We start from the raw sequence: 54623 nt of genomic DNA, 5'->3' as shown, positions 1-54623 counted from the left end.
TCGGTGAGCAGTTCGTTCGTACGGGGGTGATAGCGGACGAGCTCAGGCGACAGACGTTCGGCCCTGAGTAGCGTGTTCACGGCGGCCGCGTCCTTGCGTTGCAGGGCGTAGGCCCGTGCGAGGTCGAGAAAGACTTGAGCGCGGCGGCCGAGGAGGCCAGGGCCGAGGGAATCGACGGCGAGCGGTTCGCTGCGCTTGAGAGCAAGCTTCGCATCTCCGAATGCGACGGCCGATGACACCTCGTGAATCAGGACGTTGGTCGGCCCGAACGCTGTCCAGAAGTCGTTTCGGTCGCTGCCAAGCTCGTTCGCGACCGCGAGAGCGGAGGCGAGATGCTCGCTTACCGCTGCACGATCGAACCGAGCAGCGGCCGCCGTGACCGCGACGAGGCACAGTCCACCACGCACGGAGAGCAACAGGGGAGAAGAACGACGCCTGGACCCGGCGAGGGCATCGCGCGAGCGGATGGCCATGTCCTCGGCCTCACGAGCGCGCTTCTGACGAATGAGTATGTAGCCGAGCCGATAAGCGCTGACGGCGGCCAGGAGGGGCCGATCCGCCATACGAGCGGCTGACAGCGACCTGTCGGCGGCTGTCCAGGCGAGATCGGCCTCGCCGACACGGTTCAAGGTCATGGCTGCCGACTGGTAGACGAGCGCACACAGTGTGTAGGCCGAGCGCCTGTCGTCCCCGTTCCGCGTCTGACACGCCCGTTCGGCTGAAATGATCAAGCGGGTAAGGAGCCGTCCAGCTTCGTCATATCGCGTGGCTTGGTAGGTCCTGTTCGCGCGCCGTACCTCGTGGGCCAGCCAAGAGAGACGCGGCTTGCCGTCGAGGTCCCCCCGCCCGTTGATCGTTGCCGGAAGGGTCTCATAGCGGAGCATCGCTTCACGGATGCCCGCCGCCCCCTCGTATCTCGCCATGTTCCCACCTACGTCGTCACTGGTGAGCTGGTGATAGTCCATACCGAGCACCTCGGCCAGGCGGACGAGGACTGAGTGACTGTCAATCGACCGCCGTCCGCGTGCGACCTGGCTGAGCCAGCTTTCGGAACGTCCGACCAGGCCCGACACGACCACCTGGGAGAGTCCGCGCCGCCGACGCTGACGAGCGATCCGCTGGCCTATCTCTGCGCGAGCGTCCACGGTCCGTCTCCCTTTCAGCCGGTCAACCGTCGAGGATGCTGCCCAACTCAGTGAGGATCTGATCCCAGGTTGGCATGCGCGCGTGCGGAGGGGCAGCCGGATCGAACAGGACCCGGACGCCAGCTCTACGCAACGTCTCCACGTTGCCCGTGAACACCGGATGGCGGGCGAGCGCGTCTTTGAGAAGAGGCGCGGCCACTATCGGTACGCCGAATCCCATCAGTTCACAGAGCAGACTCACGGCGAACGTGTCCGCGAAGCCCGCCGCCCACTTGTTGATCGTGTTGAAGGTTGCCGGAGCGACCACCACCGCGTCGGCGGTCGGCAGCTCGTTCGGCTCGCCCGGCATGCGGAACTCGCTCCGCACAGGTCCACCGGTCAACGCCGCGAGGCGTCGAGAGTCGATGAAGCGCAGCCCCATCGGGGTGGCGATCACGACGACCCGCCATCCCGAATCCTGCGCCAGCTTGACGAAGGTCTCAGCGTCAGACGCCGCCGGGGCCGCGCAGACGACAAGGTAAAGAACTCCGCGTGAGGTCACGCCCCTACTCTGCCGGAGCCACGCCCACAGGGCAGCTCAGACCTTGCCGCCGAAGCGGTCCATTCCGCGCCCTCTCAACTCGCCGAGGCGAGCGAGATCGGCCCTCAGTTTGTACGCCAGACCGGGTCGAGTAGGTCGGGGTTGAACTTCTTGTTGCCCTTGCCTGCCGGGTACATGATCACCGCGTGCAGGGCCGAGCGGATGTAGGTGCGCTTCACCGAGATCGGAAACCCGCCCTCCTCCTCTGCGAGGTACCAGCGGCGCCGCACCTCGGAAGCGCTCGTGTCGTCCCGCGCTGCCTTCGCTGCGATCGCCGCCTCGTGCTTGTTTTTCTCGGCGCGAAGCTGGCTGATCTGCTGCTCCAGCCCAGGGACCAGCTTGAAGAACAGGTCATTGGTGATCTGCCGCCCATTCCACTGGTGGGTCAGCGCGTCTAGCTGGGCTTCCACCTCCTTGAGTTCACCAGCCCGAGGCCACTCCTGGTCTTGGGGGCCGGAGGAGAACGACGCCTCTTCGAGCTTTGCCAGGACCGCCTCAGAGACGAACATGTCCACCAGGTCGCCGCGCCGGGAGACACCGCCGCAACCGCCCTCAGAGCGGCTAAGGCAGCTATAGGTGTGGTGTGCCGCATCCTTCGCTCGGTTGGAGCGAAGGGGCGTGTTGCAGAGCGTTCCGTCCGGGAGCCGCCGCCCGCAGCGCAGGATGCCCGACAGTAGATAGGTGTGGTCCCGGTAGTCGGCCGGGTGCGGACGGCCGATCTTCATGTCACGTCCCACGAAGTGCCCCTTGCGGCTCTCGAAGGTCGCCCGGACGGCCGACCACTGCTCAGGGCTGACGATCGGTTCCCACTGGCCTTGAACGGGTGCGCCGTCCAGACCCCGAACCAACTCGCCGTGGATCTCCCGCCAGCCGCAGATACGGGGACTGCACAGCGCGACCTTGAGAGAGCGAACGCTCCAGTCGTTCCCGCGCGCCGTCTTCACCCCACGCTCTTGCCACGCCATGACGATCGAGTGCACAGACCGGCCGCTCAGGAAGTCCTTGACCGCCTGGGTCAGTAGTTCGGCCTCACGCGGTTCAAGGCTCAGCCGGTCGTCCTTCCAGCCGAACGGACGAGGCCCGCCGACCGGCCGACCCTCCTCCGCACGAGCCCGATGCGACCGCCGCATACGACGCTGCATCTTGCGCACCTCCATCTTGGAGATGACCGCCCCGAACAGACCCATGCTCTCTACGTCTTCGCTGTAGAGGTCCTTCGGCCCCCGCTGGTCTGCGAACACTCGGTTGTCCTGGTGGGTGAACGCCTCTACGAAGCGTTCGTAGTCGCCAGGCCGCCGCGCTAGACGATCCTCGGCAAGGATCACCACACCTTCTACATGGGTGCCGTCCGGGAGACGGCCCGCCCGGAGCGCGGTCAGCATCGACTCGAAGTCGTCGCGGACGACCTCGAACTTGGCGGCCGACTTGTCGGTGTCCGTGAACTCATGGACCACCGTCCAGCCGTAGCGCGCCGCAGTCTCCCGGTTGGCCTTGTGCTGATCCTTGACGCCGTGGGAGTCCCGCTTGATGTCGGCGGAGATACGCGCGTAGGAGACGACCGGGATCAGGGAGCCGGACGAGGGCATTCCTACCTCCGTAGGTGTTCGTACATGAAGTGAACCACTACAACCTCATCTATAGAGAAGAGGAGCGGGAGATGATCCCGCTGTGCGCCGATCAGGGGGTGGGCCTCATCCCGTGGAGCCCGCTCGCCCGGGGGATGCTCGCCGGCAACCGGGAGAGGGGCGGGGAGCGCAAGACCTCCCGGTCCCAGAACGACGCCTACGGCGACAGCCTGTACGTGGAGTCCGACTTCGACGTCGTCGACGCCGTCCGCGAGGTGGCGTCGGAGCGGGGCGTCCCGGCGGCTCAGGTCGCGCTCGCGTGGCTGCTCGCCAATCCGGCTGTGACCGCGCCGATCGTGGGAGCGACGAAGCTCACCCACATCGACGACGCGATCGCCGCGGTGAGCCTCCGGCTGGACGAGAAGGAGATCGAGCGGATGCAGGCCCCGTACCGGCCGCACCCGGTCATCGGGCACTCCTGATCCCACCTGCGGAAGTCGCCCCCGGGCCGGAACGGTCCGGGGGCATTCCACGTCTATCAGGGGTGGTGATTTGCGATACCACGGGCGATCGGGGCAGGCTGGGTGCGAGAACGCCCACGCATGGCAAGACCGCCACGTGGGGACATGGGTGACAAGGTTCGGAGGCCGCGTTATGCGCCGCGCGCCTCCGGGCTTCCGGGAGCTGAGGAGCCCCGGGACGACGGCGCTGAAGGAGCCCGACGATGACCGAGAACGACGGCACGCAGGGACCGCAGCGGCCGTTGCCGGAGGACGAGGGGCAGCCCAGGCCGCCGGAGGGGCAGGAGCCCCCCGCCCGGCCGCTGGGAGACCGCACCGTGGTGTTCGGGGCTCCGCAGCTGGGTGGCCAGACCGGAGCGCCGCCCGAGCGGCCCCGTGAGGAGGAGCGGCCGGCGCCGCCTCCGCCCACGATGGTCGAGCAGCCGATGCAGCAGTTCGGCGAGCAGCCTCCCGCTCCGCCCCAGCAGCCGTATGGCGGTCCGCCGGAACAGCAGCCCCAGTACGGGCAGCCGCCCGCCGGCCAGATGCCCTACGGCACGCCTCCTGGGCCGGGCGGGTTCCCGCCCCCGCAGGAGCCGCAGCAGTACGCCCCGCCGGGCGAGCAGCAGCCCTACGAGCAGCAGCCCTACGAGCAGCCGCAGTACGAGCAGCCCCAGTACGGGCAGCCGCAGTACGGCCAGCAGCCCGAGCCGCAGCAGTACGGCCAGCAGCCTCCGCAGCAGCAGAGCGGGTACCCGCAGCAGCCGGCGCACGGCGCGCCCCAGGAACCGCAGCAGTTCGGCCAGTCCCCGTACGGGGGGCCGCCCGGTGAGCAGGCGCCGCCCGGGCAGCCGCAGGAGTCCGGGACCGACCGCACGATGATCGTCCCTGGTCCCACCGCCGAGACCGAGCAGCCGCAGCGGCCCGTGGTGGACGACCAGGCGACGCTGCACTGGTCGCCCGGCACCGACATCCCGGTCGCCACCGGACCCGAGCGCAGGCAGGAGCCGCCGGCCGAGCCCTGGCAGGCGCCGACCCCGCCGTCCACGCCCGAGCCGTGGTCGCCGGAGTCGTCCCAGCCCGGCGGCGCCCAGCCCGGGCAGGGCCAGGTCGACCACGAGCGGACGATGATGGTGCCGCCGCCCGACTCGGGCTTCGGCGCCGGCTCGCAGCCGCCCGGTTCGTCGGTGGACGACCTGTACCGTCCGCCCGGCGAGAGCGGTGCCGAGGAACCCCGTCCGACCGAGGCGTTCGATCCGTCCGCCGGGTCGCAGGGCCGGCACGCCGCCGAGTCCCCGGGAATGGCCGAGCACACCCGGCTCGACATCGGCCAGCAGCAGTGGGGCCAGCAGCCGCAGCAGCAGTTCGGCCAGCAGCAGGGCTTCGGCCAGCCGGAACAGCAGCAGGGCTACGGCCAGCAGTACGGCGGCCAGCAGGGCGAGCAGCAGCAGTTCGGCGGCCAGCCGGAACAGCAGTTCGGTCAGCCCGGTGAACAGCAGCAGCAGTTCGGCCAGCAGCCGTACGGGCAGCAGCAGGACTTCGGACAGCAGGGCCAGCAGGGCCAGCCGGGCCAGCAGGGCTACGGCCAGCAGGCGCAGCAGGGCCAGCAGTTCGGTCAGCCCGGTGAGCAGCAGCAGTTCGGCCAGCAGGGCCAGCAGGGCCAGCAGGGGCAGTACGGCCAGGCGGGCCAGCCGGCGCAGTACGGCCAGCAGGGACAGTACGGTCAGCAGCCCGCCTATGGCGGAGACGAGGGCAAGGGCAACAAGAACACCCTCTGGCTCGTCATCGGTGCGGTCGCGATCGTGGTGATCCTGGTCGTCGTGGTGGTCGCGTTCGTCCTCTAGCACGCGAGGCCGCGACGCCGGTCACCGGCGTAAAAGCTGCTCCACGTCTTCCCCAACGGCGGGGATGTGGGTCACAATGCCGACGGGTGTACGGCTCGGAGCTAGTCTCCGGGCCGGGAACATCCGTCGGCATTTCGCCGTTTTTGACCTTGGGAAGTCGGCTTCCCGCCGCCCGCGGGCTTGCGCCGGAGGGGGCGCGCACGGTAGTGCGCGCGCCACTTTGCACTTTGGCCCGGCGGTCGGTAACCTCTTCACTTGTGCCCGCTGTAGGCGGGCCGCTATGCGTGCGCGTCGGCGTGGCCTGGTGGTCGGCCCCAGCGCCGCATCTACTCCCCGGCTTGATTCGGCCCTGGTATGGGCCGGGCGGTCTGTGTCGGTTTCGAGCGGTTGTATTTCCGTGAGGCGGCGACACGCCCGACCGCGGGGGTCGGAGAGGTCGGGAAACCGGCAGGTCACAGCCTCGCCTGAGGTGGTGATTGCAGCAAAAAGACTTACCGGCTCGGTACGAGGAAGACGGAGACGCGGTGCCCACGATCCAGCAGCTGGTCCGAAAGGGCCGCCAGGACAAGGTGACCAAGAACAAGACGCCCGCGCTCAAGGGCAGCCCCCAGCGCCGGGGAGTCTGCACGCGCGTCTACACGACGACGCCCAAGAAGCCGAACTCCGCGCTTCGCAAGGTCGCACGTGTCCGGCTGACCAGCGGGATCGAGGTCACTGCCTACATCCCCGGTGTCGGCCACAACCTGCAGGAGCACTCGATCGTGCTCGTGCGCGGCGGTCGTGTTAAGGACCTCCCCGGCGTTCGGTACAAGATCATTCGCGGCTCCCTCGACACCCAGGGTGTCCGGAACCGCAAGCAAGGGCGCAGCCACTACGGCGCGAAGAAGGAGAAGAGCTGATGCCGCGCAAGGGCCCCGCTGGGAAGCGCCAGCTGATCGCTGACCCGGTGTACAACTCGCCGCTGGTCACCGCGCTCATCAACAAGATTCTCCTGGACGGCAAGCGCTCGATCGCGCAGAGCATCGTGTACGACGCCCTCGAGGGCGCCCGCGACAAGACCGGCAACGACCCGGTCGTCACGCTGAAGCGCGCGCTCGACAACGTCAAGCCCACCCTGGAGGTCCGCAGCCGCCGCGTCGGTGGCGCGACCTACCAGGTCCCGGTCGAGGTGCGGCCGGCCCGCAGCACCACCCTCGCCCTGCGGTGGCTGGTGGTGTACGCCCGGCAGCGCCGCGAGAAGACCATGACCGAGCGGCTGATGAACGAGCTGCTCGACGCCAGCAACGGCCTCGGCGCGTCTGTGAAGAAGCGCGAGGACACGCACAAGATGGCCGAGTCCAACAAGGCCTTCGCCCACTACCGCTGGTAACCCCGGCGGGAACTGCAACGACGAGAGACGACGCGAGGACGACAGTGGCTACCAAAACCGGTGTAGACCTGGGCAAGGTCCGCAACATCGGGATCATGGCCCATATCGATGCGGGCAAGACCACGACGACCGAGCGGATCCTGTACTACACGGGCATCAGCTACAAGATCGGCGAGGTCCACGACGGCGCCGCCACCATGGACTGGATGGAGCAGGAGCAGGAGCGGGGGATCACCATCACCTCCGCCGCCACCACCTGCGAATGGCCCGTCGACGACGTCAAGCACACCATCAACATCATCGACACCCCGGGGCACGTCGACTTCACCATCGAGGTGGAGCGCAACCTGCGGGTGCTCGACGGTGCGGTAGCGGTGTTCGACGGTGTCGCCGGTGTGGAGCCCCAGTCCGAGACCGTGTGGCGCCAGGCCGACCGCTACGGCGTGCCCCGCATGTGCTTCGTCAACAAGCTCGACCGGGTCGGCGCGGAGTTCCACCGCTGCGTCGACATGATCGAGAACCGCCTCAACGCGACCCCTCTCGTCCTGCAGCTGCCGATCGGCGCCGAGGCCGACTTCAAGGGCGTCATCGACCTGGTGAACATGAAGGCCCTCCTCTGGAACGAGGAGGCCAAGCTCGGCGAGATGTACGACACGCTCGAGATCCCCGAGTCGCACCTGGAGACGGCGCGGGAGTGGCACGACAAGCTGGTCGAGACGCTCGCCGAGAACGATGACGAGATCATGGAGCTGTACCTGGAGGGCAACGAGCCCACCGTGGAGCAGCTGCACGACGGCATCCGGCGCGCGACGATCGCCGCGAAGCTCACCCCGGTGACGTGCGGCACGGCCTTCAAGAACAAGGGCGTGCAGCCGCTGCTGGACGCGATCGTCCGCTACCTGCCCTCGCCGCTGGACGTGGAGGCCATCGAGGGCCACGCCGTCCGCGACGAGGAGAAGGTCCTCATCCGCAAGCCGAGCGAGGACGAGCCGTTCTCCGCGCTCGCCTTCAAGATCGCCAGCGACCCGCACCTGGGCAAGCTCACCTTCGTGCGCGTCTACTCCGGCGTCCTGGAGTCCGGCGCGAACGTGATGAACTCCGTCAAGGAGCGCAAGGAGCGCATCGGCAAGATCTACCGGATGCACGCCAACAAGCGCACCGAGATCGACCGCGCGGGCGCCGGTGACATCGTCGCGGTGATGGGTCTCAAGCAGACCACCACCGGCGAGACGCTGTGCGACGACAAGAACCCGATCGTGCTGGAGTCGATGAACTTCCCGGCGCCGGTCATCCACGTCGCGATCGAGCCGAAGACGAAGGCCGACCAGCAGAAGCTGGGCACCGCGATCCAGCGGCTCGCCGAGGAGGACCCGTCCTTCCAGGTCCGCACGGACGAGGACACTGGCCAGACCGTCATCTCCGGCATGGGGGAGCTCCACCTGGAGATCCTCGTCGACCGGATGAAGCGCGAGTTCAAGGTCGACGCCAACGTCGGCAAGCCCCAGGTCGCCTACCGCGAGACGATCAGCCGCAAGGTCCAGAAGGTCGAGTACACCCACAAGAAGCAGACGGGTGGCTCCGGCCAGTTCGGCCGCGTGATCATCGACCTGGAGCCGCTCGGCGGCGGGTCCGACGGCTACGAGTTCGAGAACAAGGTCACCGGCGGCCGCATCCCGCGGGAGTACATCCCGTCGGTGGACGCGGGCTGCCAGGAGGCCGCCGAGTTCGGTGTCCTCGCCGGCTACCCGATGGTGGGCGTCAAGGTCACCCTCCAGGACGGCGCCTACCACGAGGTCGACTCCTCGGAGATGGCGTTCAAGGTCGCCGGTTCCATGGCGTTCAAGGAGGCCGCCCGCAAGGCGTCCCCCACGCTGCTGGAGCCGATGATGTCCGTCGAGGTCACCACGCCCGAGGACAACATGGGCGATGTGATCGGCGACCTCAACAGCCGCCGCGGCCAGGTCCAGTCCATGGACGAGCGGCACGGCATGCGCGTCATCAAGGCGCTCGTGCCCCTGTCCGAGATGTTCGGCTACGTGGGTGATCTGCGCAGCAAGACCCAGGGCCGGGCTGTCTTCACCATGCAGTTCGACTCCTACGCCGAGGTTCCGGGGAACGTCGCGCAGGAGATCATCGCCAAGGCGCGGGGCGAGTAAGCACCGGGCCTGCCCACAGATCACCAGGACGTACATCGAAGCGGTCGTCTAGACGGCCGAGGATCGCAACAAGGAGCAACCAGTGGCGAAGGCCAAGTTCGAGCGGACGAAGCCGCACGTGAACATCGGCACCATTGGACACATCGACCACGGTAAGACCACCCTTACCGCGGCGATCACCAAGGTGCTCCACGACAAGTACCCGGACCTCAACCCCTTCACGCCGTTCGAGGACATCGACAAGGCGCCGGAGGAGCGCGAGCGCGGCATCACCATCTCCATCGCGCACGTCGAGTACCAGACCGAGGCCCGGCACTACGCGCACGTGGACTGCCCCGGTCACGCGGACTACATCAAGAACATGATCACCGGTGCGGCGCAGATGGACGGCGCCATCCTGGTGGTCGCCGCCACCGACGGCCCGATGCCGCAGACCAAGGAGCACGTGCTCCTGGCCCGCCAGGTCGGCGTCCCCTACATCGTCGTCGCGCTGAACAAGTGCGACATGGTGGACGACGAGGAGATCCTGGAGCTCGTCGAGCTCGAGGTCCGCGAGCTGCTGTCCGAGTACGAGTTCCCGGGCGACGACGTCCCGGTCGTGCGCGTGTCCGCGTTCCAGGCCCTGCAGGGCGACGAGAAGTGGTCCGAGTCGATCGTCGAGCTCATGGCCGCCGTCGACGAGAACGTGCCGGAGCCGGTGCGCGACACCGAGAAGCCGTTCCTGATGCCGATCGAGGACGTCTTCTCGATCACCGGCCGCGGCACCGTCGTGACCGGCCGCATCGAGCGCGGTGTCGTGAACGTCAACGAGACCGTCGACATCATCGGCATCAAGCCGGAGTCCACCTCGACCACCGTCACCGGTGTCGAGATGTTCCGCAAGCTCCTCGACCAGGGCCAGGCGGGCGACAACGTCGGCCTGCTCCTGCGCGGCATCAAGCGCGAGGAGGTCGAGCGCGGCCAGTGTGTCATCAAGCCGGGCACGAACACCCCGCACACCGAGTTCGAGGCGCAGGTCTACATCCTGTCCAAGGACGAGGGCGGCCGGCACACGCCGTTCTTCAACAACTACCGTCCGCAGTTCTACTTCCGGACCACGGACGTCACCGGCGTGGTGAACCTCCCCGAGGGCACCGAGATGGTCATGCCGGGCGACAACACCGAGATGCGCGTCGATCTGATCCAGCCCGTCGCCATGGAGGAAGGCCTCAAGTTCGCCATCCGTGAGGGTGGCCGGACGGTCGGCGCCGGTCGCGTCACCAAGGTCATCAAGTAACACCTCTCGTAGCGCGGCGGCCCAGCCGCCCAAGGGCACCTGGGCCGCCGCGTCACGACCCACTGAAGTAAACAGCGGCACTACAGCAAAGGACACCGAGGCCACCATGGCGGGACAGAAGATCCGCATCCGGCTCAAGGCCTACGACCACGAGGTCATCGACACCTCAGCGAAGAAGATCGTTGAGACGGTGACGCGGACGGGCGCCAAGGTCGCGGGCCCGGTGCCGCTGCCGACCGAGAAGAACGTGTACTGCGTCATCCGCTCGCCGCACAAGTACAAGGACAGCCGCGAGCACTTCGAGATGCGCACGCACAAGCGGTTGATCGACATCATCGACCCGACGCCCAAGACGGTCGACTCGCTGATGCGGCTCGACCTTCCGGCCGGCGTTGACATCGAGATCAAGCTCTAAGGGACGCACCGAGAGATGAGTACGCAGAGGAAGGGCGTCCTGGGCGAGAAGCTCGGCATGACCCAGGTCTTCGACGATGAGGGCCGGATCGTTCCGGTGACCGTCGTCCAGGCCGGGCCGTGTGTCGTGACCCAGCTCCGCACCCAGGAGACGGACGGCTACACCGCAGTCCAGATCGGGTACGGGCAGATCGACCCGCGCAAGGTGAACAAGCCGCGCACGGGTCACTTCGAGAAGGCCGGCGTGACGCCGCGCCGCTACCTCGTCGAACTGCGGGCCGACGACACCACCGAGTTCGAACTCGGCCAGGAGATCACCGCCAGCGTCTTCGAGGCCGGCCAGAAGATCGACGTGACCGGCACAAGTAAGGGCAAGGGCACCGCCGGTGTCATGAAGCGCCACGGGTTCAAGGGCCTCGGCGCCTCGCACGGCACCCAGCGCAAGCACCGCTCGCCGGGTTCGATCGGCGGCTGCGCGACCCCCGGTCGCGTCTTCAAGGGCCTCCGCATGGCGGGACGGCACGGCAACGCCCGGACCACCGTGCAGAACCTGACCGTCCACGCCATCGACGCGGAGAAGAACCTGCTGCTCATCAAGGGCGCGGTTCCCGGTCCCAACGGCGGCGTGGTGCTGGTCCGCGACGCAGTGAAGGGGACGGGCAAGTGACTGCCAAGCTCGACATCGACCTGCCCGCCGAGGTCTTCGACGCGAAGACCAGCGTGCCGCTGATCCACCAGGTCGTGGTGGCGCAGCTGGCCGCGGCGCGCCAGGGCACGCACGCCACCAAGACCCGGGGCGACGTCTCCGGCGGCGGCAAGAAGCCGTACCGGCAGAAGGGCACCGGCCGCGCCCGCCAGGGCTCGACCCGCGCGCCCCAGTTCGCCGGCGGTGGCACCGTGCACGGCCCGCAGCCGCGGGACTACTCGCAGAAGACGCCTAAGAAGATGAAGGCCGCCGCGCTGCGCGGCGCCCTGTCCGACCGGGCCCGGTTCGGCCGGGTGCACGTGGTCGACGGACTCATCGAGGGCGACACCCCGAAGACGAAGACGGCGCTCAAGGCGCTGCGCGAGGTCACCGAGGCCAAGCGCGTCCTGCTGGTCCTGGACCGCGAGGACGAGCTGACCTGGAAGAGCCTGCGCAACGAGCCGAGCGTGCACGTTCTCGTCTCTGACCAGCTCAACACCTACGACGTGCTGGTGAACGACGACGTCGTCTTCACGAAGACGGCGTACGACGAGTTCATCTCGCGCGCGGCGAAGAAGTAAGGAGGGTCGCACATGAACAAGATCGCCGACCCCCGCGACATCATCATCGCGCCGGTCGTCTCGGAGAAGAGCTACGGGCTGCTGGACGAGAACAAGTACACCTTCGTCGTCCGCCCGGACGCCAACAAGACGCAGATCAAGCAGGCCGTCGAGTCGGTGTTCGGCGTCAAGGTGACGAACGTGAACACGCTCAACCGGCAGGGCAAGCGCAAGCGCACCCGGTTCGGCTACGGCAAGCGCAAGGACACCAAGCGCGCCATCGTCAGCCTGGCCGAGGGCGAGCGGATCGACATCTTCGGCGGCCCGGCCTAGGCCGGCGCCGGAGCAGATTAAGGGATGAACGAAAAAGATGGGCATCCGTAACTACAAGCCGACGACTCCGGGTCGTCGCGGCTCCAGCGTGGCCGACTTCGTCGAGGTCACCCGCCGCGAGCCGGAGAAGTCGCTGCTGCGTCCGCTCCCCAAGAAGGGCGGCCGCAACAACCACGGCCGCATCACGACCCGGCACCAGGGCGGCGGGCACAAGCGCGCCTACCGCGTGATCGACTTCCGCCGGCACGACAAGGACGGCGTGCCGGCCAAGGTCGCGCACATCGAGTACGACCCGAACCGCACCGCGCGGATCGCGCTGCTGCACTACGTGGACGGCGAGAAGCGCTACATCCTCGCCCCGCGCGGCCTCAAGCAGGGCGACCGGGTGGAGAACGGCGCGGGCGCGGACATCAAGCCGGGCAACTGCCTGCCGCTGCGCAACATCCCGACCGGTACGGTCATCCACGCCATCGAGCTCCGCCCCGGCGGCGGCGCCAAGATCGCCCGCAGCGCGGGCGCGGGCGTCCAGCTGCTGGCCAAGGAGGGCAAGTACGCCACGCTGCGCATGCCTTCCGGCGAGATGCGGATGGTGGACGTGCGGTGCCGCGCGACGGTCGGCGAGGTCGGCAACGCCGAGCAGTCGAACATCAACTGGGGCAAGGCCGGCCGGATGCGGTGGAAGGGCAAGCGCCCGACCGTCCGCGGTGTGGCCATGAACCCGATCGACCACCCGCACGGTGGTGGTGAGGGCAAGACCTCCGGTGGCCGGCACCCGGTGAACCCGGCCGGCAAGAAGGAAGGCCGCACTCGCCAGGCGAACAAGTCGAGCGACCGGCTGATCGTCCGTCGTCGCAGCAAGAAGAAGCGGTAGGAGTCGCTCGTCATGCCACGTAGCCTTAAGAAGGGCCCGTTCGTGGACGACCACCTGATGAAGAAGGTGGACGTGCAGAACGAGAAGGGCACCAAGAACGTCATCAAGACGTGGTCGCGGCGCTCCATGATCGTGCCGGACATGATCGGTCACACGATCGCCGTGCACGACGGCCGCAAGCACGTCCCGGTGTTCATCACCGACGCCATGGTGGGGCACAAGCTCGGCGAGTTCGCGCCGACGCGCACGTTCCGCAGCCACGTCAAGGAAGACCGCCGCAGCCGTCGCGGCTAGCAGGCAGAGCAGTACGCACGTAGGAGAGAGGGAACAGCGATGGAAGCCAGGGCCCAGGCGCGGTTCATCCGCGTCACGCCCAGGAAGGCCCGCCGCGTGGTGGACCTCATCCGCGGCCTGCCTGCCGCGGAGGCTCAGGCGGTGCTGCGGTTCGCCCCCCAGGCTGCGAGTGAGCCGGTGGGCAAGGTGCTGGCGAGTGCCATCGCCAACGCCGAGCACAACTTCAAGCTCGACTCGGACACGCTCGTCGTGAGCCGTGCGTGGGTGGACGAGGGGCCGACGCTGAAGCGTTTCCGCCCCCGCGCCCAGGGCCGGGCCTACCGCATCAACAAGCGCACGAGCCACATCACGGTGGTCGTGGAGTCGCGGGACGAGGCGTCCAGCGGGGCGTCCGGCGGCGGTAAGAAGACGAGGAGGGCCCGGTAGTGGGTCAGAAGATCAACCCGCACGGGTTCCGGCTCGGCATCACCACCGACCACAAGTCCGTGTGGTTCGCCGACAAGCTCTACAAGGACTACGTCAAGGAAGACGTCCAGATCCGGCGCATGCTGCAGAAGGGCATGGACCGGGCGGGCATCTCCAAGGTGGAGATCGAGCGGACCCGTGACCGTGTCGAGGTCAACATCCACACGGCCCGGCCGGGCATCGTCATCGGCCGCCGCGGCGCGGAGGCCGAGCGCCTCCGCGGCGACCTGGAGAAGCTGACCGGCAAGCAGGTCCGGCTGAACATCCTCGAGGTGAAGAACCCCGAGATCGACGCGCAGCTCGTCGCGCAGGGCGTGGCCGAGCAGCTGTCCAGCCGGGTCGCGTTCCGCCGCGCCATGCGCAAGGCGATCCAGTCGGCGATGAAGTCGGGCGCCAAGGGCATCAAGGTGCAGTGCGGCGGCCGCCTCGGCGGCGCCGAGATGTCGCGGTCGGAGTTCTACCGCGAGGGCCAGGTCCCGCTGCACACGCTGCGCGCCGACATCGACTACGGGTTCTACGAGGCCCGGACGACGTTCGGCCGCATCGGCGTCAAGGTGTGGATCTACAAGGGCGAGGCCGCGGCGACGCGCGCCGAGCGCGAGCAGAAGGCCGCGCAGCAGCGCGCCACCGGTGGCGGCGGCGGTGGCCGTGAGCGCCGCGGTGGCGACCGCCGTGGCGGCGGCCGTGGCGGCCGCGGCGGACGTGGCGGCGCCGGTGGCGGCGAGCGCGGCGGACGCGGCGGCGAGCAGAAGCAGCAGCAGGGTTCCGAGCAGCCGGCGCAGGCCGCCGAGTCTGCTCCGCAGGGTGAGGGGAGCTGAGTAACCGATGCTGATCCCTCGCAAGGTCAAGCACCGCAAGCAGCACCACCCGAAGCGCCGCGGCATGGCCAAGGGCGGCACGAGGGTGACGTTCGGCGAGTACGGCATCCAGGCCGTCGAGGCCGCGTACGTGACGAACCGGCAGATCGAGGCCGCGCGTATCGCGATGACCCGCCACATCAAGCGTGGCGGCAAGGTCTGGATCAACATCTTCCCGGACCGTCCGCTGACCAAGAAGCCCGCCGAGACCCGCATGGGTTCCGGTAAGGGTTCGGTCGAGTGGTGGGTGGCCAACGTCAAGCCGGGCCGCGTGCTGTTCGAGATCTCCTACCCGAACGAGCAGATCGCTCGGGAGGCGCTCACCCGCGCGATCCACAAGCTGCCAATGAAGTGCAAGATCGTCAAGCGAGAGGTGGGTGAGTCCTGATGGCCAAGGGTCTTACCGCCGACGACCTGCGGACCGAGCCCGAGGACGTCCTGGTCACCAAGCTCAAGGAGGCCAAGGAGGAGCTGTTCAACCTCCGCTTCCAGGCCGCGACCGGCCAGCTTGAGAGCCACGGGCGGCTGCGCACCGTGAAGCGCGAGATCGCCCGCATCTACACCGTGATGCGGGAGCGCGAGCTCGGCATCGTCACGGTCGAGGACGCCGCGGAGGGCAACGAATGACCGAGCAGCAGACCGAGCAGCGGAGCAGCCGCAAGATCCTTGAGGGTCTCGTGGTCAGCGACAAGATGGACAAGACCGTGGTCGTGTCCGTCGAGGACCGCGTCAAGCACCCGAAGTACCACAAGGTGATCCGCCGCACGAAGAACTACAAGGCGCACGACGAGGCCAACGAGTGTGGCGTCGGCGACCGCGTCCGTCTCATGGAGACCCGCCCGCTGTCGGCCACCAAGCGGTGGCGCGTGGTGGAGATCCTCGAGAAGGCCAAGTAGGGCCGCAGGTCCGCGGGACGGAGTCCCGCAAATGTAAACAGTCTGGTTCCACCAGGCTCGGCGCCGACGAAGGAGGCGTCGAGAACCGGTGTGACGAACAGGAGTTGACGTGATCCAGCAGGAGTCGCGACTCAAGGTCGCCGACAACACGGGTGCGAAGGAGATCCTTTGCATCCGGGTTCTCGGCGGCTCGGGTCGGCGCTACGCGGGAGTCGGCGACATCATCGTCGCGACGGTGAAGGACGCCCTTCCCGGCGCGGGCGTGAAGAAGGGTGACGTCGTCAAGGCGGTCGTCGTGCGCACCCGCAAGGAGCGCCGGCGCCCGGACGGCTCCTACATCCGCTTCGACGAGAACGCCGCCGTCCTGATCCGGGACGGCGGCGACCCCCGCGGCACCCGTATCTTCGGCCCCGTGGGCCGTGAACTGCGCGAGAAGAAGTTCATGCGCATCATCTCGCTCGCGCCGGAGGTGCTCTGATGAAGATCCGCAAGGGCGACGAGGTCGTCGTCATCGCCGGCAAGGACAAGGGCGCGACGGGCAAGGTCCTGCGCGCCGACCCGCGCGCCGAGCGCGTCGTCGTCGAGGGCGTCAACCTCATCACCAAGAACATCAAGGCCGACCAGCAGCGTGCCGGCAAGGAGAGCGGTCGCGTCACGGTCGAGGCGCCGCTGCACGTCAGCAACGTCGCGATCGTCGAGGACGGCAAGCCGGTACGGGTCGGTTACCGCATCAACGAGGACGGCACGAAGGTTCGGATCTCGCGCCGTAGCGGTAAGGAGATCTGAGACCGATGACCGAGACCGCCACCGAGCGTCCCGTGCCGCAGCCGCGGCTCAAGCTGCGCTACCGCGAGGAGATCGCGGGGCAGATGCGCGAGCAGTTCGGCTACGCCAACGTCATGCAGATCCCCACGCTGACCAAGATCGTGGTCAACATGGGAGTCGGCGACGCGGCCAAGGACGCCAAGCTGATCGAGGGCGCGATCCGCGACCTGTCGGTCATCACCGGCCAGAAGCCGGCGGTGAACCGGGCCCGCAAGTCCATCGCGCAGTTCAAGTTGCGCGAGGGCATGCCGATCGGCGCGCACGCCACGCTGCGCGGCGACCGCATGTGGGAGTTCCTGGACCGGCTGCTGTCGACGGCGCTGCCCCGTATCCGCGACTTCCGCGGCCTGTCGCCGAAGCAGTTCGACGGCAACGGCAACTACACCTTCGGGCTGACCGAGCAGGTCATGTTCCACGAGGTCGACCCGGACAAGATCGACCGGACCCGTGGCATGGACATCACGGTCGTGACGACCGCGAAGACCGACGACGAGGGCCGGGCGCTGCTCAAGCTCCTGGGCTTCCCCTTCAAGGAGAACTGAGCATGGCGAAGAAGTCGCTGATCGCCAAGGCCGGGCGGAAGCCCAAGTTCGGCGTGCGCGCGTACACTCGGTGCTCGCGCTGCGGCCGTCCGCGCTCCGTCTACCGGAAGTTCGGCCTGTGCCGCGTGTGCTTCCGGGAGATGGCCCACCGCGGCGAACTGCCCGGCATCACGAAGTCCAGCTGGTGACCGCCTCCCCGGAGTTCGCTCTGGGGAGCGGGGCACCCGCCTGTAATGACCAACCGGGCGCCTGAGAGGGCGTCCACGACCGCGCCAAAGGTCCACGGGCCGCATCAACCCGAGGAAACCGTGGCGAGGGAGGGCCAGTAGGCCATGACGATGACCGACCCGATCGCAGACATGCTGACGCGTCTGCGTAACGCGAATTCGGCGTACCACGACCAGGTGGCGATGCCGTACTCGAAGATCAAGGCGCACATCGCCGAGATCCTCCAGCAGGAGGGCTACATCTCGGGTTGGAGTGTGGAGGACGCCGAGGTCGGCAAGAAGCTCAACATCGAGCTGAAGTTCGGCCCGACCCGCGAGCGTTCGATCGCCGGCATCAAGCGCGTCTCGAAGCCGGGTCTGCGTGTGTACGCGAAGAAGGACAACCTGCCGAAGGTCCTGGGCGGGCTGGGCGTCGCGATCATCTCGACGTCCTCCGGCCTGATGACGGACCGCCAGGCGGGCAAGCGCGGAGTGGGCGGGGAAGTCCTCGCCTACGTCTGGTGAGGGGAGGGCACTAACAATGTCTCGTATCGGACGTCTCCCCATCACCGTGCCCAGCGGTGTCGAGGTGAGGCTCGACGGCCGCGAGGTCACCGTCAAGGGGCCGAAGGGCACGCTGTCGCACACCGTCGTCGAGCCCATCGAGGTCAGCCAGGAGGACGGCAGGCTCGTCGTCACCCGGCCGAACGACATCAACAAGGTGCGCGGGCTGCACGGGCTCACCCGGACGCTGATCAACAACATGGTCGTCGGTGTCACCGACGGCTACAAGAAGACCCTGGTCATCCAGGGCGTCGGCTACCGTGTGGTGGCGAAGGGCAAGAACGTGGAGTTCTCGCTCGGCTACAGCCACCCGATCCCGTTCGAAGCCCCGGAGGGCATCACCTTCACGGTGGAGAGGCCGACGCAGCTCACCGTCGAGGGCATCGACAAGCAGCTCGTCGGTGAGATCGCCGCCCGCATTCGCAAGCTGCGCAAGCCCGACCCGTACAAGGGCAAGGGCGTGCGCTACGAGGGCGAGCAGATCCGCCGCAAGGTCGGAAAGGCTGGTAAGTAGTCATGGCAGGCACCAAGACCCTGGCCGGCAAGGCCACGTCGGCGCGGGCCAAGTCCCGCAAGCGCCGGCACCTGCGGGTCCGGAAGAAGGTCGTGGGCAGCGCCGCGCGGCCTCGCCTGGTCGTGACCCGCTCCACCCGGCACGTGTTCGTCCAGGTCATCGACGACGACAAGGGCCACACGGTGGCCAGCGCGTCGACGATGGAGGCGGACCTGCGCGCCGACTCCGGCGACAAGACGGCCAAGTCCCGCAAGGTCGGCGAGCTCGTCGCCGAGCGGGCCAAGCAGGCCGGTGTCCACGCGGTCGTGTTCGACCGCGGCGGCAACAAGTACCACGGCCGCATCGCCGCTGTAGCGGACGGTGCGCGCGAGGGGGGCCTGGAGCTGTGATGGCCCTTTACAAGGTGAACGAGAGGAACCACTGATGGCAGCGCAGAGGCGTGGTGGCGGTCAGGGTGGCGACCGTCGCGATCGCCGTGACGACCGCCGCGGTGGCGCCGACAAGGGCCAGTCGTACATCGAGAAGGTCGTGGCGATCAACCGTGTCGCCAAGGTCGTCAAGGGCGGGCGTCGCTTCAGCTTCACCGCCCTGGTGATCGTCGGTGACGGCAACGGGACGGTCGGCGTCGGCTACGGCAAGGCCAAGGAGGTGCCCGCGGCGATCGCCAAGGGCGTCGAGGAGGCCAAGAAGCACTTCTTCAAGGTGCCGCGGATCCAGGGCACCATCCCGCACCTCGTGCAGGCGCGGGACGCGGCGGGCGAGGTCCTGCTGCGTCCGGCCAGCCCCGGTACCGGCGTGATCGCCGGCGGCCCGGTGCGCGCGGTGCTGGAGTGCGCCGGCATCCACGACGTGCTGAGCAAGTCGCTCGGCAGCGACAACGCGATCAACATCGTGCACGCGACGATCGCGGGCCTGAAGGCGCTGAAGCGTCCCGAGGAGATCGCGGCCAAGCGCGGCCTGCCGATCGAGGACGTCGCGCCGGCGGCCATGCTGCGGGCCCGTGCCGCGGGCAGCGAGCCCAGGGCGGAGGCTCAGGCGTCATGACCAACCTGAAGATCACGCAGACCAAGAGCGTGATCAGTGAGAAGCAGAACCAGCGTGACACGCTGCGCACCCTCGGCCTGAAGAAGATCGGGCAGAGCGTGGTCCGCGAGGACCGCCCCGAGGTGCTCGGCATGATCCGGACGGTGGCGCACCTGGTCGCCGTCGAGGAGGTCGACTGACATGGCGGCTGATCTCGGTAAGGACACCGAGGGCACCCCGCTGAAGGTGCACGACCTGCGTCCGGCCCCCGGCGCCAACAAGGCCAAGACCCGCAAGGGCCGTGGCGAGGCGTCCAAGGGCAAGACCGCGGGCCGCGGCACCAAGGGCACCAAGGCCCGCAGCACCGTGCCCGTCGGTTTCGAGGGCGGCCAGATGCCGCTGATCCGCCGGGTGCCGAAGCTCAAGGGCTTCAAGAACCCGAACCGGGTCGAGTTCCAGGTCGTGAACCTGGACAAGCTCGCCGCGCTCTACCCCGAGGGCGGCGAGGTCACGGCGGAGGACCTGGCGGCCAAGGGCGCGGTGCGCCGCGGCCGTCCGGTCAAGGTTCTCGGCACCGGCGACATCTCCGTCGCGGTTCAGGTGAAGGTGCACGCCTTCTCCGGTGCCGCGAAGGAGAAGATCGCCGCCGCCGGCGGAACCACCGACGAGCTGTAAGAAGGAACTCTTCCGATGCCGGGGCCGTTCTCGCCTAGTGCCCGGGGCCGCGAGGCCGCCGGGGCGGGCGGGACGGCCCCGACGTCGTCTGCTGTTAGAGTCACACGGGCGAAGGTGAACGCGTGAGATTCCACACTCCGGCCTCTCAGCGGATATCCTCCGCCCGACCTCATGGACCTGTAGTAACCGGCCCCTCGGTGGCCATGAACCCGCCAGTCGCGCAGGAGGAATGGTGCTGACCGCGTTCGCTCGGGCTTTCCGTACGCCTGACCTGCGTAAAAAGATCTTCTTCACGTTGTTCATGATCGTGGTGTTCCGGATCGGCTCGATCCTGCCCACGCCCAACGTGAACGTGAAGGTGCTGAAGGAAACCGCCGACGCGGCCAAGAACAGCGGCGGCGCGAGCGGCCAGCTCTACGGGCTCGTCGACCTGTTCAGCGGCGGTGCGCTGCTGAAGCTGTCGGTGTTCGCGCTGGGCATCATGCCGTACATCACGGCGAGCATCATCTTGCAGCTGCTGACGGTGGTGATCCCGCGCCTGGAGGCCTTGAAGAAGGAGGGCCAGGCCGGCACCACCAAGATCACCCAGTACACCCGTTACCTGACGGTCGGGCTGGCGATCCTGCAGGCGACCGGCATCGTGGCGATGGCGAGCACCGGTCAGCTGTTCCAGGGCGTGTCCGGTGGCGAAGACATCCTGTACAAGACGGGCATCTTCCCGATCATCGTGATGGTGATCTGCATGGTGGCGGGCACGACCGTCATCATGTGGCTGGGCGAGCTGGTCACCGACCGCGGCATCGGCAACGGCATGTCGATCCTGATCTTCACCCAGGTGGTGGCGGTCTTCCCGGCCCAGTTCTGGAGCATCTACAAGGCCAAGAACGGCTTCGTCTTCGCGGTCGTGATCCTCGTCGGCCTGGCGATCATGGCCGGCGTCGTGTTCGTCGAGCAGGCGCAGCGGCGCATCCCCGTCCAGTACGCGAAGCGGATGGTGGGCCGGCGCATGTACGGCGGGACGTCGACCTACATCCCGCTGAAGGTGAACCAGGCCGGCATCATCCCGATCATCTTCGCGTCGTCGCTGCTCTACCTGCCGGTGCTGGCGACCCAGCTGTGGCCCAACACGAAGTGGCTGCAGAAGGTCCAGCCGTACCTCCAGCAGGACAATGCCTGGCACATGGGCGTCTTCTTCGTCTTCATCATCTTCTTCACGTACTTCTATGTGGCGATCACGTTCAACCCCACTGAAGTCGCCGACAACATGAAGAAGTATGGTGGATTCATCCCAGGTATCCGTCCTGGCCGGCCGACCGCCGAATACCTCGACTTCGTGCTGACCCGGATCACCACACCCGGTGCGCTCTACCTGGGGCTCGTGTCCCTCGTCCCGATGGTCGCCTTCGCACTCATGCAGGCGAGCCAGGACTTCCCGTTCGGCGGCACGAGCATTCTCATCGTCGTCGGCGTCGGACTGGATACCGTGAAGCAGATCGAGAGTCAGCTCCAGCAGCGCAACTACGAGGGCTTCCTCCAGTAGTGCGCATCGTCCTGGTGGGCCCCCCGGGAGCGGGCAAGGGGACGCAGGCCCAGTTCATCGCATCTCATCTGTCGGTCCCGAAGATATCGACAGGTGACATCTTCCGCGCGAACGTGAGCGGCGGCACCGAGCTCGGCCGCAAGGCCAAGCAGTACATGGACCGCGGCGACCTCGTCCCCGACGAGGTCACGATCGCGATGGTCCGCGACCGGATCGGCGAGGACGACGCCCGCGACGGGTTCCTGCTGGACGGGTTCCCGCGCAACGTCCCCCAGGCGGAGACGCTGAAGAAGATCCTCGCCGAGTGGGACAACCGCCTCGACATCGTGCTGGAGCTGGTCGTCGACGAGGACGAGGTCGTCCGGCGGCTGTCGGGCCGGCGCACCTGCGACAGGTGCGGGCGGATCTGGCACGTCGACTTCGACGACAAGCAGGACGACGTCTGCGACGACTGCGGCGGTCACCTCTTCCAGCGCGACGACGACAAGGAAGAGGTCGTCATGCACCGTCTGGAGGTCTACAAGCACGACACGGCCCCGCTGGTGCAGTTCTATGCCGACGAGAACATCCTCGTCGGCATCGACGCGACGGGCCCGGTCGAAGAGGTCACCAAGCGCGCCCTGACCGCGCTGCGCCCGCTGGAGAAGTGAGCAGGCCCGATGTTCAAACGGCGTAGGCTCGGGATCCAGGTGAAGACCGCGGAGCAGATCGAGCTGATGCGCGCGGCGGGGCTGCTCGTCGGCCGGACGCTGGAACTGCTGCGCGAGGCCGTCAAACCGGGGATCACCACCCTGGAGCTGGACACGCTCGCCGAGCGGCACATCCGCGACAACGGCGGCGTCCCGTCGTTCAAGGGCTACCACGGCTTCACCGGGACGATCTGCGCGTCCGTCAACGAGGAGATCGTGCACGGCATCCCGCGGGCCGGGAAGGTGCTGCGGGACGGCGACGTCATCTCCATCGACTGCGGCGCGATCGTGGCGGGCTGGCACGGCGACGCGGCCGTCACGGTCCCCGTCGGGGAGATCACCGACGAGGAGCGGCGGCTGCTGGAGGTCACCGAGGCGTCCCTGTGGCGCGGTCTCGCGGCCGGGACGGCCGGCGCCCGCCTCACGGACATGTCGCACGCGATCGAGGCTCACATCCGCTCTCAGGGCACCTACGGCATCGTCGAGGGCTACGGCGGGCACGGCATCGGGACCGAGATGCACATGGACCCGCTGATCCCGAACCACGGGGCTCCCGGGCACGGGCCCGTCCTGGAGCCGGGGATGTGCTTCGCGGTGGAGCCCATGGTGAACCTCGGCACGAAGGACACCCTCGAACTGGACGACGGCTGGACGGTCGTGACGACCGACGGGCGGACCTCGGCGCATTTCGAGCACACGTTCGCGGTCACCGCGGACGGCCCCCGCGTCCTGACGGCGATCGACGAGGGCCGGGAATGGTTCGCGAAGCTCGCGTCGCCACCGCAGAATGGGAGTGACAGCTCGTCCTGAGGAGCGGAGGAACGATGGCGCCGAACCCTGACATCCGGGCGTCGGACGCCGACCGCGACCGGGTGGCCGCGAGCCTGCGGGAGCACTGCGCCGAGGGCCGGATCACGATGGACGAGCTGGACGAGCGGCTCGAATCGGTGTACGGGGCGAAGACGCTCGGGCAGCTCCAGGAGATCACCTCCGACCTGCCGGAGGAGGACCTCTACCAGCTGCCCGTCCCGGCGTCGCAGGCCAAGAGCACCGCTTCCCCCGCCAAGCCCATGCCCGGCGACCTCGAACCGCAGCGGATGCGGGCGATGTGGGGTGCCTGGGCGACGGTCAGCATGATCAACTTCACCGTCTGGCTGATCATCCTGGTCACGTCTGGCGCGGTGTACCCGTGGTGGGTCTGGGTGGCGGGCCCGTGGGGCGCGATCCTGCTGATGCGCACGGTCTTCGGCGGCCGGCCGGGCCGCGGCTGACCGCTCACCGGCGGGGGGCGGACCGCGGTCGGCTCACTCCACGTCCATCAGCGGGCGGTAGTTCCCGGTCGGCGCGAAGTGGGTGGTGGCGGTGCCGTCCTCCTCGACGAGGTGGAGGGCGAACCCGGCGGGCTCTCCGGTGACGGCGGCGCGTCCCCGCTTGGTGAGGTCGAGGAACAACTGCCGGTAGGTGCTCGGGCAGGTGGTGCTGACCGTCCCCGCCAGCGACCCGACCGACGCCCGGTGGACGTGCCCGGAGATGATCCGCACGACCTGCGGATGCCGTGAGATCACCGACGCGAACCCGGCGGGGTCGACGAACCGCATGTCGTCGATGAACCGCATGCCGATGGGGTAGGGCGGGTGATGCGTCGCGATGATCGTGGGAGTGCCGGGCGCCGCGCCGAGCGTCGCGTCCAGCCAGGCGAGCCGCTCCTCGCTCATGTGCCCGTGCGAGTGACCGTCCACGGTGGTGTCGCAGCAGACGAGACGGACGCCGGCCACGTCGACGGCGTACTGCAATGGCGCCCCCGGTCCGGTCCCGGTGGCCGCGACCGCCGGATGGTCGGCGAACACCTTCCGCATCTCGTCGCGGTCGTCGTGGTTGCCGCACATGGGGTGGACGGCCATCGGCAGCGGCGACAGCAGCGCGTGCAGCCGGGCGTACTCGGAGGGGCGCCCGCCGTCGGCGAGGTCGCCGGTGAGGACGACGGCGTCGGGTCGCGCGGGCAGCGACAGCAGGCTCGACACGGCGGCGCGCAGGGCGCGGACCGGCCCGGAGCCGTCGTCCACCTCGCCGTCCCGTCCGGCCGCCAGGTGGATGTCGCTCAGCTGCGCGATGATCGCCATCGATCCCCTCCCCCTTGCCCAAGCACATCACGGACCCACGCTCAGGGCACCCCCCAGGCCCGGCATCTGGACGATCTTCGCCTCCTCCGCCCGCACTGTCGACTTCACCCCATAAAAGACGACATTACGGGCGCATTGCCCATGCTTTCGGGTCGCGCCGTCCGGCCGGCGAGGCGTTCCTCAGGCGACCTGGATGACCAGCGACAGGGCCGAGGTGACCTCTTCCGGGGCGGGGGCCACGTCCGGGACGACGTCGCGAAGGGCGAGCCAGCCGTTGATGGCCTGGACGGTCGGCTTGGCCTCGACCAGCTGCGGGTCGTGGAGGTCGTACCAGGCGGCGACCTTGGACCAGCGCCACAGCCGGTGTCCGGCGGTGGACATCTCCGAGGACGGGAAGCCGGTCGCGCCGCGGGCCCCTGTGATCGCGTGCCGGACGGAGTCGAGGGAGCGCCCGACGCGTTCGGCGATGTCGCGGATCGTCAGCAGCGGGTCGGCCTCCACCTGCAGGACGTGCAGGCCGGGCGCGCTCTCCTCGACATGGCGGACCACCTCCATGATCGCCACGGCGAGGGTGGGGCCCGGCCAGGAGCAGGAGGCGTTGCCGGGGCGCTCGGCGTGCTCCGGCTCGCTGATGATCGACACCGTGACCGCGCCGTGCGTGCGGTCGAACAGCGGATCCAGCTCGTCCTCGTAGAGGGGACGGCTGAGGATCAGCGCGAAGTCATAGCTCGGCATGCTGATCCTCCTCGGACGTCTCTCTCCTGGAAAGGTACAACGCGCACGCGATGTATGCTTAGCTCGGGAGGAGTCTCCGGACCCGTATCATGCGTTGATTTCGCATTGGACGGCCGGTTGACGTAGACTCCTTTGTCGGTCCGTTGACGGCCGCCCGATTCCCCTTCATGACGCTTCCGCGTCGCGTGCGGGTTGCGGCCGATTCTCCCCTGGAGAGCCGGGCCGCGTCCAATGAGCCGACCAGCGAAGCGCGGAGGACATGCCCAAGAAAGAAGGGGCCATCGAGATCGAGGGCACCGTGATCGAGTCGCTGCCCAACGCCATGTTCCGGGTGGAGCTCGACAACGGGCACAAGGTGCTCGCCCACATCAGCGGCAAGATGCGGATGCACTACATCCGGATCCTGCCGGACGACCGCGTCGTTGTGGAGTTGAGCCCCTACGACCTCACGCGCGGTCGGATCGTCTACCGCTACAAGTAAACCCAATCCCACTGGGGTTGCCTTCCCCGTGCGTGGCGGCGCGGGGGTGACCCTGATCCCTAGGAGACCCAGTGAAGGTCAAGCCGAGCGTCAAGAAGATCTGCAACAAGTGCCGCGTCATCCGCCGGCACGGCCGGGTCATGGTGATCTGCTCCGACCCGCGCCACAAGCAGCGTCAGGGCTGACGCTCACAACCGAGCAAACGCATCGCAGCCTTCACACAGGTCGCCGTACGGGTTTCGGTCCACTGGATCGGGCCGTACGGCACCGTCGTGTGGAGGAGTACCCCCGGACCTTCGGAGGCCGGGGCCGCCACCCGGGCAGGGTGTGTGCGGAGGCGGTGCGTCCATACCTCCGGACGAATGAAGGGAACTGCCCACGATGGCACGCCTCCTCGGCGTCGACCTCCCGCGCGACAAGCGCCTCGAGGTCGCTCTCACCTACATCTTCGGCATCGGCCGGACGCGCGCGCTGGAGACCCTCGCGGGCACCGGCGTCAGCGGCGACCTGCGGGTGCACCAGCTCGGCGACGACGAGCTGGTGCAGCTCCGCGACTGGATCGAGGCGAACTACAAGATCGAGGGTGATCTTCGCCGCGAGGTCCAGGCGGACATCCGCCGCAAGATCGAGATCGGGTGCTACCAGGGCATCCGGCACCGCCGCGGGCTTCCGGTGCACGGTCAGCGCACGCAGACCAACGCGCGCACCCGCAAGGGCAAGAAGAAGACCGTGGCCGGCAAGAAGAAGGCCGGCAAGAAGTAGTCCGGAGTCGGTCCTCCGGATCGATGACCTCAAGAGTAGAGAGAGCACATGCCTCCTAAGAGCCGTGTCGGCGCCAAGAAGGTGCGCCGCAAGGAAAAGAAGAACGTCGCTCACGGGCACGCCCACATCAAGAGCACGTTCAACAACACGATCGTTTCGATCACCGACCCCAACGGCAACGTGATCTCCTGGGCCTCCTCGGGCCACGTCGGCTTCAAGGGCTCGCGCAAGTCGACCCCGTTCGCCGCGCAGCAGGCCGCCGAGGCGGCCGCCCGCCGCGCGATGGAGCACGGCATGCGCAAGGTCGACGTCTTCGTGAAGGGCCCGGGCTCGGGCCGCGAGACCGCCATCCGGTCGCTGCAGGCGACCGGCCTCGAGGTGGGCTCGATCCAGGACGTCACGCCCGTTCCGCACAACGGCTGCCGCCCGCCGAAGCGTCGCCGGGTCTGAGGCAGGGGAGATCTAGAACAATGGCTCGTTACACCGGTGCGGACTGCAAGCTCTGCCGCCGCGAGAAGATGAAGCTGTTCCTCAAGGGCAGCAAGTGCGAGGGCCCGAAGTGCCCGATCGAGATCCGGCCCTACCCGCCGGGTGAGCACGGTCGCGGCCGGCCCAAGGAGACCGAGTACCTGCTGCAGCTTCGTGAGAAGCAGAAGGCACGGCGCATCTACGGCGTGCTGGAGCGGCAGTTCCACAACTACTACGTCGAGGCGAACCGCCAGCAGGGCAAGACGGGCGACAACCTGCTCACGCTGCTGGAGCGCCGGCTCGACAACGTCGTCTACCGGGGCGGCTTCGCCAAGTCCCGCGACATGGCCCGCCAGCTCATCCGGCACGGCCACATCCGGGTCAACGGCAGGAAGGTCAACATCCCGTCGGCCCTCGTGACCGAGGCCGACATCATCGACGTCAAGCCCAAGTCGACGGAGATGACGCCGTTCCAGGTCGCCAAGGCCGAGGTCGGCGAGCGTCAGGTCCCGGCCTGGCTCGGGGTGGACGGCGAGAAGATGCGGATCCTCGTGCACTCGCTGCCCGTCCGGCAGCAGATCGATGCTCCCGTCCAGGAGCAGCTGATCGTCGAGCTCTACTCCAAGTAGGGGCTCACGTCGTTTCGCCGGGGTCCCCGAGTGGGATCCCGGCGGAACGGGGAACATTCACGAACGCGGTAGTCAAATAGCGGGCACCGCGGAAAGAAGGCATCACCATGCTCATCGCTCAGCGTCCGACTCTCACCGAAGAGCAGGTCGACGAGTACCGGTCCCGGTTCACCATCGAGCCGCTGGAGCCGGGCTTCGGCTACACGATCGGCAACTCGCTGCGTCGTACCCTGCTCTCCTCGATCCCCGGTGCGGCCGTCACCAGCATCCGCATCGAGGGCGTCCTGCACGAGTTCTCCACCGTGCCCGGGGTCAAGGAAGACGTCACCGACATCATCCTGAACCTCAAGGAGCTCGTCGTCTCGTCCGAGCACGACGAGCCCGTGGTCATGTACCTGCGCAAGCAGGGCCCGGGCGAGGTGACCGCGGCCGACATCGCGCCGCCGGCGGGCGTCGAGGTCCACAACCCCGACCTGCACATCGCCACCCTGAACAACAAGGCCAAGCTGGAGATGGAGCTGACGGTCGAGCGCGGCCGCGGCTACGTCTCCGCCGCGCAGAACAAGCAGCCGGGCCAGGAGATCGGCCGGATCCCGATCGACTCCATCTACTCGCCCGTGCTCAAGGTCACCTACAAGGTCGAGGCCACCCGAGTCGAGCAGCGCACCGACTTCGACCGTCTCATCCTGGACGTGGAGACCAAGCAGGCGATGCTGCCGCGCGACGCGGTCGCCTCCGCGGGCAAGACCCTCGTCGAGCTGTTCGGGCTGGCCCGGGAGCTCAACGTCGAGGCCGAGGGCATCGACATGGGCCCGTCCCCGACGGACGCCGCGCTCGCCGCGGACCTGGCCCTGCCGATCGAGGAGCTGAACCTCACCGTCCGCTCCTACAACTGCCTGAAGCGCGAGGGCATCCACTCCGTGGGCGAGCTCGTCGCCCGCAGCGAGCAGGACCTGCTCGACATCCGCAACTTCGGCGCCAAGTCGATCGAAGAGGTCAAGCAGAAGCTCAACGACATGGGCCTGTCGCTGAAGGACTCCCCGCCCGGGTTCGACCCGAGCGCGGCGGCCGACAACTACGGCGACGACGACCAGGGCTACGCCGAGACCGAGCAGTACTAGAAACCCGATTCCGGCGGCCGGGGGCACCGTTCCCCGGCCGTCCGGAACCAGCTGACACCGGTACCTGATACGGCCGGTGCAGGAAGGAAAGAGTCATGCCCCAGCCCACCAAGGGCGCCCGCCTCGGCGGCAGCGCTGCGCACCAGAAGCTGATCCTGGCGAACCTGGCCACGTCGCTGTTCGAGCACGGCCGCATCACCACCACCGAGGCCAAGGCCCGGCGGGTGCGTCCGCTGGCGGAGAAGCTGATCACCAAGGCGAAGAAGGGCGACCTGCACAACCGCCGCCTGGTGGCCAGGACGATCCGCGACAAGAGCGTTCTGCACGAACTCTTCACCGAGATCGCGCCGCGCTTCGAGAACCGTCCCGGCGGCTACACCCGCATCACCAAGATCGGGCCGCGCAAGGGCGACAACGCCCCGATGGCCGTGATCGAGCTGGTGCAGGAGCAGCTGGCCGCCTCCACCGCCAAGGCCGCCCCGGAGCCGAAGGTCGCCGAGGAGGACCTGCCCGCCGAGGGCGAGGTCACCCTCAGCAAGGCCGACGCCGACGAGCCCGAGGCCGCCGAGGCGAAGGACGAGGCCGCGGACGCCGAGGACGAGGGCGGCAAGAAGTAGTTCACCGCGTGACCTAGGCGAGCGTTTGCTCGACATTCGTGAGGGCCCGCCGTTTCGATCGAGACGGCGGGCCCGAACTTTGCCAGACTTGATTCCATGGTCAGGTCAGGCGGGCGACGATTCAGCGGGGAGCGTGTCAGGGGAGTGCCCGATGAGCGCGGGACATCGGGGGGAACGGACGCACGGTGCAGAGGGACGATACGGCTGACATGACCGCTCTGGTACGACTCCGGCTCGACATCGGATACGACGGGTCGGACTTCGCGGGCTGGGCGAGACAGCCGAACCAGCGGACCGTCCAGGGCGTCATCGAGGACGCGCTGGCACGCATGCTGCGCCTGGACCCGCCCCCCATGCTCACCGTCGCCGGCCGTACCGACGCCGGCGTGCACGCCCGCGGGCAGGTCGCCCACCTGGTGGTGCCCGTCGCCGCCTACTCGGCGATCAACGGGACGATGCCGCGCCGCCTCGCCGGGCTGCTGCCGCCGGACGTCCGGGTGTGGCGCGTCTCGGTCGCGCCGGAGGGGTTCGACGCGCGGTTCTCCGCGCTGTCCCGCCGCTACGTGTACCGGGTGTGCGACAACCCGGTCGGGGTGGAGCCGCTGCGCCGCCATGACGTGCTGTGGCATCCTCGCCCGCTGAACCTGGACCGGATGAACGACGCCGCGCGGAGGCTGGTGGGGGAGAACGACTTCGCCGCGTACTGCCGGAAACGGGAGGGCGCGACGACGATCCGGGAACTGCTGCGCTACGAGTGGGCTCGCGACGACCGCGATCCGCACCTGGCCTTCGCGACCGTGGAGGCCGACGCCTTCTGCCATTCGATGGTCAGGGCGCTCGTCGGCGCCCTGCTGATGGTCGGGGACGGGCGGCGCGAGGTGGAGTGGCCCGCCGAGGTGCTCGCCGCCCGCGTCCGCGACTCGGGCGTGAACGTCGCGCCCGCGCACGGCCTGTCGCTGGAGGAGATCCGCTACCCCGGCGACGACAGCCTGGCCAGGCGCGCACAGGAGACCCGCCGCGTCCGCACGCTGAACGCCACCGCCGCGGCCGCCGCGGAGCAGCCGGCCCCGTCCGGCGGCGCGGCGCCTCAGCAGGGCACGTGAGGGTTCAGCCCCGGGCGCGCGCCACGATCGGGCGCAGGTCGTAGTCGAGGAACAGCTGGGCCGCCTTCTTGGTCACCGGGTCGCCGGGCTTGGCCCTCCTGCCGTTCGCCCACTGCACGTAGGCGTAGGCCACGTACCTGCCGCGGACGGTCGCCGCCGCGTAGCCGCCGGCCCGGTCGATGTCCGGTGAGCGTTTGCCCGCCATGCCGCGGAACCACTCGTACTGGGCGGGGTCGCCCGCCTTGCTCACGGCGATCGCCGCCGCCTTGGTCGGCATCACGGCGATCCCGGACGTGACGGCGAGCTTGCTCTCCGGGTCGATGTAGGTGGCGCGGACGATCTTGCGGCATTTCTCGCGCTGGAGGGCGGTGAGCATGGAGCCGCGGGCCGCGTACGCGACGTCGCGGTTGAGGGACCAGCGGTCCCGGGTGTAGGTGCGCCCGCCGAGCTGAAGGGTCGCGGCGGGGAAAACGTCGTGGAACCCCAGGTCGGCGGGGTCGGACTTCTCGTTGTTGATGTCCACGGGCCTGGACGTCGGGGACGGTGTGGCGGCCGGTGTCGACTGCGACACCGCTGGAGGCTCGGCCGCCTTGCGGTCGCCGGCCTCGTTGCCCGAACCCGTCTCGCCGATGAGGAACAGTGCGGCGGCCGCGGCGAGGACGAGCGCGGCGCCGCCGCCGATCAGCACCACCCTGCTCTTGTTCGCGCCGTGGCCCGGGCCGTCCTGCCGGGGCCGCCCGGGCGGCGGCGGGGTGTCGACCGGGACGCCGCCCTCGGCGTGGTAGATCGGAGTGATGACCGGCGGCTGCCCGTCGACGGCCGTGTCGTCGGGGGCCTGCTCGGTCTGCGGGAACGGGCCGCTGCCGGTGGGCGGTACGACGCCGGGCGGCAGGATCGCGTCCGGGACGAGCACCGGCGCGAGCGTGGAGGCCGCGTCCTCCGCCTGCCTGGCCTTCTCGAACGCCGAAAGCGGGGTGGGAGCGTCCTCCACGGCCTCGGCCGCCACGGGGTCGTCCACGACGGTCTTGTCCGGGGCGTCGCCGGCCGGGTCGTCCTCCTGCGCCGCCTCGTCCGCCGCCGGGATGGGCTGGAAGCCGTCCGGATCGGTGTCGTCGGTCGAGAGCGGGCGCTGGACGATCGGCTCGGCGGGAACGGCCCGGCGGGAGTCGACGCTGGGTACGCCCTTCCCGGCGACCAGGGTCCCGGGCGGGGGGAGGGTGACCACGGGGACGACCTCGCCGGCCTCGCCCTCGGGCTCGGCTTCGAGTTCGGCCTCGGCCTCCGCCAGAAGGTCGGATACGGGTGCGATGGCGTCCGCCTCGTCCTCCATCACGGGCGCGGAGAGGAACTCCGGCTCGCGCGGGGGCTCGTCGGCCGGGCGGGCGGTGCCCGCGGATTCCGCGGCCCACCAGGGGGCCTCCAGGCCGAAGGCGGGGAGCTTGAGGGAGGCGGACTCGGCCGCCGGCGATTCGCCGGTGGCCTCGTCGGTGGTCTCCCGGGCGTCTTCAGGTCCAGACATAAGCAGTGAGGGTATTCATACAGGTCACTTTTGGAGGGGCTTGCCTTCGGTTTCCCTGTAGTGCAAGGCCAGCGACAGGTTGCTGCCCTTGACCATCTGCGTTCCGAAGACCCGGACGGCCGCATGGTACTTGCTGGAAATCTTCTTTCCGTCCGGCCGCTGTACCCACGTCATGATGACGTAGTGGCCGCGCACCTGCGAGGTGCCGAGCGCCTCGCCCTTGCCGTTGGTCTTGGAGACGCCCTTGCCGGGCAGCGCCTGCAGGAACGCGTCCTTGGCGCCCGCGGCCTTGACGGCCTTCTTGGCCGCCGCCTCGTTCTGCAGGTTGAACACGCCGACCGTGCCGATGAGGGAGCCGTTGCTCAGCGCGTAGGTGGCCCGCAGGGCCTGCGTGCAGCGGCCCTTCTTGAGCGCCTTGTCCAGGGAAGCGCCGCCGGCGACGTCGGTGCAGCTCTTCTTCGCGTTGACGGCGGTCCGCACGTACTTCAGGCGTCCCGACTTGAACTTCCCCTTGCCGAAGACCTCCTTGAGCGTCAGCGGCGTGGGGTCGGTGGTGCGGCTCTGCAGCTTCACCGGCGCCAGCACGGGTTCCGTCGGGCTCGGTGTCGGCTTGGGCTGGTTGGACGCCGCCTGGTCCGGTGTCTTCTTCGGCTTGGAGTCGTCCTTCAGCATCGACGACAGCCCGACGCCGCCGCCAATGAGGAGGATCCCGGCGACCGCCGCGCCCCCGATGATCAGCGGGAGGTTGCGGCGCCGTCCGGGCGGTGTCGGCCCGCCGGAGGGCCCGCCGGACGGGCCGGGCGGCACGCCCTCGTAAGAGCCGTAGGCGTCCTCGCCGGGCGCGTTGCCCGGGGCGGGCTCGGCGCCCCACGCCGGTGGCTGCTCGGACCAGGTGGCGGTCTGCTCGCCTGGTCCTCCGGGCCCCCCGCCGGCGAACGCGTCCCTGCCGAACGGCTCCCCGCCCAGTGGTTCCTGACCGAACGCCTCCTGGCCGGGCGGCATCGCACCTGGCCCCTCGTCGCGTGGTGCGAAGGGGGCTTCGTCGTTGTCGTGGCCGTACGGCGGCGCTTCGGCTCCGGGTCCGTACGGCGCGTGCGGCGACTGCCGGGGAGGCCAGTCGCCGGGTCTGCCTTGATCGCCCGGGTAACCCATGCGTTGGACCTTACCGTTCCTCGTTCAGGGCTCTGGACCTTCGAGACACCCACCATGACATGGGGGCGAACCGGACGCCGGTGATTTGCGGAAGGTCATGTCCCCTGGGAGGGACGGGGTCACTTCCAGCCGAAGTCCTGCGTCCACAACGGGCCGCCGGGCCCCGAGGCCATCCCGACGCCGATGGCGCGCAGGCCGCAGTTCAGGATGTTGGCCCGGTGGCCCGGGCTGTTCATCCAGCCCTTCACGACGGCCGAGGCGGTCGGGTAGCCCTTGGCGATGTTCTCCGCGCCGGGGCTGCTGTACCCGGCGTCCTCCATCCGCTTCCACGGGCTGTCGCCGTTGCGGGACGCGTGGTCGAAGTAGTCGTTGGCCGCCATGTCCGCGGAGTGCTTGCGGGCCGCGACGACGAGCCGCTGGTCGATGCGCAGCGCCTTGCACCCGTTCTTGGCACGCTCGGCGTTGGTCAGCGACACGACGGCTGCCTCGGTACTGGTCGATCCGCCGGTGTTGCCCGTGGTGCCGCCCCCGCTCGACGGCGGCTCGTCCGATCCGGACGGACTGCTGGACTTCGACGGCTCGGCCGAGGTGCTCTTTGGCGGGTGGATCGCCTTCAGCGGCGGCGTCGGCTCCTCCGACGGCGGCGCGGGGGCCGCCGTGGGGCCGCTCTTGCCGTCGCCCGTGCCCGTCGGGGCATCCGTGCCGGTCCCCTCCACCGGGTCGCTCTGCGGCCCGGGCGGGATCTCGGCGGACGGGCTCCGCTCCGGTGCGGACGCGGAGGTCTTCTCCGACCGGAGTCCGGGCAGGACGAGCCGGTCGATCGCGACGCCGAAGCCGATAGCGAGGCCGGACGCGGTGACGACGGCCACGATCGCGGTGGCGCTCTTGCCCCGGGACCGCTTGCGTCCCGGCGGGCCGCCGTTCCCGGACGCGCCGCCGGACGTGCGGCGCCGCCGCGGCGGCGGAGCGGAGCGGGCACGCGACGGACCGCTGGCGACGAGCTCGTCACGGTACGGAGGCGTCCCGTCGCGTGCGGGGACGTCGCGGGGAGCGGGGCCGCTCTGCCCGGCATGGCCGGGCCGGCGGCGTCCGGCTGGATCACCTGGTCTGCGGGGAGTGGACAGCGGGGGCTCCCGGGTGCGGGCCGGCGTGAGCCGGCGTGGACCGGTCGCCCGGCACCATATCCCGATATGACCCCGGGTTACTAAGATCCCCCAAGAAAGATCAATATCGCTACATTCTGTGATCGACGGGCCGCCGACTGTCTCCTTTCTGGTGCGGATACCGGAATGCCGCATGGCCGGGGGTGCGGCCGGGGGTGTGATCGCGGCTTGTTTTGACCCGTACACGCGCGGCCGAGTATCCTGCGTGTTTGTTGTGTGCGTTGACGCCTGCCCGCGCGGGCGGCAGTGAACGCGACGACGTGCCGGTGTGTCCCGAGCAAGCGCCTTTCGCGGTGTCGTGCGGGCCCCGGCCTCCCGGAGCGCCAGGTCGGACTTAGGTCTCTGATCGGCGCGAGCAGGATCGAAACCGCTGAGAGGTGGCGCTCGCCCACGATGGGGGAGCGAGGATCGACACCGCTGACAGGTAGCGTTCGCCCGCCTGGGGGACCGCTGAGAGTCGACAGAAACGAAGGCTTACGACCGTGCGCACGTACACCCCTAAGCCCGCTGACGTCCAGCGTCAGTGGTACGTCATCGACGCGACCGATGTCGTGCTGGGCCGTCTCGCCAGTCAGGTCGCGCAGTTGCTTCGGGGTAAGCACAAGCCGATCTACGCGCCGCATCTGGACACCGGTGACTTCGTCGTCATCGTGAACGCCGACAAGGTGTCGCTGTCCGGCAACAAGGCGGAGCGGAAGAAGGCGTACCGGCATTCCGGTTACCCCGGTGGCCTGCGCTCGATGACCTACACCGACCTGCTGGCCAAGCACCCCGAGCGGGCCGTCGAGAAGGCGATCAAGGGCATGCTGCCCAAGAACTCCCTCGGCCGGAAGATGTTCGGCAAGGTGAAGGTCTACGCCGGGCCCGACCACCCGCACCAGGCGCAGAAGCCGGTGCCGTTCGAGATCACCCAGATCAGCCAGATCAAGAAGTGACACCCCGCGCACGAGCCGATCGTGCGCACCGGAACGAGGCCGCCGGGGCACCCGCAGGACGGGCCAGCCGCCCTGGCTAGAACACCCCAAGGAGAACCGTGGACGACACCACCGGCGCCGAGCAGGCCGCCGAAGCCGAGTCGTACGAGGACGCGCCGTCCGAGTACAGCACCGAGACCCCCGAGGCCGCCGGCGAGGGCTACCTCGGCCAGCCGGTCGCGACCGGCCCCTCCGCCGGCACCGGCCGCCGCAAGCAGGCCATCGCGCGGGTCCGCATCGTCCCCGGCAGCGGCCAGTGGAAGATCAACGGCCGCACGCTGGACCAGTACTTCCCGAACAAGGTGCACCAGCAGATCGTGAACGAGCCGTTCGTGCTGCTGGGCCTGGAGGGCCAGTTCGACGTGCTCGCGCGCGTGAACGGCGGCGGCACCACCGGCCAGGCCGGTGCGCTGCGCCTCGGCATCTCCCGCGCGCTGCAGTTCGCGAACATCGAGCACCGCCCGGCGCTGAAGAAGGCCGGCTTCCTCACCCGCGACGCGCGGGTGCCGGAGCGCAAGAAGGCCGGTCTCAAGAAGGCCCGCAAGGCTCCGCAGTACAGCAAGCGTTGATCGACGGTACGAGCCGTCGCACCCCGTGGCTTCTCCGCGCCCGGCCAGCATGGCCGGCGCGCCCGGGTGCGGCGGCTCGTCCGCTTTTCCGGGGTGACCCCTCTTCGACCGGGAGTTGAACTGTGGCTCGTCTGTTCGGGACCGACGGCGTGCGCGGGCTCGCCAACCGCGACCTCACCGCCGCGCTCGCCATGGACCTGTCCGTCGCGGCGGCGCGGGTGCTGGGCGAGCGGGGCGCGTTCAAGGGGCACCGGCCGGTGGCGGTGGTCGGCCGTGATCCCCGGGCGTCCGGCGAGTTCCTGGAGGCGGCCGTCGTGGCGGGCCTCGCGAGCTCCGGGGTGGACGTGCTGCGCCTCGGCGTCCTGCCGACCCCCGCGGTCGCGCACCTGACCCACGAGTTGGACGCCGACCTCGGCGTGATGCTGTCGGCGTCGCACAACCCGGCCCCCGACAACGGCATCAAGTTCTTCGACCGCAGCGGCCACAAGCTCGCCGACGAGATCGAGGACCGGATCGAGGCCCGGCTCGGCGAGGTGTGGGACCCGCCGACCGGCGCCGGCGTCGGCCGCGTCCGGGAGGCGCACGGTGCGGTCGAGCAGTACGTGGCGCACCTGCTGTCGACCGTCCCGGTGTCGCTGGACGGGCTGCGCGTCGTGGTCGACTGCGCGAACGGGGCGTCCAGCGACGTGGCGCCGGAGGCGCTGCGCCGGGCCGGCGCCGAGGTCTTCACGATCGGGACGGCCCCGGACGGCCTGAACATCAACTCCGGCTGCGGCTCCACGCATCTGGAGGCGCTGCAGAAGGCCGTCAGGGAGCACGGCGCGGACGTGGGCATCGCCAACGACGGCGACGCCGACCGCTGCCTGGCCGTGACCGCGACCGGCGAGGTCGTGGACGGCGACCAGATCATGGCGATCCTGGCCCTGGACCTGCGCGAGTCGGGCGCGCTCGCCGCCGACACCGTCGTGGCGACCGTGATGTCCAACCTGGGGTTCAAGCTGGCCATGCGGGAGGCCGGGATCACCGTGGTGGAGACCGCGGTCGGCGACCGGTACGTCCTGGAGGCGATGAAGGAGGGCGGCTTCGGCTTCGGCGGCGAGCAGTCCGGCCACGTGATCATGCTGGACCACGCCACCACCGGCGACGGCGTCCTCACCGGCCTGCACCTGCTCGCCGCGATGGTCCGCCGCGGCCGCCCGCTGGACGAACTGACGAAGGTGATGACCCGGCTGCCGCAGGTGCTCGTCAACGTCAAGGACGTCGACAAGAACCGCGCGAAGACCTCGCCGGAACTGGCCGAGGCCGTCGCCGCCGCCGAGGAGGGGCTCGGCGACACCGGGCGCGTCCTGATCCGGCCCAGCGGCACCGAGCCGATGGTCCGCGTGATGGTGGAGGCCGCCTCCGAGGACCAGGCCCGGTCGGTGGCCGAGCACCTCGCCGGCGTGGTGCGCTCGGCGCTCGGCTAACGCTCGTCGATCTCCAGGCGGCCGACCTTCAGGTGCCTGATCTCGACGGTCCCCGCCTCCAGATGGGCGATGACCGCCCGCTTCACGACGAGCTTGCCGATCGCGACCGCGCCGACGGCGAGCGCGCCGACCGCCATCGACCCGAGCGCCAGCGAGCCGAGCCCGTTACCGAGCCGCAGCGTGAGACCGGTCGCGGACGCGCCGGTGACCTCGGCGCCGGTGGCCCGCGCCCCGACGCCCCGCTCCGTCCGCACCCGCACCCGCTCGTCCGTGGCGTCGTCCGCGCCCTCGATGCCGTTACCGCCTGATTCGCTGCTCATCCGACGAGCATACGAGGCCTCAGCACCGCCCGAGGAAGTTCTGGAGGGCGTCGTGGTCGGGGCGGGTGACCGGGAGCGAGTACTTCTCGGCCACCGCGATGTACTTGATCGCGTAGACGCACTGGAAGCCCTTCTGCGGTTTCCATTCGCCGGGGCCGGAGTCGCTCTTCTGCTGGTTCGGCACGCCCCAGACGGCGAGCAGGTTGTCGCGGTCGTTGGCGAACTGCTCGCGCCTGTCCTCGCTCCACCTGGACGCCCCCATCCGCCAGGCGAGGGCGAGGGGGTAGACGTGGTCGATCTGCACCTTGGCGGCGTCCTTCTTCGCGAAGGTGATCTCCTTGCCGCTGTAGGGGTCGTCCAGGTGGCCGGCCAGGACGATGCAGCGGCCCTTCTTCTCGACCTTCGTCAGGTCCCGGGCGAGGACGTCGTTGCGCTGGTCGCAGCCGTTGTGGTCGGTGTCCTTCCAGCGGGTGCCGAACTTGTCGCGCTTGTAGCCGTCGCCGTCGCCCTCCGAGGCGAGGCGCAGGCCCGAAAGGTCCTTGCGGGCCCGGGCCTCCGCTCCGGGCGCGGGCTTGGCGCCCGACGACGGCGACCCCGTCTCCGAGAGCCCCGCGCTTCCCTCACAGCCCGCCGTGACCAGCGGGACGGCGACCGCGAGCGCCACCGCGGCCGTCCGTACCGCGGTCACCGGCACCGGCGTCCGTGCCATGCCCTCACCGCCCTGGGGTTATCTGTCGATTTTTGCCACCATGCAGGCAAATAACCGATCAAAGCGTAGGACTGGCGTCCGCGCTACGGCGCCCCGCCGTTTAGGGCACGATTGGCCCGTGCTGCATCTCAGAGCGATCGTCCCGGCGGACCACACGGACGAGGTGTGCGCCGTTCTCGCCGACTGCGCCGGGGCCACCAACGTGGTCGTCCTCGAAGGCGCCGCGCGTGCCCCGAGCGGCGACCTCGTGACCGCCGACATCGCCCGCGAGGCCGCGAACGAGGTGCTGGACGCGCTCCGCGCGCTCGGCGTCGACCGGGACGGCTCCATCGCCCTCGACAAGGTCGACCTGACGCTGTCGCAGCGCGCCGATCTCGCCAAGGAGCTGGCGCCCGGCCACGGCGACGACGCCGTCGTCTGGGAGGAGCTGGACCGGCAGGTCACCGAGGGGACGGCACTGACCTGGTCGTTCGTCGCGTTCCTCGCGCTCGCCACGCAGCTGGCCGGGATCGCCGCGCTGATCGACTCGCCGGTGCTGGTGGTCGGCGCGATGGTCCTCGGGCCGGAGTTCGGCGCCGTGGCGGCGATCTGCTACGGCCTCGTCCGGCTGCAGCCGGGCCGGATCGCCGAGGCGGTGCGGGCGCTGCTGGTCGGGTTCGCCGTGGCGATCGTGATCACCTATGTGTGCGCGCTGGTCAGCCGGTGGATCGGCGTGATCGAGCTGGACCGGCTGCCGGCCGAGCGGCCTCTCACCGCGTTCATCTACAGCCCGGACCGCTGGTCGTTCATCGTCGCGCTGCTCGCCGGCGCGGCCGGGGTCCTGTCGCTCACCGCGGGCAAGTCGTCGGCGCTGGTCGGGGTCTTCATCTCCGTCACCACCGTGCCCGCCGCCGGCAACCTCGCGGTCGCGATGGCGCTCCGGCACGGCAGCGAGATCACCGGCTCGCTGCTCCAGCTCGCCGTCAACTTCGCCGGGATGATCATCGCCGGGGCGCTGACGCTGCTCGTCCAGCGGGCGCTGTGGTCGGCCGTGCTGCGGCGGCGGAGCGAAAGGTCGGCCGTTCGGGGAACTTAGGTCGATCCGGCATCGGACCAAAGGCTGCCCCTCATCGCCCTTTAGGGTGACGTGCGGCACGTCGCCGGGGACTAGGTTCGAAGTATGCCGATCATCGCCACCCAGGGCCTGACGATGAGGTTCCCCCGGGTGACCGCCCTGGACGACCTCTCCGTGGCCGTCGAACCCGGAGTCGTCGGGCTGGTCGGCGCCAACGGCGCCGGCAAGTCGACGCTCATCAAGATCCTGCTCGGGCTGCTGCCGCCGACGTCCGGCACCGCGACCGTGCTGGGCCTCGACATCGCGCGCGAGGGCCTGCGGATCCGGGAGAGCGTCGGGTTCATGCCCGAGTACGAGTGCCTGCCCCCGGACGTGTCCGCGACCGAGTTCGTCGTGCACATGGCCCGGATGTGCGGGCTGCCGCCGACCGCGGCCCGAGAACGCGCGGCCGACACGCTCCGGCACGTCGGCCTGTACGAGGAGCGGTACCGCCCCATCGGCGGCTACTCCACGGGCATGCGGCAGCGGGTGAAGCTGGCGCAGGCCCTCGTCCACGACCCGAAGCTCGTCTTCCTGGACGAGCCCACCAACGGCCTGGACCCGGCCGGGCGCGACGAGATGCTCGACCTGATCCGCCGGATCGGCGCCGAGTTCGGGATCAGCGTCCTCGTCACGTCCCACCTGCTGGGCGAGCTGGAGCGGGTCTGCGACCACGTCGTCATCATCGACGGCGGCAAGCTGCTGCGCTCGCAGGCGGTCGAGGCGTACACGGCCGAGAGCGGCGTCCTCACCGTCGAGGTGGACGAGGGGCGCGACACCCTCGGGCAGCACCTCTACGACCAGGGCGTGACCGTCCATCCGGAGGGCCGGTTCCTCGTCGTCGACATCGCGGGCGAGCAGACCTACGACCTGATCCGCGACGGCGTCGCCGACCTAGGGCTGCGGCTCATCCGGCTGGAGCAGCGCCGCCACCACATCGAAGAGGTCTTCCAGACGCCGGCCGCGCCGCCGCCGCCCGCCGGAACCGTCCAGCAGGGGGCGCCCCGATGAGCACGAGCACGATCCACGACATCGGCTACCGCCACTACGACGGCCGCCGCAACGGCCGCGCGTACGTGCTGCGGTCGCTGTACGTCCACAACCTGCGCGCCGCCTACGGCCTCGGCCGTCCGGCGCGCGCCAAGGTGATGCCGTTCCTGCTGGCGGCGATCATGCTGCTGCCGGCCGCCGGGTCGGTCGCGGCGTTCGCGTTCAGCAAGCAGGAGGACGCGCTGTTCCGCTACTCCTCCTACGTCGTCATCATGCAGGTCATCGTGGCGATCTTCCTGGCGACGCAGGCGCCGGTGCTGGCCTCGCGGGAGGTGCGCTTCCACGTCATCCCGCTGTACTTCTCGCGACCGGTCGGCCATCTCGACTTCGTGCTGGCCAAGGGCGCCGCGATGGCGACCGCGCTGTTCGCGCTGATGGCGGTGCCCGTCACCGTCCTGTACGTCGGCGGCCTGATCGCCAAGATGCCGGACCCGGGCGAGCAGGTGCTCAAGTACCTGGGCGCCCTGGTCGGCTGCGTGCTGTTCGCGCTCGTGCTGGCCGCGATCGGGATGGTGGTCGCGGCGTTCACCCCGCGGCGCGGCTTCGGGGTCGCGGCCGTCATCGCCGTCTACATGATCAGCGCCGCGTTCGTCGGGGCCGTCCAGGGGATCGCCGAGGCGCAGACGAACTTCACCCTCCAGGGCTGGGCGGGGCTGTTCACGCCGTTCAACCTGGTGGACATCGTCCAGGTCAGGCTGCTGGGCGCGCAGACGTCCTCGCCCGGGGTGCCGTCCGGGATCGCCGGCGGCGCCGTCGCGCTGGCGTTGTGCGCCGTCATCGTGCTCGGCTCGGTCGCGGTGCTGTACCGCAGGTTCCGGAAGGCGGGCCTCTCATGAGTGAGCGAAGCGAGGCGGGGGGTGTGGGGGGTCGTCCCCCCACAGGGAGCATGAGCGAGTTGGTTCTGGACAACGTGTCCCGCTGGTACGGGAACGTCGTCGCGGTCAACGGCGTGTCGATGAAGGTTGGGCCGGGCGTCACCGGGCTTCTCGGCCCGAACGGCGCCGGCAAGTCGACGCTGATCCACATGATGGGCGGGTTCCTGGCGCCGTCGTCGGGCTCGGTCACCCTGGACGGGACGCCGATCTGGCGGAATCCGGGCATCTACCGCAGCCTGGGTCTCGTCCCGGAGCGCGAGTCGGCGTACGACTTCCTCACCGGCGAGCAGTTCATCCTCGCGATGGCCAAGCTGCACAAGCTGCCCGACCCGGGCGCCGCCGCCCGCCGCGCCATCGGCCTGGTGGAGATGGACTACGCGGCCGGACGCCCGATCGGCAACTACTCCAAGGGCATGAAGCAGCGCATCAAGATGGCGTCGGCACTGGTGCACGACCCGCCCGTGCTGCTGCTGGACGAGCCGTTCAACGGCATGGACCCGAGGCAGCGCCTCCAGCTGATGGACCTCATCCAGCGGATGGCCGCCGAGGGCCGCACGATCCTGTTCTCCTCGCACATCCTGGAGGAGGTCGAGCGGCTCGCCAGCCACATCGAGGTGATCGTGGCGGGCCGGCACGCCGCGTCCGGCGACTTCCGCAAGATCCGGCGGCTGATGACCGACCGGCCGCACATCTTCCTGGTCCGATCGTCCGACGACCGCCGGCTCGCCGCCGCGATCATCGCGGACGGCTCGGCCCGCAGCGTCCAGCTCACCGACAAGGGCCTGCAGATCGAGGCGGTCGACTTCCAGCGCTTCACCTGGCTGCTTCCGCAGGTCTCGCGGGACGCCGGGGTGCGGCTCTGGGAGGTCTCCCCCGCGGACGAGTCCCTCGAAAGCGTCTTCTCCTATCTGGTGGCCCGATGAACGGCACAATCGCGATGATCACGTTCCGGGCGATGCTCGGCCGCAAGCGCGCGCTGCTCCTGCTGGTGCTGCCGCTGCTCCTGCTGGTCCTGGCGGTCGCACTGCGCGTGACCGGCAACGACGACCTGGACATCTCGGCGAACGTCCTGCAGAAGTTCGGCCTGGCGACGCTGCTGCCGCTGCTCGCGCTGATCGCCGGCACCGGCGTGATCGGGCCGGAGATCGACGACGGCCAGATCATGTACGTGCTGACCAAGCCGATCCCGCGCGAGGTGATCGTGCTGACGAAGCTGGCCGTGGCGATCGTGCTGGTGACGGTCTTCGCAGTGGTCCCGACGCTGCTGGCGGGCCTCGTCCTGACCGGGACGACCGCGCAGATGACGCCGGCGTTCACGGTCGGGGTCCTGGCCGGCGGCGTCGCCTACAGCGCGGTGTTCGTCGCGCTCGCGGTCGCCAGCCGCAACGCCGTCACCATCGGCCTGCTGTACGCGCTGGTGTGGGAGACGCTGCTGGGCAGCTTCGCGCCGGGCGCGAAGTCGGCGTCCATCCAGCAGTGGTCCCTGTCGGTCATCGACGCGCTCACCGGGGCCTCGCCGGTCAAGTCGACGGTCGACCTCCCGCTGGCCATCGGCCTGCTGGTCGCGGTCACGCTCATCGGGGCGTTCCTGGCCACCTTCCGGCTCCGCTCGCTGCCGGTCGCCAGCGCCGACTAGCGGGGTAGGAGGCCGCGGTCCATGGCGACGACGACGGCGTGGGTGCGGTCGCTGACGTCCAGCTTCGCGAAGACGCGGAGGAGGTGCGTCTTGACGGTCGCCTCGGCGATGACGAGCCGCCGGCCGATCTCGGCGTTGGACAGGCCGTCGGCGACCGCCCGCAGCACGTCGATCTCCCGGGCGGTCAGCGCGGCCTGCTCGGGGCGGCGCATCCGGGCGACGAGCTTTTCCGCGACGCGCGGGGCGAGGACGGTCTCGCCCCGCGCCGCCGCGTGGATGGCGTCCACGAGCTGGTCGCGCGTGGTGTCCTTGAGCAGGTAGCCGATGGCGCCGGCCTCGATCGCGCGCTCGATCTCGGTGTCGGTGTCGTAGGTGGTGAGGACGAGGACGCGGGTCCCGGTCGAGCCGATCCGGGCGGTGGCGGCGACCCCGTCCAGCACGGGCATCCGCAGGTCGAGCAGCGCGACGTCGGGCCGGAGCCGCTCGGCGAGGGCCACCGCCTCGCGGCCGTCGCCCGCCTCGCCGACGATCTCGATGGTGGGTTCGGCGGCCAGCAGCGCGACGACGCCGGCGCGCATGACCGTGTGGTCGTCCACCACGATGATCCTGAGTTTCCCGGTCATGTCATGCCTTCGCGGGGATCATGGCGAGGATCCGGGTCCCGTCGCCGGGGGAGCTGGTCACGGTGAGCTCGCCGCCCAGCTCGGCGAGGCGGCGGCGCATGCCGTCCAGGCCGAAGCCGCGGGACTCCGCCACGACGAAGCCGCGCCCGTCGTCGGTGATCTCCAGTTCCACGACGTGGGGATGCCGTTCGAGGACGACCCCGACCGTGGAAGCGGCGGCGTGCTTGCGGACGTTCGCGAGCGACTCCTGGGTGCAGCGCAGCAGCGCGATCCGGGTCGTCTGGTCGCAGTCGACGTCCGGCAGGTCGGCGGTGACGGTGAGCCCGGTGTCCTCGGCGAACCGGTCGAGGGTGCGGCGCAGCGTCCGGGCCACGGACCCCGGAGCGACCTCGCCCTGCGACGCCGCCCCGACGAGGACGCGCGCCTCGGCGAGGTTCTCCCGCGCGGTCTGCTCGATCGAGACGAGCTGCTGGGCGCTTCTGCCCGGATCGGAGCCGAGGCCGTTCCGGGCCGCCTCCGCCAGGACGACGATGGACGCGAATCCCTGCGCGAGCGTGTCGTGGATCTCCCGGGCGAGGCGTTCGCGCTCGTCGGTGGCGCCCTGCCGGCGCTGCGCCTCGGCGAGCCGCCGCTCGGCGTCGGCGAGGTCCGCGGCGAGGAGGCGGGCGCGTTCGTCGTGCCGCCCGACGACCCGGTGCATCCACAGCCCGAACAGGATCCCGGCCGCGGACCCGACGACCGCGGCGATGGAGTTGCCGCTGAGGTGCTCCCCGTCCGGGGCCGTCCGGGCCGCGTCGGCGGCGACCGTGGCCGCGGTGACGGCGCCGCTGAGGACGACCGCGCGCCGAGGGCTTCCGGCGAAGATCCAGAAGTGCGGGAGCGAGACGATGAGCAGGGACGCGGCGCCGTCCATCAGGTAGGAGACGGCGCCGATCCCCGCGATGAGCGCGCCCAGGAACGTGTTGCGGCGGAGTGCCGGGTTCCCGGGGAACGTCCCCGTGATCGGATAGCAGAGCCCGAGCATTGACAGCAGCGCCATCGTGGCCGACCTGGTGGACTCCGGCTGGTCCCACACCGCTATCGCGGGCGGGACCAGCCCGAACAGCACCCAGGCGGCGACGTACCACCTGCGGAGCGCCCGTTCCTGGGGCCGTTCGCCGGGCTGCGTCACGCCGATCAGCCTACGTTCTGCAGCGCCCGCCCCGCCGCGTCGTCCGTGGTCCGCCGGATGCTCCGCGACGGCCACCAGCACCGGTCGCCGAGCAGCAGCATCAGCGCGGGCAGGATCATGATGCGGATGACGGCGGCGTCCAGCAGGACGGCCACCGCCAGCGCGAAGCCCATCTGCTTCAGCTCGATGACGTGGACGAAGACGAAGCTGGTGAACACCGTCACCATCACGAACGCGGCGCTGGTCACCACGCTCGCCGAGCCGCCGACCCCGTCCAGCACGGCCTGCCGCGTGGGGACGCCGCGCAGCGCCGCCTCCCGGATCCGGCTGATGACGAACACCTGGTAGTCCATCGACAGCCCGAACAGGATCACGAACAGGAACAGCGGGACGCGGGAGCCGATCGACCCGGTGGAGGTGAAGTCGAGCAGGCCCTCCGCCCACGTCCCCTGGAACACCAGGGTCAGCAAGCCGAGCGCGGCGCCCGCCGACAGCATGTTCAGCACCACGCCGATCAGCCCGAGGACCACCGACCGGAACGCCCAGACGGTCATCGCGAACGTCACCAGCAGCAGCCCCCCGATGACGAACGGCAGCTTGCTCTTCTGATGGTCGGGGTAGTCGGCGTAGCGGGCCACGTCGCCGGTCACGGCGGTCTCGACGCCGAGCTTCCCGACCGTCGCGGGCACGTACTCGCCGCGGACGTGGTCCAGGGACCGCTGCGCCTCGTCGGTGCTGACGTGGTGGGGCACCGCGAGTTCGAGCAGGCTGATCCGCCGGTCCGCCGAGGTGCGCAGTTCGGATGTCCCGGCGAGAAGCGGGTCGCTCCCGGCCCGCGCCGCCAGGTCGCGCAGGGCGGCCTGCACTTCGTCCGCGCGGTCGGCGTCCGCCTTGACGACCACCTGGTGCATCGACTTCAGCTCGGGGAACGCCGCGTTCAGCCGGTCATAGACCTGCATCGCGGGGATCTCCCGCGGGTGGCTGTCGCGCCCCATGTCGGTCAGGTTGAAGTTCAGCAGCGGCGCGGCCAGCGCCAGCATCGCCAGCACCGAGACGGCCAGCGTCGCCGCCGGGTGCTTGCCCGTGGGACGCAGCATCGCCTTCGTGATCCGTCCGCCGCCGGTCCTCGGCGCCTTCGGGGCCCGGCCGCGCCGGGCCGCCCGCCGCTCCGCCCAGCCGCCGAGCTTCGCCAGCACGGCGGGCAGGACGGTCAGCGAGCTGACGACCGCGACCAGCGTGACGACGATCGCGGCGGTGGCGATCGAGGAGAAGATCACATCGTCCGCCAGGTACAGCGTCGCGCTCGACGCGGCGACCGCGAGCCCGGACATCACGACCGAACGCCCGGACGTCGCCGCCGCGATCTCCACCGTCGCCCGCGCGTTCAGCCGGCCGCCCGACCGGGCCCGTTCCTCCCGTTCCCGCTTGAGGTAGAAGAGCGTGTAGTCGACGCCGACCGCCATGCCGATCAGCAGGATCACGCTGGCGCCGATGCCGGCGTCCGGGAACACGTGCGAGGCGAGCATCGACAGGCCGATCGCCGCCGCGATCGACGTGAGCGCGAGCACCACCGGTACGACCGCCACCGCGAAGGACCCGAACACCACCAGCAGCGTGACCAGCGTGATCGGCAGGGCGATCACCTCGGTGCGGGCGAGGTCGCGGCCCTGCAGCTCGCCGACGCCCTTGCTGATGGACGGGCTGCCCGTCTCCTCCACCTTCACGTCCGGATGGGCCGCCCGCACGGCGGCCGTCTGAGCCTGCAACGGCTCGACGTGGTCCTTGCCCTGGAGCTCGGAGCCCTTCAGGGTCACGTCCACGCGCAGCGCCGTGCCGTCCTTCGACCGCACCGGCGCGGACACCGACTCGACCTCCGGGAGCCGTTTCATCCGCGCGGCGGCGTCCCGCGCCGCCGCGCCGGCCGCGGCCCCGCCGCCGGTGATCAGCACACGCTCGACGGGCTTCTGCTGCAGCCCGCCCTCGGCGGCCATCGCCTCGGCCCGGCCGGCCTCGCCGATCCGGAAGTCCTCGGTCGTGGCGGCGTGCCCGCCGACCGCGACTCCGACGCCGAGGCACAGGACGACGAACAGGAACCAGGCGGCGATCCCGCGCCAGGGGTGCCCGGCGCTCCACCGGGCCATGCGTACGGTGAGATTCGTCATGCGAGAAATGCTCGCCGCGAGCCCCTGTCCGGCATGAGCCTCGACCGGTTGAACCCGCCGTCCACCGATCGGTGGACGCCGGCCGCCCGTCAGCCGGTGACGCGGGTCAGCTCGGCGATGACCTCGGACGCGGTGACCTGGTCGAGCGCGCCGAACGGGAGCGCCTTTCCGGAGTACCGGCCCGTCATGAGCATGACGTACTGGATCGTCTGCTCCGCGTACTCCTCGGGGTCCATGACGCGGATGCCCGGCTCGAAGGCGACCATCACGTGCCGGTCGTCCGGCGTCATGAGGTTCACCTGGCGGCGGAACCCGCCGGTCTCCTTCTCGCCGAGCTCCCAGCCGCGGGACGTCATGCCGAGGAACCTGCCGAAGTGGGCGGTGCGCCCCTCGAAGCGCGTCAGCCGGTCCGCGTCGCGTTCGTCGTCCGCGAGCGTGTGCGCGGGCCGTCCGAGCTGCGGGAACGGCTGGAGGATCTCGTAGTCGGCGAGGACCGGCGCCCAGGCCGCCACGGCGTCCGCGCCGAGCAGGATCGGGTGCGGCAGGGTCACGCGGGCGTCCGGCGGAAGGGTGAACTCGTCGTCGTGGACGTCGGCGAGGGAGCGGTCCTCGGCGACCCGGAAGGCGGCCTCGCCGGCGGACCACACCAGGCGCCGTGCGATGTGGCACATCAGCGGGTGGCCGACGAAGATGGCGCGGAACTCCTCCGGCGTCCAGGAACGCCCTGTGACCATCGCCCTTTCCAGGCGCTTGATCTGGTCGGCGGCGACCGTCCGGGCCTCCTTCTTGAGGTCGGCGAACCTCTTGTAGGCGACCGGCGCGAGGGTGTCGTCGTCCTTGACGCCCGGCTTGGGCAGCGTCTTGCGGGGCTTGCCGTCCTCGTCGGTCACGAACGGCTTGAGCTGCTCGTCGAAGCCGACGACGAACCTGCGCGGGCCGTAGTCGAGCGTCATCGAGCCCTCGGGGTCCAGCCCCAGGCCGGGAACGAGCCGGTCGGCCAGCTGCTCGGAGGTGAGCCCGCGTTCCTTGGCGATGCGGTCGAGACCGCTCTGCGCGTTCCGCCGGATCCTCGCCGGGTCCTGCGCCTTGCGCGCGAGATGGTGCAGATGGCGCAGCGCGGAGTCGGTGCCGAGGCGGGTGAACAGGTTCAGCGCGCTCGCCCCTCCCGCCTCCCACACGTACGCCTTCGACCATCGGGCGACGATCGGGGCGAGGCGGTCGGCGTTGCGATCGTCGCTCATATGGAACAGGGCGTGCTGGACGCCGGGCGAGGCCCAGAGCTTCGGGTGCCGGTCGGCCCGGTAGAGCTCCCAGACGAACTCGGCCAGCGAGGCGGGGTCCAGGTGCTCGGCGACGTGGGGGACGGCCGGATACGGCTTCCACGTGTCCGAGATGGACAGCATCGTGATGAAGTGCCGGGTCGCGGAGGCGGGCAGCGCCTGCTCCCGTCCCCGCATCAGGATCCGCGGCAGCCGCTCGGGATCCCATCCCTCCGGGACGTCCGGCAGCGGGTCGGGGTACCGGTCGAGCGGATCGGTGCGCAGCGCGGAGATCGCCTCCACGGCCTCGTCACCGAAGTGCCGGGCGGCCTCCACGAGCATCTCGTCGCCGTGCCGCTCGGCGACGTGCCGCACCGCCGCCTCCGCGAGCTCCCGTTTCGGACCGGGCTTGCGCAGCGCGTCCGGGATCGTCAGCCGGACCGCGTCCACCCCGTGCAGGGCGTACCAGGACTCCTGCGCCTCGTTGCCGCGGAACGAGGTGGGAGAAGGGTCGAAGTCCTTGATCATGGCTTGGGCGACGGCGTGGTCCAGGAAGGGGACGAGCGCGTACACGCTCCACTTCTGCTTCTTCACCTGGTGCATGACCAGCGGATACGCGGCCGTCCCGTGCCGTGCCACCGCGCCGCGGTCGGCGCCCAGATTCCAGAACCTGACGAAGGGATCCCAGTAGCGCTCGTCGGCGAGCAGCTTCTCACCCAGCTCCAGGGGGGCCTGCATGACCAGCCCGACGAACAGGGTCTCGAACCGCTTCTTGTCCCGCTTCAGCAGGTCGAGGGCGCCGTCGCCGGCGAAGAGCTCGGCGACCTCGCCCCAGTCGGTGTCCCCCGGCATGCGCTCGCCGTACTTGTACGGGTGATCAAGCCACTCGTCCCGCTGGCCGGGAGCCCAGCGGAGGACGGTCGGATCCTTGATCCTCCTCAGTTTGAGGACGGCGGGCTCGGTGGTCTTCCCGGGCACGGCCCACGGCGGCTCGACGAGCAGGCGGGGGAGGGCGCTCTCAGGGGCGTCTTCGATGTGGGGGGTCTCGGTCATCACTCAGGCCTGGCTCAGTTCCTTCGCGGCTTCCTTGAGGTCCTTGGCGGTGTCGATGGCACGCCAGTAGGCGCCCTGAGGAATCGGGTATCCCGCCAAGCGGCGCTCCCTGGCCAGTTGCGGGAACGTCGTGCGTTCGTGGTCCCCCTCGTCCGGGAGCAGCTCTGCGAAGTCCGGAGCGAAGACGTACAGGCCCGCGTTGATCTGGTACGGCGACGGAGGGGCCTCGATGAAGTCCAGGATTTGGCCGAATTCATTGGTCTCCACGGCGCCCCACGGCATGTTGGGCCGGGCCAGGGCCAGCGTGGCCGTCGCGCCTCGTTCCATGTGGAACGCCGCCATCTCCCGCAGGGAGAACCGCGTCCAGACGTCGCCGTTGGCGGCGTACCACGGCTCGTCGGGCTGCGGCAGCGCCTTCGCCGCGTACTTCAGGCCGCCACCGCGCCCCAGCGGCTCGTTCTCGACGACCGTGCTGGTCTTCATGGGCAGGTCGGCGCCGGCGAGCCACTCCTGGAGGACCTCGGCCAGGTGCCCGCAGGACACCACCACGTCCGTGACACCCTCCGACGCCAGCCACTCCAGCTGGTGGCCGATGATCGGCGTCCCGGTTCCGGGAATCTCCACCATCGGTTTGGGGCGGTCGTCGGTGTAGGGGCGCAGACGTGAGCCCTGGCCCCCGGCCAGGATGACCGCCTGCGTCACCTGACCCGCACGGTGGGAAGTCGTCATGGCGGTAAGGATAGGGGCCGGACCCGTGGCCGCCGGTGGCGAACCTGTTCGGTGGTGCTGTGGAGGTGTGCCGTATCCCCTGGGGCCCGGCCGTGTTAGAACGGCCTGGGAGGGCATGATCGTTCCAATCCAGGGAGTGTGCCAATGTCAGTCTCGCGCCGTCAGCTCCTGGCAAGGTCCGGTGCGGTGGGAGCGGGGATCGCTTTCACCGGTGCCGTCGAGCAGTTGTTCGCGGGGGCCGCATCCGCCGCGCCGACCGGCGGCCGGGACGGGTACGGGCCGCTCGTGCCCGATCCGGAGGGGCTGCTGGACCTGCCCCGCGGGTTCCGTCACACCGTGCTTTCGCGTGAGGGCGAGCCGCTGCGGTCGGGGGAGGGGGCGGTCCCGAGCCACTGTGACGGCATGGCGGCGTTCCCCGGACGGGGACGGACGTGGCTCGTCCGCAACCACGAGAACCGTCCGGACGCGGAGCACCGGGTGCCGCCGGTCGAGGGCGTCACGTACGACCCGGGCGGCCTCGGCGGCTGCACCGCGCTGGAGGTCGGCGACGGGGGGCGCGTCCACACCGAGCGGGTCGCGATCGCCGGGACGGCCGTCAACTGCGCGGGCGGCCCGACCCCATGGCACACCTGGCTGACCTGCGAGGAGACCGAGGACAAGGCCGGCACCGGGAACTACACCAAGGACCACGGGTTCATCTTCGAGGTCGACCCGTACCGGCAGGGGCGGACGGTCCCCGAGCCGCTCACCGCGATGGGGCGGTTCGCGCACGAGGCGATCGCCGTCGACCCGCGCGACGGGACCGTGTACGAGACCGAGGACGCGTTCGAGAAGCCGTTCGGGCTGTTCTACCGGTTCCTGCCGGAGAAGCCGGAGGGCGGGTTCGGCAGCCTGCGGGCCGGTGGACGGCTTGAGGCGCTGTGCGTCCCGGACGTCCCGGACCTTTCGGTCGTGCAGGAGCCCGGCACCGTATTCGACCGCGTCGAGTGGAAGCGCGTGCCCGACCCGCTGGCGAAGGACACGCCGATCCGGTTCCAGGACTTCGGGTCGGGCGGCATCACGCACGCGCAGAAGCTGGAGGGCTGCTACTGGGGCGGCGACCGCGTCTACTTCGTGTCGAGCTTCGCGAAGACGGCGGACGGGTCGCGGGCCGGCCACTTCGGGCAGGTGTGGTCGTACGAGCCGCGCCGCCGCCGGCTCACGCTCGTGATCGTGTTCGGCCCGGACACCGACGTCCAGAAGCCCGGCGAGTCGCCCGACAACATCTGCCTGGCGCCGCAGGGTGGGCTGATGGTGTGCGAGGACGGGAACGGCGCCCAGCACGTGTTCGGCGTGTCCCGCCGCCGCACGGTGTACCCGATGGCCCGCAACCGGCAGAACATCGGCACCGACAGCGAGCCCGCATGGGGCGAGTTCGCCGGCGTCACGTTCGCCCCGGACAAGCGGACGATGTTCGTCAACGTCTACGAACCAGGCACCACCTTCGCCGTCACCGGCCCCTGGGGCCACTGACGCGCGGGCCGCCGGGCCCGGAAGAGGAGAGAGATCAGATTCGACGCAGCCTTACGCGCTGGACGGCGTGTTCGCGGTCCTTGTGGAGGACGAGGGTGGCGCGGGCGCGGGTGGGCAGGATGTTGGAGACGAGGTTGATCTCGTTGACGTCCCGCCACACACGCTGCGCGAACGCGGCGGTCTCGTCCTCGTCCAGTTCGTGCGCGTACTTGTGGAAGTAGGAGCGCGGGTCGGTGAACGCGGTGCGGCGCAGCGCGAAGAGCCGGTCGACGTACCACTGCCGGATGTCCTCGACCCGCGCATCCACATAGATGGAGAAGTCGAAGAAGTCGGACACGCCGAGGGTGCCGGGCGGCGGCGCCTGCAGCACGTTCAGGCCCTCGACGATCAGGATGTCGGGGCGCCGGACGGTCTGCGCCGCGTCCGGGACGATGTCGTACTCCAGGTGCGAGTAGACCGGGATCGACGCCTCCTCCGCGCCCGCCTTGATCGCGGAGACGAACCGGACGAGGGCGCGCCGGTCGTAGGACTCCGGGAACCCCTTCCGGTCCATGATGCCGCGCTCGGACAGAACGGCGTTCGGGTGGAGGAAGCTGTCGGTCGTGACCAGTTCCACACTCGGATGCTCGGGCCAGCGGGCGAGCAGGGTCCGCAGCAGCCGGGACGTCGTGGACTTTCCGACCGCGACGCTGCCCGCCACGCCGATGATGAACGGGGTGGGCCGCACCTCGCCGCCGAGGAAGCCGCTGACGGTGTCGCGGAGCCGCCCGTCCGACTGGAAGAACAGGGTGAGCAGCCGGGACAGCGGCAGGTACACCTCCTCGACCTCGGTGATGTCGATCGGGTCCCGCAGGCCGCGCAGGGCGTCCAGCTCACCCGGCGTCAGCGGCAGCGGGGTGTTCTCGCGCAGGCCGCGCCAGGCGTCACGGGAGAGTTCCACGTAAGGGCTCGGCACGCTGTCCCATCCGCTCGTCATGGCTGAACATTAACCGGGCTGATCAGCCGGTCACCGGGTTTTCACCGCTCGTACACGCTAGCGCCGCCCGCTACGCCGCCTGCAGGTAGGCCGCGCGCAGGACACCGAATAGAGTTGCCGCCATGTGCGGAATCGTGGGGTACGTAGGCGGGCGGCCGGCGCTCGACGTCGTCGTCGATGGGCTGGCACGGCTGGAGTACCGCGGCTACGACTCGGCCGGGGTGGCCGTGGTGGCCGACGGGAAACTGGCGACGGCCAAGCGCGCGGGCAAGCTCGTGAACCTGCGCGGCGCCCTGGCGGAGGAGCCCCCGCCCGCCGGGACGGTCGGCATGGGGCACACCCGGTGGGCGACGCACGGCGCGCCGAACGACCGGAACGCGCACCCGCACGTCGACTGCAGCGGCTCCGTCGCGGTGATCCACAACGGGATCATCGAGAACTTCGCCGAGCTGCGGGCCGAGCTGGCGGAGGCCGGGCACGGGCTCGCCTCCGACACCGACACCGAGGCCGTCGCGCACCTGCTGGAGGACGAGCTGAAGGGCGGCGGCGACCTCGCGGACGCGATGCGCCGCGTCTGCCGCCGGCTGGAGGGCGCGTTCACGCTGGTCGCCGTGCACACCGGCACCCCGGACCTCGTCGTCGGGGCGCGCCGCAACTCGCCGCTGGTCGTCGGCGTCGGGGACGGCGAGAACTTCCTCGCCAGCGACGTCGCCGCGTTCATCGCGCACACCCGGGACGCGATCGAGCTGGGCCAGGACCAGATCGTCGAGCTGCGCGCCGGCGGGGTCGCGGTCACCGACTTCGACGGCCGTCCCGCCGAGGTGAAGGAGTACCACGTCGACTGGGACGTGTCGGCCGCGGAGAAGGGCGGCTACGACTACTTCATGCTCAAGGAGATCGCCGAGCAGCCGCGCGCCGTCGCCGACACCCTGCTCGGCCGGATCGGCACCGACGGCCGGCTGCACCTGGACGAGATGCGCATCCCCGACCAGGAGCTCCGCGAGGTCGACAAGATCATCATCGTGGCGTGCGGCACCTCCTACCACGCCGGCCTGATCGCCAAATACGCGATCGAGCACTGGGCCGGGCTCCCCTGCGAGGTCGAGCTGGCCAGCGAGTTCCGCTACCGCGACCCGATCCTGTCTCCGGCGACGCTGGTCATCGCGATCTCCCAGTCGGGCGAGACGATGGACGCGCTGATGGCCGTCCGGCACGCCCGGGAGCAGAAGGCCAAGCTGCTCGGCATCTGCAACGTCAACGGCTCCACGCTGCCGCGCGAGTGCGACGGCGTCCTCTACACGCACGCCGGGCCGGAGATCGCGGTCGCGTCCACGAAGGCGTTCCTCACCCAGCTCGTCGCCGTCTACCTCATCGCCCTCTACATCGCGCAGGTGCGCGGCACCAAGTGGGGGGACGAGGTGTTCGCCATGGTGCAGCTCCTTGAGCGGATGCCGGAGAAGGTGGAGAAGGTCCTGGAGACCATGGAGCCGGTCCGCGAGCTGGCCCGGTCGCTCGCCGGCGAGCGGTGCGTGCTCTTCCTCGGCCGCCACGTGGGCTTCCCGGTCGCGCTGGAGGGCGCGCTGAAGCTCAAGGAGCTCGCGTACATGCACGCCGAGGGCTTCGCCGCCGGCGAGCTGAAGCACGGCCCGATCGCGCTGATCGAGAAGGACCTGCCGGTCGTGGTCGTCGTGCCGCCGCGGGCGCGGGACGTCCTGCACGACAAGATCGTGTCGAACATCCAGGAGATCCGGGCCCGGGGCGCCCGGACGATCGTGATCGCCGAGGAGGGCGACGCGTCGGTCGAGCCGTACGCGGACACGCTGATCAGCGTCCCGGCCGTCCCGACGCTGCTGCAGCCGCTGGTCACGACGGTCCCGCTGCAGGTGTTCGCGTGCGAGCTGGCCACCGCGAAGGGCCACGACGTCGACCAGCCGCGCAACCTCGCCAAGTCCGTCACCGTCGAATAGCCGTCGTTTCCGGAACCGCCGGCCGGCGGTCCGCGTCTCACCGAGATCGAGATCGGACCGGTCTCCGGGAGGTGACGGGTGGCGGGAGACGGCGGCCTGGGCATCGAGGCGCGCGGGGTGACGCGGCGCTTCGGCCCGGTGCAGGCGCTGCGCGGCCTCGACATCACCGTCCCGTACGGGCAGGTCACGGCGCTCGTCGGGGCCAACGGCGCGGGCAAGAC

General features: G+C 69.8%; 66 protein-coding genes (2 of these 66 running past the window's edge). 50 read left to right on the top strand and 16 right to left on the bottom strand.

All coding sequences use genetic code 11. From position 1 onward, the window contains the following. From ACQPXG_RS42040 to ACQPXG_RS42030, 3 genes are all read right to left on the bottom strand, one after another. Positions 1 to 1145: the 5' portion of a helix-turn-helix domain-containing protein gene (locus ACQPXG_RS42040; RefSeq protein ID WP_433464715.1), read on the bottom strand. Its footprint begins 73 nt before the window's first position; the window shows 1145 of its 1218 coding nt (coding positions 1-1145); its start codon is at positions 1143 to 1145; its stop codon lies beyond the left edge, outside the window. Between the two features lie 22 nt (positions 1146 to 1167). Continuing rightward, positions 1168 to 1686, bottom strand: coding sequence for a flavoprotein (locus tag ACQPXG_RS42035; RefSeq protein WP_433464714.1), 519 nt, complete (start codon positions 1684 to 1686; stop codon positions 1168 to 1170). 104 nt (positions 1687 to 1790) lie between these two features. Next, a complete protein-coding gene (locus ACQPXG_RS42030; protein WP_433464713.1) occupies positions 1791 to 3311 on the bottom strand; it encodes a recombinase family protein in 1521 nt (506 codons plus the stop codon). Between the two features lie 14 nt (positions 3312 to 3325). Between ACQPXG_RS42030 and ACQPXG_RS42025 the strand changes: the two genes are divergently transcribed. The 31 genes from ACQPXG_RS42025 to ACQPXG_RS41875 all read left to right on the top strand — a co-directional run bounded on the left by ACQPXG_RS42025 (position 3326) and on the right by ACQPXG_RS41875 (position 23659). After that, complete coding sequence (locus ACQPXG_RS42025; RefSeq protein ID WP_433464712.1) at positions 3326 to 3772, top strand: aldo/keto reductase; 447 nt, start codon at positions 3326 to 3328, stop codon at positions 3770 to 3772. Between the two features lie 242 nt (positions 3773 to 4014). Next, entirely contained in the window at positions 4015 to 5634 is a 1620-nt protein-coding gene (locus ACQPXG_RS42020; RefSeq protein WP_433464711.1) for a hypothetical protein, read from the top strand. 524 nt (positions 5635 to 6158) lie between these two features. Then, positions 6159 to 6533, top strand: coding sequence for a 30S ribosomal protein S12 (rpsL, locus tag ACQPXG_RS42015; RefSeq protein WP_021597495.1), 375 nt, complete (start codon positions 6159 to 6161; stop codon positions 6531 to 6533). After that, complete coding sequence (gene rpsG, locus ACQPXG_RS42010; RefSeq protein WP_433464710.1) at positions 6533 to 7003, top strand: 30S ribosomal protein S7; 471 nt, start codon at positions 6533 to 6535, stop codon at positions 7001 to 7003. Before rpsL ends, rpsG begins: the two co-directional genes overlap by 1 nt. A 44-nt stretch (positions 7004 to 7047) precedes the next feature. Beyond that, a complete protein-coding gene (gene fusA / locus ACQPXG_RS42005) occupies positions 7048 to 9159 on the top strand; it encodes an elongation factor G (protein ID WP_433464709.1) in 2112 nt (703 codons plus the stop codon). Between the two features lie 82 nt (positions 9160 to 9241). Then, on the top strand, positions 9242 to 10435 hold the full coding sequence (tuf, locus tag ACQPXG_RS42000; RefSeq protein WP_433464708.1) for an elongation factor Tu: 1194 nt from the start codon (positions 9242 to 9244) through the stop codon (positions 10433 to 10435). A gap of 106 nt (positions 10436 to 10541) precedes the next feature. Continuing rightward, positions 10542 to 10850: a 30S ribosomal protein S10 gene (gene rpsJ, locus ACQPXG_RS41995; RefSeq protein WP_018657599.1), complete on the top strand. Its 309-nt coding sequence runs from the start codon at positions 10542 to 10544 to the stop codon at positions 10848 to 10850. A gap of 15 nt (positions 10851 to 10865) precedes the next feature. Then, a complete protein-coding gene (rplC, locus tag ACQPXG_RS41990) occupies positions 10866 to 11516 on the top strand; it encodes a 50S ribosomal protein L3 (protein ID WP_433464707.1) in 651 nt (216 codons plus the stop codon). Next, complete coding sequence (rplD, locus tag ACQPXG_RS41985) at positions 11513 to 12115, top strand: 50S ribosomal protein L4 (protein WP_433464706.1); 603 nt, start codon at positions 11513 to 11515, stop codon at positions 12113 to 12115. Before rplC ends, rplD begins: the two co-directional genes overlap by 4 nt. A 12-nt stretch (positions 12116 to 12127) precedes the next feature. After that, positions 12128 to 12427 (top strand): 50S ribosomal protein L23, encoded by a 300-nt coding sequence (rplW, locus tag ACQPXG_RS41980; protein WP_358448890.1) that lies wholly within the window; start codon positions 12128 to 12130, stop codon positions 12425 to 12427. Positions 12428 to 12464: 37 nt separating this feature from the next. Continuing rightward, positions 12465 to 13298, top strand: coding sequence for a 50S ribosomal protein L2 (rplB, locus tag ACQPXG_RS41975; protein WP_433464705.1), 834 nt, complete (start codon positions 12465 to 12467; stop codon positions 13296 to 13298). 12 nt (positions 13299 to 13310) lie between these two features. Further along, the gene (rpsS, locus tag ACQPXG_RS41970; protein WP_067807019.1) at positions 13311 to 13592 is read left to right on the top strand and encodes a 30S ribosomal protein S19; all 282 of its coding nucleotides are present in this window, start codon (positions 13311 to 13313) and stop codon (positions 13590 to 13592) included. A 39-nt stretch (positions 13593 to 13631) separates the two neighbouring features. After that, positions 13632 to 14018 (top strand): 50S ribosomal protein L22, encoded by a 387-nt coding sequence (gene rplV, locus ACQPXG_RS41965; protein ID WP_433464704.1) that lies wholly within the window; start codon positions 13632 to 13634, stop codon positions 14016 to 14018. After that, positions 14018 to 14875, top strand: a complete 858-nt coding sequence (gene rpsC / locus ACQPXG_RS41960; protein WP_433464703.1) for a 30S ribosomal protein S3 — start codon at positions 14018 to 14020, stop codon at positions 14873 to 14875. The genes rplV and rpsC overlap by 1 nt, the downstream gene beginning before the upstream one ends. 7 nt (positions 14876 to 14882) lie before the next feature. After that, on the top strand, positions 14883 to 15302 hold the full coding sequence (gene rplP, locus ACQPXG_RS41955) for a 50S ribosomal protein L16 (protein WP_021596731.1): 420 nt from the start codon (positions 14883 to 14885) through the stop codon (positions 15300 to 15302). Continuing rightward, complete coding sequence (gene rpmC, locus ACQPXG_RS41950) at positions 15302 to 15541, top strand: 50S ribosomal protein L29 (RefSeq protein ID WP_089314942.1); 240 nt, start codon at positions 15302 to 15304, stop codon at positions 15539 to 15541. Before rplP ends, rpmC begins: the two co-directional genes overlap by 1 nt. After that, positions 15538 to 15810 carry a 30S ribosomal protein S17 gene (rpsQ, locus tag ACQPXG_RS41945; RefSeq protein WP_089314941.1) on the top strand — a complete coding sequence of 91 codons (273 nt, stop codon included), beginning with the start codon at positions 15538 to 15540 and terminating at the stop codon, positions 15808 to 15810. Before rpmC ends, rpsQ begins: the two co-directional genes overlap by 4 nt. Before the next feature lie 109 nt (positions 15811 to 15919). Further along, the gene (gene rplN / locus ACQPXG_RS41940) at positions 15920 to 16288 is read left to right on the top strand and encodes a 50S ribosomal protein L14 (protein ID WP_067629407.1); all 369 of its coding nucleotides are present in this window, start codon (positions 15920 to 15922) and stop codon (positions 16286 to 16288) included. Then, the gene (gene rplX / locus ACQPXG_RS41935) at positions 16288 to 16596 is read left to right on the top strand and encodes a 50S ribosomal protein L24 (protein ID WP_433464702.1); all 309 of its coding nucleotides are present in this window, start codon (positions 16288 to 16290) and stop codon (positions 16594 to 16596) included. Before rplN ends, rplX begins: the two co-directional genes overlap by 1 nt. A gap of 5 nt (positions 16597 to 16601) precedes the next feature. Next, entirely contained in the window at positions 16602 to 17177 is a 576-nt protein-coding gene (rplE, locus tag ACQPXG_RS41930; protein WP_433464701.1) for a 50S ribosomal protein L5, read from the top strand. A gap of 2 nt (positions 17178 to 17179) precedes the next feature. Next, positions 17180 to 17365, top strand: coding sequence for a type Z 30S ribosomal protein S14 (locus tag ACQPXG_RS41925; RefSeq protein WP_067454638.1), 186 nt, complete (start codon positions 17180 to 17182; stop codon positions 17363 to 17365). A gap of 144 nt (positions 17366 to 17509) precedes the next feature. Next, on the top strand, positions 17510 to 17908 hold the full coding sequence (gene rpsH / locus ACQPXG_RS41920) for a 30S ribosomal protein S8 (protein ID WP_067454634.1): 399 nt from the start codon (positions 17510 to 17512) through the stop codon (positions 17906 to 17908). A gap of 16 nt (positions 17909 to 17924) precedes the next feature. Then, a complete protein-coding gene (rplF, locus tag ACQPXG_RS41915) occupies positions 17925 to 18461 on the top strand; it encodes a 50S ribosomal protein L6 (protein ID WP_433464700.1) in 537 nt (178 codons plus the stop codon). Between the two features lie 2 nt (positions 18462 to 18463). After that, positions 18464 to 18850 carry a 50S ribosomal protein L18 gene (gene rplR, locus ACQPXG_RS41910; RefSeq protein WP_433464699.1) on the top strand — a complete coding sequence of 129 codons (387 nt, stop codon included), beginning with the start codon at positions 18464 to 18466 and terminating at the stop codon, positions 18848 to 18850. A 34-nt stretch (positions 18851 to 18884) separates the two neighbouring features. After that, positions 18885 to 19505, top strand: coding sequence for a 30S ribosomal protein S5 (gene rpsE, locus ACQPXG_RS41905; RefSeq protein ID WP_424923683.1), 621 nt, complete (start codon positions 18885 to 18887; stop codon positions 19503 to 19505). Further along, complete coding sequence (gene rpmD / locus ACQPXG_RS41900) at positions 19502 to 19684, top strand: 50S ribosomal protein L30 (RefSeq protein ID WP_176200290.1); 183 nt, start codon at positions 19502 to 19504, stop codon at positions 19682 to 19684. Before rpsE ends, rpmD begins: the two co-directional genes overlap by 4 nt. A 1-nt stretch (position 19685) precedes the next feature. Further along, a complete protein-coding gene (rplO, locus tag ACQPXG_RS41895) occupies positions 19686 to 20159 on the top strand; it encodes a 50S ribosomal protein L15 (protein ID WP_433464698.1) in 474 nt (157 codons plus the stop codon). 232 nt (positions 20160 to 20391) lie between these two features. Then, positions 20392 to 21699, top strand: a complete 1308-nt coding sequence (gene secY / locus ACQPXG_RS41890; RefSeq protein ID WP_433470148.1) for a preprotein translocase subunit SecY — start codon at positions 20392 to 20394, stop codon at positions 21697 to 21699. After that, a complete protein-coding gene (locus ACQPXG_RS41885) occupies positions 21699 to 22349 on the top strand; it encodes an adenylate kinase (protein ID WP_433464697.1) in 651 nt (216 codons plus the stop codon). Before secY ends, ACQPXG_RS41885 begins: the two co-directional genes overlap by 1 nt. Positions 22350 to 22358: 9 nt before the next feature. Continuing rightward, positions 22359 to 23198, top strand: a complete 840-nt coding sequence (map, locus tag ACQPXG_RS41880) for a type I methionyl aminopeptidase (RefSeq protein WP_433464696.1) — start codon at positions 22359 to 22361, stop codon at positions 23196 to 23198. 14 nt (positions 23199 to 23212) lie between these two features. Continuing rightward, positions 23213 to 23659 (top strand): DUF1707 SHOCT-like domain-containing protein, encoded by a 447-nt coding sequence (locus ACQPXG_RS41875; protein ID WP_433464695.1) that lies wholly within the window; start codon positions 23213 to 23215, stop codon positions 23657 to 23659. A gap of 33 nt (positions 23660 to 23692) precedes the next feature. Here ACQPXG_RS41875 and ACQPXG_RS41870 read toward each other — a convergent pair whose 3' ends face one another. Then, on the bottom strand, positions 23693 to 24508 hold the full coding sequence (locus tag ACQPXG_RS41870; RefSeq protein ID WP_433464694.1) for a phosphodiesterase: 816 nt from the start codon (positions 24506 to 24508) through the stop codon (positions 23693 to 23695). Positions 24509 to 24688: 180 nt separating this feature from the next. Continuing rightward, positions 24689 to 25243, bottom strand: coding sequence for a hypothetical protein (locus tag ACQPXG_RS41865; protein ID WP_433464693.1), 555 nt, complete (start codon positions 25241 to 25243; stop codon positions 24689 to 24691). Between the two features lie 259 nt (positions 25244 to 25502). On the opposite strand from ACQPXG_RS41865, the gene infA reads away from it, so the two are divergent. From infA to truA, 8 genes are all read left to right on the top strand, one after another. Further along, positions 25503 to 25724 carry a translation initiation factor IF-1 gene (gene infA / locus ACQPXG_RS41860; protein ID WP_018657567.1) on the top strand — a complete coding sequence of 74 codons (222 nt, stop codon included), beginning with the start codon at positions 25503 to 25505 and terminating at the stop codon, positions 25722 to 25724. 71 nt (positions 25725 to 25795) lie between these two features. Next, positions 25796 to 25909, top strand: a complete 114-nt coding sequence (gene rpmJ / locus ACQPXG_RS41855; protein WP_021596712.1) for a 50S ribosomal protein L36 — start codon at positions 25796 to 25798, stop codon at positions 25907 to 25909. A 196-nt stretch (positions 25910 to 26105) separates the two neighbouring features. Further along, positions 26106 to 26486 (top strand): 30S ribosomal protein S13, encoded by a 381-nt coding sequence (rpsM, locus tag ACQPXG_RS41850; RefSeq protein WP_433464692.1) that lies wholly within the window; start codon positions 26106 to 26108, stop codon positions 26484 to 26486. Positions 26487 to 26534: 48 nt separating this feature from the next. Continuing rightward, the gene (gene rpsK / locus ACQPXG_RS41845) at positions 26535 to 26936 is read left to right on the top strand and encodes a 30S ribosomal protein S11 (RefSeq protein WP_021596710.1); all 402 of its coding nucleotides are present in this window, start codon (positions 26535 to 26537) and stop codon (positions 26934 to 26936) included. 20 nt (positions 26937 to 26956) lie between these two features. Continuing rightward, positions 26957 to 27583 (top strand): 30S ribosomal protein S4, encoded by a 627-nt coding sequence (rpsD, locus tag ACQPXG_RS41840; RefSeq protein ID WP_433464691.1) that lies wholly within the window; start codon positions 26957 to 26959, stop codon positions 27581 to 27583. 107 nt (positions 27584 to 27690) lie between these two features. After that, on the top strand, positions 27691 to 28704 hold the full coding sequence (locus ACQPXG_RS41835) for a DNA-directed RNA polymerase subunit alpha (protein ID WP_067454600.1): 1014 nt from the start codon (positions 27691 to 27693) through the stop codon (positions 28702 to 28704). A gap of 95 nt (positions 28705 to 28799) precedes the next feature. Further along, positions 28800 to 29321 carry a 50S ribosomal protein L17 gene (gene rplQ / locus ACQPXG_RS41830; protein ID WP_433464690.1) on the top strand — a complete coding sequence of 174 codons (522 nt, stop codon included), beginning with the start codon at positions 28800 to 28802 and terminating at the stop codon, positions 29319 to 29321. Between the two features lie 209 nt (positions 29322 to 29530). Next, complete coding sequence (gene truA, locus ACQPXG_RS41825; RefSeq protein ID WP_433464689.1) at positions 29531 to 30424, top strand: tRNA pseudouridine(38-40) synthase TruA; 894 nt, start codon at positions 29531 to 29533, stop codon at positions 30422 to 30424. Positions 30425 to 30428: 4 nt separating this feature from the next. Here the strand turns inward: truA and ACQPXG_RS41820 are convergent, their stop codons facing one another. The 3 genes from ACQPXG_RS41820 to ACQPXG_RS41810 all read right to left on the bottom strand — a co-directional run bounded on the left by ACQPXG_RS41820 (position 30429) and on the right by ACQPXG_RS41810 (position 33964). After that, on the bottom strand, positions 30429 to 31943 hold the full coding sequence (locus ACQPXG_RS41820; protein WP_433464688.1) for a hypothetical protein: 1515 nt from the start codon (positions 31941 to 31943) through the stop codon (positions 30429 to 30431). Positions 31944 to 31967: 24 nt separating this feature from the next. Continuing rightward, the gene (locus ACQPXG_RS41815) at positions 31968 to 33095 is read right to left on the bottom strand and encodes a hypothetical protein (RefSeq protein ID WP_433464687.1); all 1128 of its coding nucleotides are present in this window, start codon (positions 33093 to 33095) and stop codon (positions 31968 to 31970) included. Positions 33096 to 33214: 119 nt separating this feature from the next. Continuing rightward, positions 33215 to 33964, bottom strand: a complete 750-nt coding sequence (locus ACQPXG_RS41810) for a CAP domain-containing protein (RefSeq protein WP_433464686.1) — start codon at positions 33962 to 33964, stop codon at positions 33215 to 33217. Positions 33965 to 34740: 776 nt separating this feature from the next. Here ACQPXG_RS41810 and rplM point away from each other — a divergent pair. From rplM to glmM, 3 genes are all read left to right on the top strand, one after another. Next, on the top strand, positions 34741 to 35193 hold the full coding sequence (rplM, locus tag ACQPXG_RS41805) for a 50S ribosomal protein L13 (RefSeq protein WP_433464685.1): 453 nt from the start codon (positions 34741 to 34743) through the stop codon (positions 35191 to 35193). 98 nt (positions 35194 to 35291) lie between these two features. Next, positions 35292 to 35801 (top strand): 30S ribosomal protein S9, encoded by a 510-nt coding sequence (gene rpsI, locus ACQPXG_RS41800; protein WP_433464684.1) that lies wholly within the window; start codon positions 35292 to 35294, stop codon positions 35799 to 35801. 122 nt (positions 35802 to 35923) lie between these two features. Then, positions 35924 to 37267, top strand: coding sequence for a phosphoglucosamine mutase (gene glmM / locus ACQPXG_RS41795; protein WP_433464683.1), 1344 nt, complete (start codon positions 35924 to 35926; stop codon positions 37265 to 37267). Here the strand turns inward: glmM and ACQPXG_RS41790 are convergent. After that, positions 37264 to 37587 carry a hypothetical protein gene (locus tag ACQPXG_RS41790; protein ID WP_433464682.1) on the bottom strand — a complete coding sequence of 108 codons (324 nt, stop codon included), beginning with the start codon at positions 37585 to 37587 and terminating at the stop codon, positions 37264 to 37266. The genes glmM and ACQPXG_RS41790 overlap by 4 nt on opposite strands. 19 nt (positions 37588 to 37606) lie before the next feature. Continuing rightward, a complete protein-coding gene (locus tag ACQPXG_RS41785; protein WP_433464681.1) occupies positions 37607 to 38296 on the bottom strand; it encodes an HNH endonuclease family protein in 690 nt (229 codons plus the stop codon). Between the two features lie 118 nt (positions 38297 to 38414). Here ACQPXG_RS41785 and ACQPXG_RS41780 point away from each other — a divergent pair, with 118 nt between their 5' ends. The 5 genes from ACQPXG_RS41780 (at position 38415) to ACQPXG_RS41760 (ending at position 42950) form a co-directional block, all read left to right on the top strand. Further along, on the top strand, positions 38415 to 39371 hold the full coding sequence (locus ACQPXG_RS41780; RefSeq protein ID WP_433464680.1) for a DUF389 domain-containing protein: 957 nt from the start codon (positions 38415 to 38417) through the stop codon (positions 39369 to 39371). An 84-nt stretch (positions 39372 to 39455) separates the two neighbouring features. After that, entirely contained in the window at positions 39456 to 40400 is a 945-nt protein-coding gene (locus ACQPXG_RS41775) for an ABC transporter ATP-binding protein (RefSeq protein WP_433464679.1), read from the top strand. After that, a complete protein-coding gene (locus tag ACQPXG_RS41770; RefSeq protein ID WP_433464678.1) occupies positions 40397 to 41275 on the top strand; it encodes an ABC transporter permease in 879 nt (292 codons plus the stop codon). The genes ACQPXG_RS41775 and ACQPXG_RS41770 overlap by 4 nt, the downstream gene beginning before the upstream one ends. Before the next feature lie 50 nt (positions 41276 to 41325). Beyond that, complete coding sequence (locus ACQPXG_RS41765; protein ID WP_433464677.1) at positions 41326 to 42237, top strand: ABC transporter ATP-binding protein; 912 nt, start codon at positions 41326 to 41328, stop codon at positions 42235 to 42237. After that, entirely contained in the window at positions 42234 to 42950 is a 717-nt protein-coding gene (locus ACQPXG_RS41760) for an ABC transporter permease (RefSeq protein WP_433464676.1), read from the top strand. Before ACQPXG_RS41765 ends, ACQPXG_RS41760 begins: the two co-directional genes overlap by 4 nt. Here ACQPXG_RS41760 and ACQPXG_RS41755 read toward each other — a convergent pair. The 5 genes from ACQPXG_RS41755 to ACQPXG_RS41735 all read right to left on the bottom strand — a co-directional run bounded on the left by ACQPXG_RS41755 (position 42947) and on the right by ACQPXG_RS41735 (position 49947). Then, on the bottom strand, positions 42947 to 43573 hold the full coding sequence (locus tag ACQPXG_RS41755; RefSeq protein WP_433464675.1) for a response regulator: 627 nt from the start codon (positions 43571 to 43573) through the stop codon (positions 42947 to 42949). The genes ACQPXG_RS41760 and ACQPXG_RS41755 overlap by 4 nt on opposite strands. Before the next feature lies 1 nt (position 43574). Continuing rightward, positions 43575 to 44744 carry a sensor histidine kinase gene (locus ACQPXG_RS41750; protein ID WP_433464674.1) on the bottom strand — a complete coding sequence of 390 codons (1170 nt, stop codon included), beginning with the start codon at positions 44742 to 44744 and terminating at the stop codon, positions 43575 to 43577. A gap of 5 nt (positions 44745 to 44749) precedes the next feature. Beyond that, positions 44750 to 46906 carry an MMPL family transporter gene (locus ACQPXG_RS41745; RefSeq protein WP_433464673.1) on the bottom strand — a complete coding sequence of 719 codons (2157 nt, stop codon included), beginning with the start codon at positions 46904 to 46906 and terminating at the stop codon, positions 44750 to 44752. Between the two features lie 89 nt (positions 46907 to 46995). Then, positions 46996 to 49218: a DUF4132 domain-containing protein gene (locus ACQPXG_RS41740; protein WP_433464672.1), complete on the bottom strand. Its 2223-nt coding sequence runs from the start codon at positions 49216 to 49218 to the stop codon at positions 46996 to 46998. 3 nt (positions 49219 to 49221) lie between these two features. After that, on the bottom strand, positions 49222 to 49947 hold the full coding sequence (locus ACQPXG_RS41735) for a nucleotidyltransferase family protein (RefSeq protein WP_433464671.1): 726 nt from the start codon (positions 49945 to 49947) through the stop codon (positions 49222 to 49224). A 186-nt stretch (positions 49948 to 50133) separates the two neighbouring features. Between ACQPXG_RS41735 and ACQPXG_RS41730 the strand changes: the two genes are divergently transcribed. Next, complete coding sequence (locus ACQPXG_RS41730) at positions 50134 to 51459, top strand: alkaline phosphatase PhoX (protein WP_433464670.1); 1326 nt, start codon at positions 50134 to 50136, stop codon at positions 51457 to 51459. Positions 51460 to 51493: 34 nt separating this feature from the next. On the opposite strand, the gene coaA is transcribed toward ACQPXG_RS41730, so the two are convergent. Continuing rightward, on the bottom strand, positions 51494 to 52435 hold the full coding sequence (gene coaA, locus ACQPXG_RS41725; protein WP_433464669.1) for a type I pantothenate kinase: 942 nt from the start codon (positions 52433 to 52435) through the stop codon (positions 51494 to 51496). A 122-nt stretch (positions 52436 to 52557) separates the two neighbouring features. On the opposite strand from coaA, the gene glmS reads away from it, so the two are divergent. Continuing rightward, a complete protein-coding gene (glmS, locus tag ACQPXG_RS41720) occupies positions 52558 to 54402 on the top strand; it encodes a glutamine--fructose-6-phosphate transaminase (isomerizing) (protein ID WP_433464668.1) in 1845 nt (614 codons plus the stop codon). A 78-nt stretch (positions 54403 to 54480) separates the two neighbouring features. Continuing rightward, on the top strand, positions 54481 to 54623 hold the beginning of the coding sequence (locus ACQPXG_RS41715; protein ID WP_433464667.1) for an ABC transporter ATP-binding protein. The gene runs 802 nt beyond the window's last position; 143 of the gene's 945 nt are visible here — the first part of the coding sequence; its start codon is at positions 54481 to 54483; its stop codon lies beyond the right edge, outside the window.

Source organism: Spirillospora sp. CA-128828, assembly GCF_050945415.1.
Taxonomy (GTDB): Bacteria; Actinomycetota; Actinomycetes; order Streptosporangiales; family Streptosporangiaceae; genus Spirillospora.
The sequence above is the reverse complement of the archived record's forward strand: the minus strand, read 5'-3'. Positions and strand labels throughout refer to the sequence as shown.

Coding starts and splice junctions, on each gene's coding strand:
- rpsM (WP_433464692.1), top strand. CDS start 26,106: ATGGCACGCCTCCTCGGCGTCGACCTCCCGCGCGACAAGCGCCTCGAG.
- rplF (WP_433464700.1), top strand. CDS start 17,925: ATGTCTCGTATCGGACGTCTCCCCATCACCGTGCCCAGCGGTGTCGAG.
- ACQPXG_RS41820 (WP_433464688.1), bottom strand. CDS start 31,943: ATGTCTGGACCTGAAGACGCCCGGGAGACCACCGACGAGGCCACCGGC.
- glmS (WP_433464668.1), top strand. CDS start 52,558: ATGTGCGGAATCGTGGGGTACGTAGGCGGGCGGCCGGCGCTCGACGTC.
- ACQPXG_RS41870 (WP_433464694.1), bottom strand. CDS start 24,508: ATGGCGATCATCGCGCAGCTGAGCGACATCCACCTGGCGGCCGGACGG.
- rpsE (WP_424923683.1), top strand. CDS start 18,885: ATGGCAGCGCAGAGGCGTGGTGGCGGTCAGGGTGGCGACCGTCGCGAT.
- rpmC (WP_089314942.1), top strand. CDS start 15,302: ATGGCCAAGGGTCTTACCGCCGACGACCTGCGGACCGAGCCCGAGGAC.
- rpsD (WP_433464691.1), top strand. CDS start 26,957: ATGGCTCGTTACACCGGTGCGGACTGCAAGCTCTGCCGCCGCGAGAAG.
- ACQPXG_RS41765 (WP_433464677.1), top strand. CDS start 41,326: ATGAGCGAGTTGGTTCTGGACAACGTGTCCCGCTGGTACGGGAACGTC.
- coaA (WP_433464669.1), bottom strand. CDS start 52,435: ATGACGAGCGGATGGGACAGCGTGCCGAGCCCTTACGTGGAACTCTCC.
- rpmD (WP_176200290.1), top strand. CDS start 19,502: ATGACCAACCTGAAGATCACGCAGACCAAGAGCGTGATCAGTGAGAAG.
- rpsH (WP_067454634.1), top strand. CDS start 17,510: ATGACGATGACCGACCCGATCGCAGACATGCTGACGCGTCTGCGTAAC.
- ACQPXG_RS41745 (WP_433464673.1), bottom strand. CDS start 46,906: ATGACGAATCTCACCGTACGCATGGCCCGGTGGAGCGCCGGGCACCCC.
- rpsK (WP_021596710.1), top strand. CDS start 26,535: ATGCCTCCTAAGAGCCGTGTCGGCGCCAAGAAGGTGCGCCGCAAGGAA.
- ACQPXG_RS41865 (WP_433464693.1), bottom strand. CDS start 25,243: ATGCCGAGCTATGACTTCGCGCTGATCCTCAGCCGTCCCCTCTACGAG.
- ACQPXG_RS42020 (WP_433464711.1), top strand. CDS start 4,015: ATGACCGAGAACGACGGCACGCAGGGACCGCAGCGGCCGTTGCCGGAG.
- rplQ (WP_433464690.1), top strand. CDS start 28,800: ATGCCCCAGCCCACCAAGGGCGCCCGCCTCGGCGGCAGCGCTGCGCAC.
- rplW (WP_358448890.1), top strand. CDS start 12,128: ATGAACAAGATCGCCGACCCCCGCGACATCATCATCGCGCCGGTCGTC.
- ACQPXG_RS41740 (WP_433464672.1), bottom strand. CDS start 49,218: ATGACCGAGACCCCCCACATCGAAGACGCCCCTGAGAGCGCCCTCCCC.
- ACQPXG_RS41790 (WP_433464682.1), bottom strand. CDS start 37,587: ATGAGCAGCGAATCAGGCGGTAACGGCATCGAGGGCGCGGACGACGCC.
- ACQPXG_RS41925 (WP_067454638.1), top strand. CDS start 17,180: ATGGCGAAGAAGTCGCTGATCGCCAAGGCCGGGCGGAAGCCCAAGTTC.
- ACQPXG_RS41775 (WP_433464679.1), top strand. CDS start 39,456: ATGCCGATCATCGCCACCCAGGGCCTGACGATGAGGTTCCCCCGGGTG.
- ACQPXG_RS41785 (WP_433464681.1), bottom strand. CDS start 38,296: ATGGCACGGACGCCGGTGCCGGTGACCGCGGTACGGACGGCCGCGGTG.
- rplC (WP_433464707.1), top strand. CDS start 10,866: ATGAGTACGCAGAGGAAGGGCGTCCTGGGCGAGAAGCTCGGCATGACC.
- rplE (WP_433464701.1), top strand. CDS start 16,602: ATGACCGAGACCGCCACCGAGCGTCCCGTGCCGCAGCCGCGGCTCAAG.
- rpsJ (WP_018657599.1), top strand. CDS start 10,542: ATGGCGGGACAGAAGATCCGCATCCGGCTCAAGGCCTACGACCACGAG.
- rpsG (WP_433464710.1), top strand. CDS start 6,533: ATGCCGCGCAAGGGCCCCGCTGGGAAGCGCCAGCTGATCGCTGACCCG.
- rpsS (WP_067807019.1), top strand. CDS start 13,311: ATGCCACGTAGCCTTAAGAAGGGCCCGTTCGTGGACGACCACCTGATG.
- ACQPXG_RS41755 (WP_433464675.1), bottom strand. CDS start 43,573: ATGACCGGGAAACTCAGGATCATCGTGGTGGACGACCACACGGTCATG.
- ACQPXG_RS41875 (WP_433464695.1), top strand. CDS start 23,213: ATGGCGCCGAACCCTGACATCCGGGCGTCGGACGCCGACCGCGACCGG.
- rplX (WP_433464702.1), top strand. CDS start 16,288: ATGAAGATCCGCAAGGGCGACGAGGTCGTCGTCATCGCCGGCAAGGAC.
- rplB (WP_433464705.1), top strand. CDS start 12,465: ATGGGCATCCGTAACTACAAGCCGACGACTCCGGGTCGTCGCGGCTCC.
- ACQPXG_RS41770 (WP_433464678.1), top strand. CDS start 40,397: ATGAGCACGAGCACGATCCACGACATCGGCTACCGCCACTACGACGGC.
- ACQPXG_RS41735 (WP_433464671.1), bottom strand. CDS start 49,947: ATGACGACTTCCCACCGTGCGGGTCAGGTGACGCAGGCGGTCATCCTG.
- ACQPXG_RS41835 (WP_067454600.1), top strand. CDS start 27,691: ATGCTCATCGCTCAGCGTCCGACTCTCACCGAAGAGCAGGTCGACGAG.
- rpsQ (WP_089314941.1), top strand. CDS start 15,538: ATGACCGAGCAGCAGACCGAGCAGCGGAGCAGCCGCAAGATCCTTGAG.
- truA (WP_433464689.1), top strand. CDS start 29,531: ATGACCGCTCTGGTACGACTCCGGCTCGACATCGGATACGACGGGTCG.
- ACQPXG_RS42030 (WP_433464713.1), bottom strand. CDS start 3,311: ATGCCCTCGTCCGGCTCCCTGATCCCGGTCGTCTCCTACGCGCGTATC.
- rplV (WP_433464704.1), top strand. CDS start 13,632: ATGGAAGCCAGGGCCCAGGCGCGGTTCATCCGCGTCACGCCCAGGAAG.
- ACQPXG_RS41815 (WP_433464687.1), bottom strand. CDS start 33,095: ATGGGTTACCCGGGCGATCAAGGCAGACCCGGCGACTGGCCTCCCCGG.
- infA (WP_018657567.1), top strand. CDS start 25,503: ATGCCCAAGAAAGAAGGGGCCATCGAGATCGAGGGCACCGTGATCGAG.
- rplO (WP_433464698.1), top strand. CDS start 19,686: ATGGCGGCTGATCTCGGTAAGGACACCGAGGGCACCCCGCTGAAGGTG.
- map (WP_433464696.1), top strand. CDS start 22,359: ATGTTCAAACGGCGTAGGCTCGGGATCCAGGTGAAGACCGCGGAGCAG.
- ACQPXG_RS41760 (WP_433464676.1), top strand. CDS start 42,234: ATGAACGGCACAATCGCGATGATCACGTTCCGGGCGATGCTCGGCCGC.
- rplP (WP_021596731.1), top strand. CDS start 14,883: ATGCTGATCCCTCGCAAGGTCAAGCACCGCAAGCAGCACCACCCGAAG.
- rplR (WP_433464699.1), top strand. CDS start 18,464: ATGGCAGGCACCAAGACCCTGGCCGGCAAGGCCACGTCGGCGCGGGCC.